This window comes from Sphingobium scionense, from assembly GCF_014197035.1.
GTDB lineage: Bacteria > Pseudomonadota > Alphaproteobacteria > Sphingomonadales > Sphingomonadaceae > Sphingobium > Sphingobium scionense.
Window position 1 is genome coordinate 110,940 of record NZ_JACIEU010000006.1, and the last position, 51,121, is coordinate 162,060.

Sequence of the window (51,121 nt, forward strand, 5' to 3'; positions counted from 1 at the left end):
GCAATGTTGCGCTTGAACAAGATATAGCCGGCCGGCTGCGCCTCGGCAAAGAAGGCGCGCTCGTCGGCGGTCAGGGTTTCGCCGGATAGGCCGAAGATGACGGGTTTCATGACGCCGATGCTAATGACTAAGGCGCGGGCTGTCGACGCCCGCGCCCTGTTTGGGTCAATTGACGATGATGCAGCTTTCGCCCGCGACCTTCAGCTTGCCGCAAACGGTGCCCGCCTGCCCGCCGGCGCTGGCGCGCAGGCGATAAACGGTGCTGCCGCCCACTTCGGCCGGCTCGACCGACATGGCGAGCGGCGCCAGATAGGCAAAGCGCTTCGACAGGCGGCCCCAGGCATCCTTGGCGCCCGACGCGCTGCCATAGGCACCCAGCTGGATGACGCCGCTGCCGGTCGCCTTGGGCGTGGCCGCCTTGGGCGCGACCCTGGTCTCGTCCTCGACCTTGGCGGTGACACTCTGCGCGGGCTTGGCGGGAACAGCGGGCTTGGTGCCTGCGGGGGCAGCGCCGGTCGGGGTGATCGGCGCCTCGGGCACGCGGCTCGGGTCGATCTGGCCATCGCGCGCCACGCCCTCGCTCGCGGCGAAGCTGGCATCGCCCTCGCCCTGGAACTTCTTGGCGTCGGCCTCCTTGGCCGCGACCTTGTAGTCACCCTGCGGCGCGGCGATCAGTTGCCCTTCGCCCGCGCCACCGCCATTGCGGTTCTGCATCCACCATACGCCCGCGACCACCGCACCGATCAATGCCAGCCCCAATATGATGAGGCCGAGCAGGCGCAGGGGCGAAATCCGCTCCTCATCCGCCTCGTCGAGCGCAGGTTCCAGCCAGGGCAGCCGGTCCTCGTCATCGAGGTCAAGTCGCCCACGTGCATAGTCACCCATTATCGAAACTCCGCTCGGCTCACTGCATTTCGGTCAGCGCGACCACGCCCATCAGGGCAAGGCCGTTGCGGATGATCTGCCCGATTCCGCGGCTCAAGAAAAGCCGGGCCGAGGTGAGGGCCGGATCGTCCGCCAGCACGACGCGCGCGCGCGGATCGTCATTGCCCATATTCCACCAGCCATGGAAGGCCGAGGCTAAGTCATTGAGATAGAAGGCAATGCGATGCGGTTCGCGGGCCTGAGCCGATCCTTCGACGACGCGCGGGAACTGTGCCGCCAGCTTCACCAGGTTCAGCTCCGCCGTCCCAAGCAGGGACAGGTCGGGCGCGGGAAGATCGATCCCGGCCTCCTGCGCGCGGCGGCCGAGCGAGGAAATGCGGGCATGGGCATATTGCACATAGAAGACCGGATTGTCCTTCGAGGCTTCCACCACCTTGGCGAAATCGAAGTCCATCTGGGCATCGGCCTTGCGCGTCAGCATGGTGAAGCGGACGACATCCTTGCCCACTTCGCGCACGACATCGGCGAGCGTGACGAAATTGCCGGCGCGCTTGGACATCTTCACCGGCTCGCCGTCGCGCAGCAGGCGGACCATCTGGATCAGCTTCACATCAAACCGCGCCTTGCCCTCGGTCAGGGCGGCGACGGCGGCCTGGATGCGCTTCACCGTGCCGGCATGGTCCGCGCCCCAGATGTCGATCAACTGGTCGGCGGTCTGCGCCTTCTGGAAATGATAGGCCATGTCGGCGCCGAAATAGGTCCAGCTGCCGTTCGACTTCTTGATGGGGCGATCCTGATCATCGCCAAATTTGGTCGAGCGGAACAGCGGCAGTTCCACCGGTTCCCAATCGTCGGGCAGTTCGCCCTTGGGCGCTTCCAGCACGCCGTCATAGACCAGGTCATGGGCGCGCAGCCAGGCTTCCGCCTGTTCGGGCTTGCCCGCCGCCTGCAACTCGGCTTCCGACGAGAAGACGTCATGGACGATACCAAGCTGCGCCAGATCGCTGCGGATCATGTCCATCATCTTCGCGACGGCAAAAGTGCGGAACAGGACCAGCCAGTCGCCCTCGGGCGCGCCGACGAACTTGTCGCCATATTCGGCCGCCAGCGCCTGGCCGACCGGCACCAGATAATCGCCGGGATAGAGACCTTCGGGGATCGCGCCGACATCCTCGCCCAGCGCTTCGCGGTAGCGCAGATGCGCCGAACGGGCGAGCACGTCGACCTGGCCGCCGGCATCATTGATATAATATTCGCGGATCACCTTGTGCCCGGCATATTCCAGCAGGGTGGCGAGCGCGTCGCCAACCACCGCGCCGCGGCAATGGCCCATATGCATGGGACCGGTGGGATTGGCCGAGACATATTCGACGTTCACGGTCGTGCCCGCGCCGAAGTCGGACCGGCCATAATCGGCGGCTTCGGCATGGATCGCTGCCAGTTCGGCACGCCAGGTCGGGTCGGTCAGGGTCAGGTTGATGAAGCCGGGACCGGCGATGCTGGCCGCCTCGACCTCATCCAGCGCCTGCAGCTTGGTCACGATCGCATCGGCCAGCGCGCGCGGATTGGTGCCGGCGGGCTTGGCCAGCACCATCGCGGCGTTGGTGGCCAGGTCGCCATGGCTGGGGTCGCGCGGCGGCTCCACCGTCACCGGCTTGCGGTTGAGGCCGGCGGGCAGCGTGCCTTCGGCCTCCAGCGCGTCGAGCACGGCATCGAGATGGGCGGTGAAACGGGTGTAAAGGGACACGGGCATTTCCTTCAACTCCGTTCGCCCTGAGCGAAGTCGAAGGGCCAGGCTGAACGGAGTGAAGCACTTCGCTTCGCTCAGTGGCGGGCTTCGACTTCGCTCAGCCCGAACGGAAACAAATCAACGGGCTTAACGGGTCGCGTTATATTTGAGCTGATCCTGGGTCAGGTTGAAACCCACGAGCAGCTCGAAGCTGGTTCGCTGCAGCGCCGCCTTGACGTCCGGCTGGGCGAAGGGGTCGATCGCCGCATCCGCATCGCCCGCCTTGCGCTTCTGCGTGATCTTCTGCTGGATTTCCGGCGGCAGCGTGGCCGATGCCTTGTCGACATAGGAGCCCGCCGTTGCGGTCGCGGTCGCGCGATATTCGCCCGGCGCGAAGTTCAGCGTGACCTGGCCGATCCGCTTGGCCACCACGGCACTGCCCCCGCGCACGATCGCGGAGAAATAGGGCAAGGTCACCTGGCGCGCGGCCGCCGCATCATTACGACGCGCGTTCACCACGAAGGTCGCCTGGGTATAGAGCTGCGCGCCATCCGAACAGGTCGAACGCAGGTCGGTGATATTCGCCACCACGTCGATCGCGGAAGCATCGCGGCTCTGGGCCGGATTGAACAGGGTCACGTCACCGGTATAGGCCGGGATCGCCGCCACCGGACAGGCCGAACGCACCGTAACAATACCGCCCGTGGGGTCGATTTCCCCCCGGCGCGAACAGCCGGCAAGGGCAAGGGCGAGCATTCCGGTCAACGCAATTCGGGACAATGTCACAGGCAGCAATTCCTCAGCATGCCCCTTAGACAGAGGCGTCCGGCTTCCTTATCCATCCCCCGCCGCCCACGCAACACAAAGCGCGGCGATTTCCGTTCGCCCCTTCCTTCCCGCGCAACATTGCCCTAAGCCGCGCCCATGACGCAGAGCCCCGCCCCTCGCCCGCCGATGACCCTGTTGATCGCCGCCCCACGCGGCTTTTGCGCCGGTGTCGACCGCGCGATCATCATTGTGGAACGCGCGATCGAGAAATATGGCGCGCCAGTCTATGTCCGCCACGAAATCGTCCACAACAAGTTCGTGGTCGACAGCCTCAAGGCCAAGGGCGCGATCTTCGTCGAGGAACTGGACCAGGTGCCGGACGGGGTGCCGGTGGTCTTTTCCGCCCATGGCGTGCCCAAGGCGGTGCCGGCCAAGGCGGAGGAGCGCGGCCTCGACTATCTCGACGCCACCTGCCCGCTGGTCAGCAAGGTGCATCGCCAGGCCGAACGCATGGTGACCGCCGGCCGCCATATCCTGTTCATCGGCCACAAGGGCCATCCCGAGGTGATCGGCACCTTTGGACAAGTGCCCGAGGGGACGATGACGCTGATCGAGACGGTCGAGGATGCCGAGGCGCTGGCCCCGGTCGATGCCGAAAACCTTGCCTTCCTGACCCAGACCACATTGTCGGTCGATGACACCGCCGCGATCGTCGCCACGCTGCAGCGCCGTTTCCCGTCGATCATCGCGCCCAAGGGGGAGGATATCTGCTACGCGACGTCCAACCGCCAGACTGCGGTCAAGGCGATCGCCGGCCGTTGCGACGCCGTTTATGTGATCGGCGCGCCCAACAGCTCCAACTCGCTGCGCCTGGTCGAGGTCGCCGAGCGCGAGGGCACGCCCGCCCGGCTGATCCAGCGTGCAGATGAGATCGACTTTGCCTGGCTGGAGAGCGTGTCGACGCTGGGCCTGACCGCCGGCGCATCCGCACCGGAGGTTCTGGTGCGCGAAGTTGTAGACCGGATCGCCGAACATTTTGCGGTGACCGAGGAACAGGTGGAAACGGCGCAGGAAACCATATCCTTCAAACTCCCGCGCGGGCTGGAGGCCGCATAAGCGTCATGGCCGTCTATACCCACGTTCCCGCCGAAGAGATCGACGCCTTCCTCACCCGCTATGACGCCGGCCGGCTGGTGTCCGCCAAAGGCATCGCCGAAGGGGTGGAAAACAGCAATTATCTGCTCGAAACCACCGGCGCAGACGGCAACGGCCATCGCTATATCCTGACCCTCTATGAAAAGCGGGTGGATGAGGCGGACCTGCCCTTCTTCATGGACCTGCTCGACCATCTGGGCGCGCGCGGCTGCCTGGTGCCGCGCTTCATCGCCGACACGGATGGCAAGCGGCTGCAACAGCTGGGCGGACGCCCGGCCTGCCTGATCGAGTTCCTGACCGGCATTTCGGTGACCGAGCCGACCCCGGCCCAGGCACGCGCCTGCGGCGTGGCGCTGGGCGAACTGCACAGGGCGGCGCAGGGCTTTGCCGGCGAGCGACGCAATGCACTCGACAAGGATGGCTGGCACGCGCTGGCCGCCAGGTGCGGCGACGATTTCGACCAGATTGCGCCGGGTCTTGGCGCCCGCGTGGCGGAGGAACTGGCCTTTCTCGACGCCCACTGGCCCGCCGACCTGCCGCGTTCGGTGATCCATGCCGACCTGTTCCCGGACAATGTCCTGATGCTGGGCGATGAAGTCACCGGCCTCATCGACTTTTATTTCAGCTGCACCGATATCCGCGCCTATGATCTGGCCGTCACCCACAGCGCCTGGTGCTTCAGCAATGACGGCGCCACCTGGTATGGCGACCGCGCAACCGCGATCGGCCAAGGCTATGCCGCCGCCCATGGCCTGACCGATGCGGAACGGGCCGCCTTCCCGATCCTGTGCCGGGGCGCGGCACTGCGCTTCCTGCTGACTCGCGCCTATGACTGGATCAATACGCCGGCCGATGCGCTGGTGACGCGCAAGGATCCACTCGCCTATCTGCGCCGCATGGATTTCTATGCCAAGGCCGATCCGGCGGAGCTGCTCGGCGCATGAGCGACCTGCCGCAAGTCCAGATCTTCACCGACGGCGCGTGCAAGGGCAATCCCGGCCCCGGCGGCTGGGGCGCGGTGCTGCGCTTTGGCGACCAGGAGAAGGAAATCTCTGGCGGCGAGGCGATGACCACCAACAACCGCATGGAGATGATGGCGGCGGTCGAGGCGCTCAACACGCTCAAGAAACCGTGCCAGGTGACACTCTATACCGACAGCAAATATGTGATGGACGGCATCACCAAGTGGATCTTCGGCTGGCAGAAGCGCGGCTGGAAGACCGCCGACAACAAGCCGGTCAAGAATGTCGAAATCTGGCAGGAACTGGTGAAGGCCGCCGCCCGGCACAAGCTGGACTGGCAATGGGTCAAGGGCCATGCCGGCCACCCGGAAAATGAGCGGGCCGACGCGCTGGCCTCGGCTGCAGCGGAAAGCTTCCGCAAATAGGGACGGACGGGGAGGTTGCCCCTCCCCGCACCGCGCGGATTATTCGGCCTCTTCGATCGGCGCGCCGGGGCCGTTCTTCAGGATCGACTCGATCGCATTCTTCGCGCTCGCCTTGGAGCTGTAGCCCTCGGTCCAGAAAATGATCTCGGCATTATATTTGAACTTGGCCACGAACTCGCCGGCCTTGTTCTTTTCGATCACGAACTTGTGCGCCATCATGCTCTCCTGCTGGTTACGCTATCGAAACCGTCCGGGAGCATAAGCAGCGACATCGAGGCTGGCAATCGCCTCCGGCACGGCCTTGCCGGTCAACAGGCTGGCCCCCAGCAGCGCGGCCGCCGGGGCGGTCTGGATGCCGAAACCGCCCTGCCCCGCGAACCAGAAGAAGCCCTCGATCTCCGGCTCGAAGCCATAGACCGGCACCCGGTCCGGCGCGAAGCTGCGCAGCCCCGCCCATTTGCGCTCGACCGCCGCGATGCGCCAGTCGACCGCCGCCTGGAACCGGTCGATGGCCTGCGCGATCGCCAGTTCCTCGGGCGCGGCGTCGCAGGCGGGCGAGGCGACCTCGTCATGCGGCGTCAGCCATATCCGCCCTTGCCCCTCGGGCTTGAAATAGAAGCTGCCCTGCATGTCCATCACCAGTGGCAATTCGCCTGCCGGCATATCTTCCAGCCGCAGTTGCACCACGGTACGGCGATAGGGCGTGATGCCGACTGGCGCGACGCCGCAAGCCCGCGCCACATCGTCCGCCCAGGCCCCCGCCGCATTCACCAGCAGCCCGCATTGAATCATCCCGTCGCGCGTCTCGATCCGCCAGCCGTCGCCCTGCCTCTCGGCATGCTCCAGCTTCGCACCCAGCCGGATTTCGCCGCCCAGCTCGCGGAACCGGCGCAGATAGGCCTGATGCAGCGCCCCGACATCGATATCACGGCAACTCGGCTCCAGCACGCCCAGCGTCCATTCGGGCCGCAGCCCCGGAACCAAGCTGGCCGGCGCCACCGGCTGCAATTCGACGGCTCCGGCAAAGTCGGCCAGCAGCGCGTCGCGCAGCCCCTCGTCCCCGGCCCGGCCGATATGCAGCGTCCGGCGCGGCGACAGGAAGGAGCGGTCGAAGAAATCGGGATCGGGCGATTCCAGCAATTTTCCCGAAGCGGTAGTCAGCGGCTGGACCACCGGCCCACCATAGGTTTCTTCCCAGAAGGCGACCGATCGCCCCGTCGCATGATAGCCGGCGCTGTCCTCCATCTCCAGGATCAGCACCCGCGCCGTTTCCGCCAGCGCCGCGCCCAGGCTGGCGCCTGCAATCCCGCCACCGACAATCACGATATCGGGTCTGTTCAACGGGCAACCTCATCCAGGAAACGATCGATCCGTCCCAACGCGTCCAGCCGCACCGGGTCAAGCTCGCGCAGGATTTCATGCGCGGCCTCGCGCCCATAGACATGCAGGCGGGCATCGGGCAAGCGCGCCGCGATCCGCCGGATCGCCGGTGTCGCGACCAGTTGATCGCGACAGGCGGCCAGGAACAGGGTCGGCACCGCGATTCGCTCCGGCCCGTTTCCCGCCTCCAATGCGCGAGTCGACTCGAGCGCCAGCCGCACCCAGTTCCAGCTCGGCGGTCCCAGCGCGATGTCCCGGCTATGGTCCCGCCACCAGATTTCATCGGCGTAGCGATCCGGGTCATGGGTCAGCCGCTTCTGCCGCATCTGGCGTTGCCGATCGCTCTCCTCCTTCTGCGTCCAGGCCCGCTTCTCGCCCCGGCCGATCGCGCACATGAAGCTGGCGATCGCCACCGCCAGCCAGCGCGGCAGAGGGGCCGTATGCAGCCCCAGCATCGGTGCCACCGCCACTGCGGCATCCGGTTCGGCCAGTCCTTCAGCCAGCGCCCGCAACAGCATATGGCCGCCCATGCTGTGACCCAGCATGACCGTCGGCCCACTGCCATTCGCCCGCCAATCACTTGAAAGCGCGCGCAAATCGCCCATCCATTGAGTGAAGTCGTCGATATGACCGCACAGCGGATCGTCGGTCAGCCGGCCCGATCCGCCCTGCCCACGCCAGTCGAAGCTGGTCACCGCCCAGCCCCGCTGCGCCCAATGGTGGATCACCTCCAGATATTTCTCGATCATGTCGCCGCGACCGTTGAGAAGCAGCATCCTGCCACGGGTGCCGGCGCCCAGCCGATAGCGGCGGATCGGCCAGCCATCGGACGCATGCCAATAGTCCAGCTGGCCACCCATGGGCCAGGCGCGACGATCAAGGGCGGGGGACGGGAAGATCGGCGAATCCATCAGCCATGGTTACGGTTTGGTAAAAAATGGCAACGCTTTTCTGCGGTTCAGAGTGCCGGTTTGAAAAAGTTTGATAGTCACCGCTTTGTTCTTTCCCATTTCAGCATGGCCGCTTGGCTCAGCTTTTTTTGAGACCGGAGCTTGGCGTAATGCTCGACCATCTGGAGCGACTGGCCGCTGATCGATGCGGTTTCGGCGGCACTGCACCCAGCCTCCAGCAGCGTGTTGACCGCGTTCTTCCGCAGGCCATGCGGCACAACCTTGACCGGCGCGCAGGCCGCCTGGATCGCCAGCCTGATCTTGTTCTTCTTCCCCTCGGTTGGCTTGCCGGGGATGATGGTGGCCAGCGTGCGCGGGTGGCGGGCAAGCTCTTCCCTCAATTCAGCATGGATTGGAATGTCCAGTTCCTTGCCCGTTTTCTGCTGGGTCAGGTTGATGTGATCGTCATGCACGTCGCGCCATGTCAGCGCCGCCACGTCGCCTATGCGCTGCGCGGTGTAGTAGAGCAGGTGGACGGAGAGCCGAACGAAGTCGTCATCCGATTCGAGGCATTGGCTCAGCGCCTGATCGGGCCAAGGATCATGCTCGCCAGTCTCCATTTCCTCGATCTCGAAAAATGGGTCATTGCTCACATGCCCGCGATTCCGCGCCCACGTATAGGCCGCGCTCCCGGCCCGCTTGACCATGTTCGCCGCGCCGGGCTTGTCCGCCATCTGGTCGAGCAGCAGCACGATATCCTTGCGTTCGACCAGTTGCGCCGGCGCCGTCCCCAGCTTGTCGACCAACTCGCCTTGATACAGGCGATAGAGCCGCTGCGTGGATGCGGCCTTCTTCTTCTCAAACTCTGCGCTCGCCTGATACAGTTCGATCAGCTTGGCGACGCTCAACTGCTGAGCGGCATTGACGCGCCGGGAGCGATGGCCAAGCAGGGCCGCATAGGTCGCAGAGAATATCCGGTCGGCGGGATCGGGCAGGCGCTTCCAGATGCGCTTGCCATTATCGTCATCCTGGCCGGTGTCGAAATAGTAATAGTAGCGGCCCTTTGCCTTGGTCCGCTTCACATATTTTACGATTCTAGCCATTCGCATAAAGCTTCGTTTTCTTGCGCCAATCGTCGGCGGCCACCTCTCCGGTCAGCCGCTCAAGGTGGGCGTCTATGTCGGCCTGGCTCCAGTGCAGACCGTTGCCAAGCATGACCGGGTGAGGCAGGCGGCCGCAAGCAATCTCGCGTTCCAGCTCAGCCGCCGACAGGTCGAGATAGGCGCATGCCGTCGCCCGCTTCATCATGCGCGGCCAGTGCGGAACGTGCTTGCCCATAGTTCACCCCTCCCCCACAAGAGCGGCGTCGATGGCGGGCGCGTCGGGAAGCGGGCGCCAGTGGGTGGGCGGGAATGCCCATTCGCGAACCTGCTCGCCGCCCCATACCCACACCTTCATTTCGCTATGAAAATAGCCGCTGGCCATGCGCCAGTTGTCGAATGGCGGGACGCTGGTGTCGGCCCACAGCAGGACTTCGCGCATGTGCGGCGCCGTCTCGATCGGCTGCCATCCCCTCTCAGCCGCCTCCAACCGATCCAGCAGGGCGCGGATTGTTGAAGCCGATTCCTCGAACATATCTGCGCGAGAGTGGAAGCCATACTGCCGGCTCGTTTCCGCAGAAGCGTCCAACTGCTCCAGATGATCCTGGATGATGTCAGTCATGGGCGGCGTCCTTCATCCTCGGGGCCTGGAACCAATCGTAAAGTTCGCTGGAACATGATGGGCAAAGGTCAGCCCACTGCGGCGTTAATGATCGCTGAGTACCGATCCAGCGGTGGGAATTGGTCTCCGAGTAATTCAGACCAGCCCAATGATAGCCATCTTCTGGACGGCGAAATTCAGACTTTGTGCCGCAACGATCACAAGTCATGGATACTATGTTTGCCTTAGCCATCACAAACCTCCCGCCCGCGCGCGCAGGGCCAGCGATCGATATGCACCACGCAGCAGCCGAAGCCGGTGCGTCGCCTCCTTCATGTTGATCGACCCTGAGATGAGATATTCGTAGCTTTCGATCATGATGCGCGCTGTGAGCCTCAGCGGGATCGGATTGCCATAGGTCAGGTTCCACCCGATGCTGCCATGATGCCCAGCCATCGGATTGGGTATCGTGCTGAAAGCGCCGCCACCGATGCAGACGCTGGCGCACATGGCATCAGCCACATGCGGTTGCAGGCTGTGCCCGACACGATAGGCACCCGGCTCATCACGTGCTGGTGTCCATTCGATCGCCGGTGCCGGCGCCTCGTAGTGACGGAAAGTGCAGTTGCGGAGAGCCAGCGTGCAGAGGGTCGACAACGCGATGGCATCGACTTCCCGCGCCTCGCAGTCGTAAATCTCGCACGGCACCCCGGCCCGGTTGATGAGCCGTTGAAGCCAGAGAGCGCTGATCGGGATGGGCATGTCGCCCATTTCGCCGATGACCGTCTGCAAGGCGCGGATCATGGCGATGTCGCGCTTCTCACTCATGCCCCACCTCCTCCCTCGCAGCCGGATCGACATCATCAACGAAGTCGACGCGCGCCCGGTTGTCGTTGGCATAGCCCTTCTCGGCAGCGCACTTGTCGCAGATCAGCGTGTGACCGGCGGGCGCGGTGCATTCGACGCAGGTGTCGGTGCCGTGGTGTTTCATGACGCCGCCCTCCACAAAATAGGCTTCTGATCGCGCGGAATCCTGTGCTTTCCTCGCGCCATGGGATGGGTAGGTGCGCCGCTCTTTGTCCTGCCCCAACACCACAGGTCGGGCCAAGGCTCGACACCGCCTTGGATTTCTTCGATGACATGTTCGATCCAGGCATCATCCCAAGCGATGTTGCCCCAGCAGACGAAAACCTGGTCAGCCTCTTTGGCTACCTTCGCGACGTAAGGCAGGTTGGTCATGATCATCTGATCGCGCGCATACCAATCGTCGGTCAGGTGCCAGTCGGCGCGCTTCCGACACTCGGCCGGCGACGAGGTGCAGAACGGATAGAGGTTGACAGCGCGATAGCCGCCAAACCCGAACAACTGGAACCACGCGTTCCACCACAAGGAGGTGGGATCATCCTTCAAGGCATCCGCAGTCGACGGATTGCATCCGATGACACAAGCGGTTGGGCCATCACCCCAACGGCGCCTGAGTTCGACGCGATCGTCACCCGCAAAAATTGCGTCACGGCGCATGGTATCATTGCCGAAAAGATCGACAGGCATGGGAGAATTCATTCCACCACCTCCACCTTGACGAACTCCCCACCCTTGAGAACCCACTGGCCCACTTTCTTGGGCGTTGGCTGGAAGGGCTTGGGCGCGGCGATTTGCTTCTTCCACTGGTCGAGAATGATCGCCTTCGCTTCGGCGGCGGTCAGGTTCTTGCCCCGGCGCAGCAGGCGATATTCGGCGCGCATCGAGGCCGGGATGTCGCGCAGCCGGGTCGATGACAGCGTGGCATTGCGCTTGGCCTTCGTCTCGGGCGCCTTGATCTTCGCCACGACATCGGGCCGGGTCAGCACCTCGCGATAGAGGCGCTCCCCATGCGCGCGCAGCATGGCCTGATGCTCGGGCGTGGCGCGCACCCGCTCCATCGTCTTGCGGAGCGTCTCGCGCTGGGCCAGCAGGACGCCAGGTTTGGCATTATGCCGCCGGATGCCCTCGCGCCTCCGACGCTGGATTTCCGGGTCTGTCGCCATGTGCTTCGCCGAACATGGCTTGCACCGCTTGGCGCCCTTGCTGCGCGGGTGGGTGCATTCGGTCACTTGCCGGCCCCCAGCTCGGTCTTGCACACGCCGGCATGGACGAACAGGTCATCGCCATCGGCCTCCGACAGATCGGGCAGCAGCGATTCCAGCTTGGTGTCGACATCGATCACCGTGCCGCACTGGTCGATTTCCGCCATGTCCTGATCCAGCGTCAGGCGCTCGCCGCGCTCGTTGTCGGCCGGGCCTTCGCCGCTATCATCAGCGGCCTGCTCCGACTGGATCTGATGCTCGAGGGCATCGAGCCGGCCAACAGGCTGCTCTGTCTCGATTTGCGCAATCTCGCCCTCTGCAGCCATGGCGAGCGCCGCCGACTTAGCGACCATCGTGTCATCGCGCTCAAACTCGGCTTCGATGTCGGTGGAACTCGGCAGTCGCTTGGCGAAGCGCCGCATGACAGTCTTGCGCGCCATTTCGCCCCACCAGTCCACCCACGGACCCTTGTCGGCGGCGCGTGAAACCTTCCGCACGGCCTCGATCTGGGCGACGTTCATGATTTCGGGCGGGACCACCTCACCGCTCTTGAGGGTGGCGATCGCATAGGCGCCGATGGGATTGCCGCGATCCGCGAACCAGTCAGGCTCAAACACCGGGACAGCATCGAGGCCGGGCCGATAGGTGAATTTGTCATGCTCATGAACGACGTGGACATCGACGCTGGCGATCTCGCCCGACTGGCGGATCTTCTTCAGGACGCCGGCAATCATCGGCATCCACTGGACCTTCTTGTCCCACCCGCCTGACTGCCGGTTCTTCGTGTTGAAGATAACCAGGGCGCCTTCCCGGCCATCAGGCAGCAGGCCATCCTGCGCCGCCTTGACCACGGCGCCGAATAGCGACCGGCGATCAGCGTTAAGCAGATCAGGGTTGCTCTGGATCGCGGTCATCGTGACGCGCTGAAACTTGTCAACGGCGATATGCGCCGGCAGCGCCATCTTGAGCTGGTCACTCATCTGCGCCAGACTCTGCCGCAACGCTACTGCCGGGTCGGCCCGGCGCTCCTGAAGCTGGGTTGCCAATCAATTTCTCCTTAGAACGGAACTTCTAGGCTGGTATCGAAGTCCTCGATCACCAGCGGATTGTGGATGGTCACGCGACGGTGAGCCTGCATGACGAAGAACTCTTTGCCGGGGTTAGCCACAGCTAGACGCTTGGCCTCTTCCGCTGCTCGTCCGAAAGTGTCGTGACGGACACGGGGGTTCATCCCTTCTGGATTCCAGACGAGATAAAAGGTGTCTGCGAGCCTCATCCGCGCTTCTCCACGATGCTGAAGCGCCGGTAAGACTTCCGGCCCTTGATGATTGTGCCGATGTCGTCGGCAGTGATTTCGCGATCCGGCTGGGCCTTGGTGGTCGGGCACTTGACGGTCATCCCGTGGAGCAGCGCCACGCCAGCATTACCGAGCTTGTCGAGCAGTTCAGCCTGGGCCGCATCGGCCTGCGCCTTGCCCTGCTTCTCCAGCGCCTTGCCGGTCAGCCAGCGGGCTGCAGCGTCCACAGCCAGATTGTCGGTCCGCAGGTCGATCAGGTCGCCGTTATCCTCGGGATAGAGCGCACTGATCGTCGGCAGGTCGCGGGTGTAGTCTGCCGCCGGCGGATCTCCCGCAGCGATGGAGCGCCAGAATGCCGCAACCCGCGCCTCGATATCGGCCCAGATGAGCGGGCGGAACTGATACTGAAACCGGCGCAGTTCATTGCCGCCGACCAGCACGATGACATCGCCCCAATCGCAGCCGGCAAGCCCCATGTAGGACATGACCTGCAGCAGATAGTTCAGCGGCGGCTCATCGCCCCAGCCCTTGGCTACTATCCAGTCTGCCGTCTTCACCTCAAGGATGCCACGGCCGCGCTGGGGGCACATAACCATCTGGTCGGGGTGACCACCTAGGCCGGCGTCGTTCGTGAGGCGCTTGGGCGTCTCCAGCTTCTGGTAGCCAAAGCGGTCGCAGGCGCCTTCGATAATGACCGGCTCAAGGCGAACGCCCCATTCCGCGCGCTCATTGCCAGTGAAGTCTGGCGTTGCGACATTGCCGGCCTTCCGGTGCCAAAGCTCGAACTCGGTCAGCCAGGGATGCTGGTTGAACAGCGCAGCCACCTCCGACGCGCCGACCACGGACGCGCGGAAAGCGTCATCGCCATCGCCGGCCATGATGTTGGTCACGGCGTTCATATGTGGCTCCCCACCAACAACCCCATCATGAACACCACAGCCCCCGCACCGATCAGCTCGGCATAGGGAGGGCGGATGCCCATCCGGCCTTCAGGGTTGGTCAGGGCGGCTATGGCGGCGTGGATGGTGGAGATCATGACCGGGCCTCCATCTTCTCGCGATGGGCGCGCTGGTGCATTTCATCCATGCTGACCGGCGGTTCACCCTCGCACATGTCAGAAAAGGCATCGGCCGCAGCGTCGTCCATCTCGTCCTGCGTCATAGGTCGCCAGCCATGGCCAGCGCAGTCGGAGCACTCGACCGTGAAATCGTCAGGCGAAAGATCGTCCATGCCGACGAAGCGCGAACGGCGGTTGGGGTTGACCCCGCACACTTCGCCATGGCCGTCGCATTGCGGGCACTCGATTTCCGGCCGATAATGCTCGTCGCAGGTAAATTTGCTGGCGACACAATTCGGGCAACCAGCCTGCCAGTTCGCTCCCCGGATCATGCTGCACCGCCTTTCGCCTTGGCGATGGCGGCGTCAGCGCCGGGGGTTGAGCCACTCACGAACTCTTCGTCCGATCCTGCTGCGCGACATGCGTTGTGGAACCGGCGGCGAAGGTCGATCAACTCCGACAGCAGTTCCGGCGCGGCGGCGAAACGGTGAGCATCAGCCTCGCTGCAAATGCCTGTGATCAGCATGTAAGGGCGATCGTCGCCGATATCGCCAAAGCCGCGAACCCCGCCATCAGGATACGAACCAAGGCCAATGCCCCACTGTCCCCCATGCTGGCGTTGATTTTCAGACTGCCCGACCACAAACGGCCCCGGCGTATGCGTTGCGTTGCTCACATCAAATCTCCCAGATCAGCAACCCGGCGCTCCCATCCCAGCGCGAGGCGGTCGCACTCGGCGTGATAGTTGCGCACCATGGTGTTGAGCCGCGCCACAGCGGCGCAGGTGAGGTCATCAGCCAGCGTCGGATCGAAGCCGGCAGCGTTGACGGTCGCAGCGATTTCGGCGGCAATGCGCGCATCCTCGACTGCGGTGGCCAGGGTCGAGCCGGTCATGCCGCGATCCCCCGACCCGCATTGACCGCGACCGCAATGTCGATCGCCTCGGCAACGCTCAGGCCGACAGCGATGCGCGCGGCTTCACGGCCACCAAGGCACTCGGCGGCAAGAAAGTGCTCGTTCTGGATGGCCGACAGCTTGGCGACACGCTCGTCGCTCACATCGTAGGCCAGCCACTCGTCGCTGGTCAGATAGAACTGCTTGGTGTGCCGCAGCTTGGCCGGCGGCTCGATCGCGCAGGACGCGAGGATCGCGATTGCCTGCGGAGTGTCCTGCCATGGAATGATGCGCATGTTGGTGCTCCATCTCGCGGTTTCCCGCTGGGGCCGGGTCTGCGGTGGTGCGACCGGGCTGATGGAGTGATATCTACATGCGCATACGCATATCGTCAATGACCAATTTATGCGCCACCGCATTTTTTATGAGCAAGCGGATTTCCGCCGATCGCGCCCACGAAAAAGCCCCGCAGCGAATGAACGCGCGGGGCTAGTTTGGGAGGGTGACGAGCAAGGGGGCTTCGTCGCCGGTCGCTAGAGCAGCGTTATGTTACGGGCGTGTGGCAGACCGACGCCTAAGCCATTTCATGCTCTTCGCCCTGTTCAGCATCCGCCTCCATTGAGCGAACGTGTTTCAGATAGTTGGCCGCCAGAGCGAGATGAACCCGCTTGGCTGACGGATCGCTGGTCATGTTGGCTTTCCGGATCTCATTCCTGGCGCGGCGCTCGTAGTAGGCCTTTTCCGAAATTTTGCGCATTTTGCTCCTCCTTGAGTTGAACAAAAGCGACCTCTTTGAGAGGGCGCCATCCCAGGCGGCGAGCCTTGGGGCGCTCGGAATTTATCAAAGAGCGGCTCGATTCTTCAAGAGCGGGGAGCCACGAAAAAGCCCCGCTCGATCGCTCGGCGGGGCTAGTCGAAGGTCATCGAGCAACGGGGGGGATGCTCGTTGGGAGGTATTACACCTGGGCGGGGAGATCGTTCCGCGAAACCCCGCGGCGAGATGGTCGGGCGGGGTGGGCCAATCGGATGAAAAGATTCGACACCCTCAATCTGGGCATTCAGAATATGACTATGGCAAAGTATCACGTATATATTGATGAAGCAGGCGATCCTGGCGTGAAGCCGAAGACTGGTGATCCATCTTGGACCGATTGGTTTGCAATCGGCGCCGTCATTGTAAGTGATGCAGCCAACCCGGACACCGTTGACTGGGTGAAGGATATGAAAGAGGCCGCCCGAAGCCAAGAAGGTCCACCGCTACATTATCGCAACTTATCGCCCACAAATCAGGCTCGCGTCTGTCGGATGCTATCACGAAAAAAGGCAAGGGTTCTCGTTGTCGCATCGCATAAGGACACGATGCGTTCGCACTACAATCCGCGTCTTGGCCGAGCGAATGACCAGAAATTCTACAATTGGTGCCTGAGACTGCTTTTGGAGCGGGTGACCGAATGGTGTTACCGCCGCTCATTATTTGAAAAGATAGACGATCACTCAGCCAGGATCGTCTTTTCCAAACGCGGCGGACATAAATACGAAGAACTGAAAGATTATCTCCGGAAGCTTGAGGCGCAGAGCCTTACCGGCAATCTGATACTATCAAAACGCGGGATCGTGCCAGGCGTCATTCACGACAAGCGCATCGAGGTCGAATCTGACATGAACCATGCCGGCCTTCAGCTTGCGGACATTGCGGTCAGCTCATTCTTCAATGCGGCTAATTCTTTGGCGGCGAAACACGACTTGGAACCTGCCAAGACGCTAAAGCCGATCGTGCCAACAATGCCGGGTTGTAAGACGGCGTGCGATTTCGGTCTTTTGCGATTACCGTTTGCGCATCAAGGTCAGATTCCAGAGGCTGACCGAGGCATTTTCGAGGAGTACGGCTACATTTTTTAGTAGGTGGCAGGCCCCAGACTCCGTTTCCTTGCAAGTGGTAGGTTACCATCCACCGGGCAACCATCTTGTAAGGCGCCGTCACGAACAGGCCGATCGGGCTGAAGCTTTAATCCGGCGTTTCCTGCCGGGCACCAAAATAGCCATTTGCCCTTAAGATTCAATAAATTGTATTGAGTCAATTTCAGCGGGTTAGCAATTGACCGTTCCCCACTTATCCACAGCTAAATCCCGATAGGAAACACCCTGCCCCGCTTTTCCTATTTCCTACACGCCCCGTGTTCCGGTAGAGAACAAAAAGAGAACGGATGAGTCGAGGCGTTGGCGATGGCGGTGCTAGCAGAACCAGCATGCGAAGTGGGTTGCCGAACCTGCCTCATGGGTTGCGCTGTTCTCCCTGCCCGCCTGCTTTGGTGGGAGCGGGAGATTGAACGACTGTGCCAGGAACGCTCGCTTCGGCCGAACTGTCTGGAGACGCGCCGTGCTTTAGAAGGAGCGCTAACCTGTCACGCAGGCTTGAAGCGACAATTGGCGGATAGCCCGAGAGCGGCGTTCCGGGTGGAACCTCCTGCATTGCGTCGGAGATCATACGCCGGAAGTCGTCTTCACTAGGCAGGCCGTCCCCTGCCCGCAGTGCCGGGATCTCGGTCAGTGGCATGGTGATAAGCTGCTCGATCGTCACCTCAGCAATGCGGGCAAGAGACAGCAGGTTGTCTGGCCTCGGATCGGCACCCTTCTCCCAACGAACGATGGTTGATTGGCCGACACCGATTTGCTCGCCAAACTCGGTTTGGTTGGCGAATTTCGACCGCAGCGATTTGATGTTTTCGGAGAGGATCGACATTCCCGCCGGATAATTGGAGAGGCGCAGATTCTCCAATCCGCTCACGCATATTTGCATTTGACACCATATGCGTATGCGCATAGAGATATCGGATGAGCGAGATCAGAGCCATCCGTGACGCCCTTGGTTTGACGCAGGCCCAGCTTGCCGCCCAACTCGGCGTAACGCAATCCACCGTTTCCCGGCTCGAAACCGGCGAGATCACCCCCGATCGGCGGACGATGCTCGCCGCTCATGCGCTGAAAGCCGCAGCGAAGCCCGCTCGCCGCCCCACCAAGCAGGTGGCCGCATGAGCGCGCTCGATCCCATCCTTGACGAAGCGACCTATGCCAAGCTGCTCGCTCGCCTCAGCTTCGCGGAAGCTCAAGCAGGGCCGCGAGCGTGTGAAGCTGCTGGGCCAGTTTCGGAGGAAGCTGCTCAGCATCGCTCATTCCCTCGACGGTTGTGGCAAGTTGCTTCAGCGTTTTTGCAATCGTCTCCTCTTGTTCGCGCCCTAGCATTTTTGCTTCGGACAGCACGATCACGCAGTTGGCTGAAAGCTTCAGCGCCGCGAATGCCGCGTCCGCAGTCAGCTTCTGTAGGTCTGTCATGCGATTCTCCTTCGCAGGCATCTGAGCCTAGCGACGGCGCAGAGTCCACCAAGCCCGCGAGCGCGGCGGCGTGATAGGGTTCGGCCTCCTCGGCTATGCTCTGGCCACCTATCTTTGGGTGACGCGTCCAAACGTCAAACGCCTGCGCGCGATCATGCGCGAGGAAATTGACAAGGATCTTCTGCGGCGCAGTGGCCTGACGGGTGACGCAGCTATTGCCTACGCTGCTGCGCTCCACGCCGATCGCTTCAAAACTTCCAATCAATCGGAGGATCGGCATGCGTGATCGGGCAATCAACCTGTCCGTCGCGGGCGATATCCATGCACAGTTGTCGAAGCGATACGCGCGCCGTGGTCTGATGATCTCGACCAGCCTTCTCGTCGGCATCCACCAAGGCTTCCACGATTTTGCTGATATGCCGCTGATCGATGGTGCCCGCGTGATGCAGCCCGGAAACGATGGCTCGCAGCGCAAGCTTGGTGGCGTAGTCCATCCCGAATCTCCCTTCGCGCTGACCATAGCACGGAGGGCTTCGTGAGCAGCCTCATCGATCGCCTGTCCCCCACGCCGATCCACGCCCCCTGCGCGGTTCGTGTCGGCGGCCATAGCTTCGGCTTCGGGGCGCAGTTCTTTCCAGTTCTTCGGGTCGCATCCGAAGACGGCGCCGAGGGTCGTTTCCTCTCTCCGGTTCTCGGCGCCAATGTTTCCACTCTCGATCATGGATACCGCAATGCAGCAGACTAGCCCAAGTGTGTCCGGTCGGCTCGCCCGCCCCACCCAAAATGCTTACCGCCAGCGCTGCGCCGACGTGATCCGGCGCCTCAAACTGGAACATGGCCTGACGAACGAGGAACTGGGCGACCGCCTGGGCTGCTCGGACGAGACGATCAGCAATGTCGAGAACATGCGGACCAACCTCAACCCGGTCACGCTGCTCAACATCGACTTCGAGTTCGGCCCCGGCACGATCGATCCTATCCGCGAGCTGTCTGGCACCCGCGGCGTCCCGGTCGGCGCGATCTGCGACACCGACGCCCTACCCGCGCTGACGGCTTCGGTTCACAGCATCGCACAGGCCCGCGCGCCCGCCAGCCCCGGCGGCGCAGTCATGACCCATGGCGAACTGGCCGAAATGAAGCCGGTTCTGCGCGAGGCCATCAAATCGCTCAACTGGTTGCTGGACCGGGCCGAGCGGGGCGAGGCAGCATGACCGGCCCCCAGGAAGCCGCGCCCTGCTGCGAGCAATGCGGCAAGGCATTCCCCATCCGCCGTCGGGCGCCCAAGACGGGACTTTGCCGCCACTGCTGGTCGGTCAAGGCGCTGCTGTTGCGCGGTGTGCATCGGAGGGCGGCATGAACTGGCGCCGCATCTTCGCGCGCCGTCGCCCGGCCCTGTCGCTGGACGCTCTGGTCGCCGCCACCCGCGCCGCCAACGCCCCATGGGCTGCCAAGCGCCGCGCCCAGCTTCCGGCCGAACGTCAGGCCCGTATCCGCACCATCATTGAAACAGGAGTTCGCCCGAGCGGCTGACAATTCGCCGGGGCGGGATGGGCCGCGCCCCGAGGAAAGCGAGACACGGCCCGAACTACGCCGATGGAGAATATAGATGGAAACTATCGATCAGGAAACAGGTGAGATTGTGGAGCGCGCCGCCGATGGCGGGCAACGCTATCCCGCCGCGCATAGTCTGGCTGACTTCATCCGCATGCAGGAGGATGGTCAGTTCGATGCGGATGTCGCGTTCGATCTGAATGAGCTTGCTGCCGAACTGGAGCAACTCGCGCAGGACACCGGGCAAGGCAAACTGAAGGCGAAGCTGACCATCACGGTCGATATCGCCCGCGATCCAGCCGGCTTCTACGTCTTCGCCGCCAAACACACGATCAAACGCCCCGACGAGAAGCGAAAGCAGTCGGTCGGGTGGGTCACCGAAGACAACAAGTTCACCCCGAACAAGCCGCGCCAGGGAAACCTTTTCGGCACCGTCCGCGACGTGACGCCCCGTCGCGAAGTCCGCAACTAATCAGGAGCCAAGTCCATGACCACCACTGAAGCAGCAATCCACACCACCCGCGTCGGCGAATTGATCACCGAGTCCCTCAAGGCGTCGGAAGAATATCAGAAGCCCATCGTGATCAGCATCATGGAGCCGTCGTCTGGCCTCAAGGTCGACGCCGTTCTTTCCCGCAATGGACTGAGCGCCATCCCCAAGGCGGTGTTTGACGAATATCGCAACGCGCCGGAACGGCGGAAGGGAACGTCTATCCTAACCCGCCTGGAAAGCCTGATCGATCACGTCAACCGCTTCAAGGATGAAGACAGCGTTCTGTTCGCTCACGACGATCGCAAGGCTCCCCGCCTGACCGCAGTGCTGGACTATCATTCGAAGGGTGCGGAAGGCTCGCCCCGTTTTGGCCAGCACCGTTCGGTTTTCGCCTTCCCCTTGTCTGATGAATGGAAGGCGTGGATCGCCGCCGATGGCAAGAAGATGCCGATGATCGAATTTGCCGAGTTCATCGAAGAGCGGATTACCGACATCGAAACGGTCGAGGATATCGATGACCTTTCTTCCGGTATCCGGGAATATATCGGCGCCGCTCGCATCTCGAACATCGCCAGCGCTTCCAAGCTGATGGAATTGTCCAACGGCCTCCAGATTCACGAAACCAGCGTGATCAAGCAGGCCAACAAGCTGTCGAGCGGCGAAGGCCAAATCCGTTTCGAAAGCGAGCATACCGACGCCAATGGCGCGCCGGTCGATGTGCCAGGCCTGTTCATCATCTGCATCCCGGTGTTCGCGCACGACGGATATTATCGGATCGCGGCTCGCCTCCGCTATCGCAAGACGGGCGAAGGCATCGTGTTCTGGTACGACCTCTGGCGCACTGATCTCGTCTTTGACGACGCCTTCGACAAGGCATGCACGCGCGTGAAGGACGAAACCGGCCTGCCGCTTCTGGTGGGCGCGCCTGAGTAATCACTGGCGTCACCGGACCCCGGAGCAATCCGGGGCGAGGATGAAACCAGTGGACGCGATATGAAATTCGACCTGCCCTTCCCCGCATCCTCTCTCGCTGGCCATGCCAAAGGCAACGGCCAGTGGAAGAAGATTGCGGACACCAAGAAGCACCGAGAGTGGGCGCGCAATGCCGCGCTTGCCGTTCGCGCTGCCATGCCGGCCACGGGAGATATCACCGTGCGCGTCCGGTTCGTGCCCGCCAACCGGCGCGGTGACCGGGTGAACTATCCCAACCGGATGAAGCCCTATTTCGACGGCATCGCTGATGCGCTGGGCGTAAACGATAGCCGGTTCGTGCCGGCCTATGAGTTCGCCGCGCCCGAGGCACCGGGGCGGGTTGAGGTGGAGGTTTTGGCGCTATGACCTCCGACGCTGGGTTCGTGAAGATGTACAGAAGCCTCCTTGGGCACCCAGCGTTTCGCAATGACGCGGAGGCCATGGCGTTCGCCTGGATGGTTATCCGTGCATCATGGAAGGGGACGCGCGTCCGCTACAAGGATCGCGTCATAACGCTCAAGCGTGGACAGCTTGCTATGTCCGTTCGCGACATGGGCGCGGCCATGGACCGGGATAAGGCATGGGTTGAACGCCTCTGGAAGCGCCTGAAATCCGAGACGATGATTGAGACAGTGGTTGATGCAGGCGTTAGCGTCGTAACAATCTGTAATTACGATACATTTCAGGGTGAACGAGACACGTCCGAGACGGTGAATGAGACACCAGACGAGACAGGCGCAAGACAGGCGCAAGACACAGAACAAAGAACTGAAGAATATACTTCGGAAGATAAATCTTCCTCAGTTGTGAACATCGCGCAGGCGCGCAAACCCGATCCGTTCCCCCGGCCCGTCTTTGCCGATCCACAGGTCTGGTCAGACTTCCTGGCGAACCGAAAATCCAAGCGCATGAAAAACACGGCGACCGCCTACCGGGATTTCCTGCGCGCCATTGCTGACCAGCAGGATGAGAACTGGCCGCCGGGTCGGCTGCTCGAACACGCCACCGCGAAGGGCTGGGGCAGCATACACAATCCCGACAAGGACGATCGACATGGAACACGCACACGGCAACCCGCTGTTCAACAAGCCGCTCACGGCGTACGTGGGCCAAGGCCAGACCCGGCCGTTGACCTCCTCCGACAAGCCCGCGCCGAGCAGGAGGCAGGTTTCGGCGAAGACGAAGGAAGCGATAGCCAAGCTTGGGCTGCGCTACCGTCCTACCTCACAGACCGATCTTGAGGCCCACGCCGGCCAGCTCGCGATGCTTGCAACCGACCTGCACGACCTCCCCGTTGATCTACTGGAACGGGCTATCGGTGACTGGTCGATCAAGTCGCCATTCATGCCGAAAGCCTTCGACCTGGTGCAGTTGGCAAAGAGCTATCTCGCCAAGGCTCATCCGCAGCAGCGCGAGGTTACGACCGATTGGGTGGATGTCGCGCGCCGCCGGAATGACCGGATGAACGCTGACCCAGAAGCCCGGCGCGGTGTTCGCTGGGTCGCCAATTCCACCGGCGTGAACCTGGAGCTGGACCCGACTTATCGCACCGACATGGATCGTTTCATGGGCAAGCTGCACGACGGCACCGCTACCGCTCGCGATGTCGATCGAGCGCCTGAGGTCTGGCGGAAGATTGCCGAGGAGCGCGGATATCTGCGCCGGTTTGACGATGGCGCTTTCGTGATCCGCGAACGCCGCTGCGAGAATGTGGGGCTGTGATGGACCAGCAGCGCATCAAAGAAATCGCCTGCCTCTGCGGCGCCCGCGAGCGCGACACCGGGCAGAACCGACCCCGGCCTTGCTGGGGCTGTGGGGACAAGATGGGCATGGGGAGGTGGGATCGATGACCCCCACCACCCTCCAGCAAGCCCGCGAGAACGTCGCGGCCCGCCTCCATCAGCCATATCAGCAAAGGGCTGTGCTCGAAGGTTCCTGGGATCGCGGCTCCCTCGTTCGGGATGAGATCGCCAAGGTTGAGGGGAGGAAGTGATGGGGAATGGGCCGAATTTGGCAGAACGCGCCACACACAGCGCCAAAACAGCCGCACATGGTAGTTGGGTAGCCAAAGACCAACAAAAGCGCTCCACGGGGCTTAAATCGGAGGACCGCCCATGAACCCCCGAGCCGCCCGCCAGGCATCCGGCATGACCCGAAACGAATGGGCAAGGGCCATGGGGGTGTCAGTGCTGACCACGAAACGCTGGGAAGCCCCCGGCAGCCGATACGCCCGCTCGCCAACGCAGCACCGCGTCGAGCGCATGGAGCGCGTGCTTACCGGGTGTGGGGTTGATTTGAGGGAGGATCGGGTATGAACGCTGTTGCTGTGATTGAGGCGGCGCCGGTTCCGGCTCCCACGCTGGAACAATGGCTGGACATCGGCCGAGCGATTGCCGACGAAGGCCGCCGCGTGGGGTGGGCGTTTGCTGACTGGGCGCGCCAAGGGAAAGTCCTTGGGTACACCAAGCAGCTTGGTTTCAATTTCCTTGGCCATGAACTTGGGATTGATCCGCGCAGGCTCGAAATAATCGACAAGGCCGCAGACGCATTCCCCCCCGGAACCAGACACCCAAAGCTTAGCGTGGAGCATCACGCTCATGTGGCTGACCTCCCGAAAGAACGTGGATTTGAACTCCTGAATGAGGCCGCTGCCAACAAGTGGACTGATGTGGACCTGCGCAAGGAAGTGATCACCACAAAGGTGGCGAGCGGCCTGGCTCATCTTCTTTCGCCCGACGATTATGACGATTTTTGCCGGATGCAACTGCAGCATGCCTGGAACCGGGCCAGTCCCTCGGTGCGTGAGGATTTCGCCGAACTGATCGCGGCAAGCAATATGGGGGTCATCGATGCTTAATCACGGCACACGGGGCGCGCATCGTCGCCCATCGTCCAGGCTGGTGCCCCCGCTCCCGCCCGAGTTCGCGCAGCAGTTCGTGGAAGGCGGATGGCGGCGCATCGAGCGGGTCTATGGTGCCCGCAATGATCTGGTGCGCAAGTGGATAGCCATGGCCGGCGGGGAGCGCGAGCTTAAGCGGCTGCGGCGGGAGTATATGGCTGGGAGGCGGAAGGGATGACTCCGAAGCAACAGCGCTTCGTTGACGAATATCTGATCGACCTGAATGCCACTCAGGCGGCCATTCGGGCAGGCTACAGCGCGAAGACGGCAAACGAGCAAGGTGCGCGGCTGTTAGCGAATGTTAGCGTCCGTAATGCTGTCTCAGAGGCCAAGGCCAAGCGGTCGAAGGAAACAGGCATCGACGCAGCGTGGGTGTTGAGCCGGCTCGCCGCCGAAGCCTTTGCCGACCTTGCCGACCTGTATGATGAACATGGTCGGGTGAAGCCGGTAAAGGATTGGCCATTGGTGTGGCGCCAGGGGCTTGTCGCGGGGATCGAAGTCGAGACGATCGGGGAAGGCGCGGGCCACGTTACCAAGATCAAGATCAGCGAGCGGATCAAGCGGGTCGAGTTGATCGGCAAGCATGTCGACGTGCAAGCCTTTAAGGAAAAGCTGGAGGTCGCTGCGGCGATGACGCTGGTGATCGATCCTAAGGATGCTGCGCTTTGAGTCCAGCAGCCGGATTTGCTGACGAAATTACTGCTGAACGCCCTGTTGGCATAGGCCACAACGGCGGCCCTCCGATTGCCAAACTGACCCCGAGGCAGGAAGAGGCGCGCGACCTCCTCGCCTCATCGGCCCGCAACATCATGCTTCGGGGCGGATCGCGCTCGGGCAAGACCTTCCTGCTGGTCCGCGCCATCCTCCAGCGCGCCATCAACGCGCCGGGCAGCCGGCATGCGATCTTCCGATTCCGGTTCAACCACGCCAAGACCAGCATATGGGCCGACACGCTGCCCAAGGTGCTGAAACTGTGCTTTCCTGCCCTGCGCGTCCGGTTCGACAAGACGGATTTCTATGTCGAGCTGCCAAACGGGTCGCAAATTTGGATCGCCGGCCTGGACGATAAGGAACGGGTCGAGAAGATCCTTGGCGCGGAATATTGCACGCTCTACTTCAACGAGAGTAGCCAGATACCTTGGGGATCGGTGGAAATCGCCATGTCCCGCCTCGCGCAGAAGTGCGAACTGGCTCCAGAGATCGCGGCGGCGACCGGCCGCACCCATCTGCCGCTCAAGGCATATTTCGACTGCAACCCGCCGAGCAAGCTGCACTGGTCGTTCCAGTTGTTCCGCGCCAAGGTGAAGCCTGGCACCAAGGAAGCGCTGCCCAACCCCGCCGATTATGTCGAAATGAAGGTCAACCCTTCGGACAATGCCGATAACCTGCCTGCCGAATATTTCGAGGTGCTGGCGTCCATGTCTGCGGCCAAGCGGCTCCGGTTCGAGGCTGGCGAATGGGCCAGCGAGGTCAATGGCGCGCTTTGGGCGCTGGAGGACCGTCAGACAGAGGGCGGGACTATACCCGGCATCGATGGCCACCGGGCGACGCTGGAACGCAGCCCTGACGATGGCAGGCCTCAGGTGCGCTATGCAGGCGCAGTGATCGACCTGCAGCGCATCGTGGTCGCGGTCGATCCTAGCGGCACCAAGGGCGACGGAGGCGGCGATGACATCGGCATCGTGGTCGCTGCTAAGGGTGTCGACGGGCGCGGCTATGTGCTGCAGGATGCGACCTGCCAGCTATCGCCTGATGGCTGGGGCCGGCGCTCGGTCGAGATGTATCGTCGGTGGGGTGCTGATCGCGTCGTTGGCGAACGCAACTTTGGCGGCGCCATGGTCGAGTTCGTGGTGAAGACGGCCGACAAGTCGGTGCCTTACAAGGAGGCGAACGCGACGCGAGGCAAGGTTGTGCGCGCTGAACCGATCTCAGCGCTCTACGAGCAGGGCAAGATCAGCCATGTGGGGGATCACCCTGACCTTGAGGACCAGATGTGCAATTTCACCGCGTCGGGGTTCGTCGGCGAGGGGTCACCTGACCGGGCCGATGCGTTGGTGTGGGCGCTGACCGAGTTGATGTTGAACGGCAAGGGCAGCGCCTTCGACGTGCTTTAGCGTCCGTAGCGATAAGCGGCCCCTCCCCGCACCGTCGCAAACATGGGAACCGTGACGCGCCTCTGGGATGGCCTGGCCAACGTTTTGACCGGGCGCGGAACGACGGTCGACCGCTCAGCGCACAACTTCTGGATGCGCCGGTTCACCACCCCCGAGCAGATCGAGAGCGCCTATCTCGGCTCCTGGCTGCATCGCAAGATCGTGGATATCCCGGCTCAGGACATGACCCGCGCCGGCCGCGATTGGGACGCGACGGACGACCAGATCAGCGCGATCGAGAAAGAGGAAAGGCGGCTCGGTTACTGGCCCAAGCTGTATGAGGCGCTGACCCTTGGACGCCTCGGTGGCGGCGCCATCCTTATCGGCCTTGGCGATGATCCGACCAAGCCCCTGCCCACATCGATCCGGCCCGGCCAGATCCGATACCTGTCCGTCCTCTCGCGGTGGCAACTGTCGCTCGGCGAAATGGAGACGGACCCGGAGAGCGACAACTTCGGCCAGCCCCGCTATTTTCGCCTGTCAGGAACCGGGCGCCAGGTCGATATCCACCCCTCGCGTGTCGCCGTGTTCAAGGGGCTGCCCATCCCCGCGATCCGCATGACATCGTGGGAGGATAATTTCTGGGGCATGTCCGTCGTGGAGGCCTGCGACGAGGCGGTCCAGCAGGCGACCACCGCTTGCGCGGGCTTCTCCGTGCTGATCGATGAAGCCAAGATCGACGTGTTCCGGTTCAACGGCACGGTCGAACAGCTCAGCCAGCCCGATGGCGAAGCGAAGCTGATGAAGCGCGTGGAACTGACCAACACCGGCAAGAGTGTTCATCGCGCGGTCATCCTCGACAAGGAAGACGAGTGGGTGCAGCGTCAGCTTTCGCTGGCTGGTGTCCGCGATGTCATCATCACCTATGACGCGCGCGTGGCAGGCGCGGCCGATATCCCCGCGACCCGCTTGTTCGGGAAGTCACCGGATGGGCAGAACAGCACCGGTGAAAGCGACCTCGCCAACTATTTCCAGGGCGTTGGCGCCAAGCAGGACATGCAGCTTCGCCCACCCATGCAGCAGATCGACGCGGTCATGATCCCTTCCGCCGGCGTGCCCGCCGATCTGCCTTGGACCTTCTCGACGCTCATGGTGCTGACCGAGCAGCAGGCAGCAGAGATTGAACTCAAGGAAGCCCAAGCGCTCGAAAAGATCGTGGGCCTCGCGCTGGTCCCTGAAACCGCGATGGCCAAGACCGTCCAGAACCGCCTGATCGAAAGCGGGCGCTGGCCGGGGCTGAAGAAGGCGATCGAGGAAGCTGAGGCCTCCGGCGAGGAGCTTCCCGAGAGGGTTGACGAATCCGAACTGGGGATCGTGCCCCTCGGAGAGAAAGGAGGTGGTCAGTCGTCTCGTGCGCCGGGCGGTGGCCGTTCCACTGTGGCTACCGCCGACGCATGGCTATCCGACGCCACGCCGCGCGCGCTCTATGTCCAGCGCAAGCTGCTGAACGCCGCCGACCTGATCGCATGGGCCAAGGACAACGGGTTTGCCACCACCCTGCCTGCCAGCGACATGCATGTGACGGCCCTCTATTCCCGCAGCCCGGTCGACCCCATGAAGATGGGCCGCGATTGGCGGGAGGACGAGAAGGGCCAGATCATCGTTCGCCCCGGCGGTCCGCGCGTCATCGAGAAGCTGGGCGAAAACGCCGTCGTTCTGCGCTTCGCCTGCCCCGATCTGGACTGGCGCCACAAGGACATGATCGAAGCGGGCGGGTCGCATGACTGGCCGGAATATGCGCCGCATGTGACGATCAGCTACACCGCGCCCGAGAGTGTCGACATCGATGCGCTCAAGCCGTTCAACGGTGCGCTGCGGTTCGGGCCTGAGATATTCGAGGCGCTCGATCTGGATTGGAAGTCGAAGGTGACGGAACAGTGAAATCGATTCGCCGCCGCCTCGAAAAGCTGGAGAAAAATTCCATGGACCGTGTAGACAGCGCATCGGACGACCGCACCGCCAACAATGCCGTCCGCCATACATATCGCGTATTGGGCGATGTCGAGAAGGCGCAGATGGTCGCGATCAAAGACAAAGGGGCTGAGTTCCTAAACCTGATCGAGAGCCTTCGGAAAGAGCCTGAGCCTGTCATCAATGATGATGGCACGGAAAGCGCTTTCGCCGTCCACACTTTCGACCGCGAACTGAACATCGCCGCCGAGAAGATTGAGGAAGCCGTGATGTGGGCGGTGAAGCACATCACTGCCTGACGGTGCCCTATTCCCTCCACCGCATGGCTCGCCAAGCAGGCAAGCGCCGCGACATCACCCTGCGCCCCATCATCCCTACCCAAGCCGCCGCGACCGACCTCGCCGCGATCTACGCGCCAGCCTGGCAGATATGGGCCGACAACATCGACCGCATCCTTGCCGGCTATGACCCACAGCCTTTGCCAACCGCCGACGCGCTGACGATCGACACTGTGGATCAGGTGCAGGCCGCCATCAGCAGCGTGGCGCAGGAGTTCCTGACGATCCTCACCGCGAAGATAGCGCCAGGGCTGCGGCAGTGGGCTATTCGTGCGGAGCGCGTCCACCGCTCTAAATGGTCTGCCGCGATCAAAGCCGGCGTGGGCGTCGATCTCGACCTGATCCTGTCCGCGCAGCCGGTGGAGGAGACGCTGGGGACTTGGCTCGCGCGCAATGTGGCGTTGGTAACGAACGTGTCCGATCAGGCACAGGGCCGAATCGCTGACGCCGTGTTCCGAGGATATGAGCAGCGCACGCCGGTGCGCGAGGTGGCCAAGGAAATCCGCGAGGCGACGGGCATGGGGCGCGACCGGGCTTTGCGCGTGGCGGCCGATCAGTCGAGCAAGCTATCGTCCCAGCTCGACCGTGAACGGCAGGCAGAAGCCGGGCTGACGCAGTTCAAATGGCGCCATTCTGGGAAAGTTCACCCGCGATCATGGCACAAGGCGCGCGACGGCAAGGTTTATTTCAGCCGCAGCGGCAATCCGGTCGACGGCGGCGAGGCCATCCCTGCCGATGATCGCGCAGGGATGGCGCCTTGGTGTGGCTGCCGCGAGCAGGCTTATATCGCGCTGCTGGATGAGATCGACTAGCCACGACTCCGCAGAAATGGTAGGTTGCGGGCCAGCGGTGCGGGAACACCGCCGACCCTGACCACAACGCAATGGAGTGCGGTATGGCTGACGAATTCATATACACGCCGATCACCGATTTGAAGCACCGCATGATGCGCGCAATTGGGCGGCGCCATTTGCCGAAAGTCCAGTCTATCAGCGTGACGGGGTGGCCAAACGCTATAGCAGAGACACCTGACGAGGCGATTGGGAAGCTTGTCAAGGTGCAAGATGGGCATCTTGAAGCAAAATTTAGCATCGACCGAGTTGATGGCGACCAGCTATTTTTGAGGCGCGTGATCGATGCAGATTATGATCATGAAGATGTGCGCGCATGACCCCGCTTGAACGCGCCGCGCGGGCGATATGCGCCACGTTCGGTTACGACCCCGATAAAGACGACGAGGTCGGGCTTGGCGAGGATGGAGACGTGAACTGGAATATGTTCGAAGATCACGCCCGCGCCGTCATCGCCGCGATCCGGGAGCCGACGCACACCATGCAGGCCGCAGCCTTCGCCCAGAAAGTTTCGTTTCGCTCTGGCAGCGGTATGTCAGACGTGGGCCAGGTCAGCGTCGAATATGAAGGCGAGCCGGACAAAGGTGCCGCTACACTCTGGCAAGCCATGATCGACGCCATGCTGGAGGAAGGGTGATGGCGGAACCCAGGAAAATCTACGGCATGAATCTGAGCATCGAGGATGGGTTAGGCAATTTCGTCCCGATCCGCCCAATTGACCCGCCGGCTAGGATCAGGCCGCTGGATATGAAGCTGGAATTCAAGTGCGACATTCCAGCCGAAGCTATGGATGCCTGGAACGCGCTCGCCGCCGAGCAAGCCAAGGACCACGAGGAACGCTTGCAGGCGGAAACTGATCGCTGGTGCTGGAAAGCCATCGCGCAGGGTGTCGGCAATCGGGTGTGGCGTTCCGACCCTGTGGTCGATGATGGGACGTTCGTGGCGACATATCAGTTCATGATTTTGAAGCCCGGCATGCATCCGCCCGGCGCAGGCGTCATCTTCGGACCATTCTCCAACGGATAGCACGCCCTCCCGTCCGTAGAGCCTAGCCAAGACCATGCGGCAGACAAGCCCCATGGTGCTATTCTCCGACGCCCTGACCCTTGACGCGCCCCGCCGCACCAGTGACGGCTACATGGCCGTGCGGGCAAAGGCGGCTCGGACTGGAACATACGCATACCTGGGCAGCGAAATCGATCCCGACAACAAGCACGGCCTTCGCGACGCGGGCATGGTCAACGTCCTGCGGGACGCAGCTGCCGTTTTCGATCCGCTGTCTGCGCACAGCTTCATCGGGAAGCCGATCACCGACAATCACCCTACCGTAGCGGTCAACGCCAAGAACTGGCGCGATCACGCGCGCGGGACGGTGATGGGCGCGAAGTGGGAGGAAGGCGGCTATCTCGCCTTCGACCTGATGCTGACGGATGCCGACACCATCGATGCGGTGGACGCAGGCAAGCGCGAACTGTCGAACGGCTACGCGGCGGAACTGCAATTCGGCGATTTCGATGGCCCCGGCGGCGTCAAATGCGTGGCCAAGCAGATCGCCATCAAGGGCAATCACGTCGCAATCGTGGACCGGGGCCGCGCTGGCCCGTCCTGCGCCATCACCGATGCCGCTCGCTGCGACAGCGCCCCTCGTTCCATCTTCGACAGCCTTACCACCGACGGAGCCGCAGAGGCCATTGCGTGGCTGAAGAAGGCCATCGCTCTGCATAAAAAGCATATGGACGGCACCGCTCCCACGACAGGTAGCGATGGCGAAAAAAGCCAAATGCTCATGATGACGCAAATGAAAAACGCGTTGTCCGAGCTTGAGTCCGGATCGTCCGGCAAATCCATGAAGATGGACCAGTCCACTTACGGAGCCCCTGCCATGAAGACCATGTTGATCGACGGGCTGACCGTCGACGTGTCCAACGCCGATACGGCCGAGGCCACGATCAAGACCCTGATCGCCGCGCGTGATGCGGCCGGAGCGAAGGTTGCTGGCCTCGAAACGCAGGTCGTCACCCTGACGACTGACAAGGCGACGCTGGAAAAACAGGTCAAGGAACTGACCGACGCCAAGCCGACCCCCGCTCAGTTGCGCGACGCTGCCAAGCAGTTCTCGCAGGTGGTCGAGAAGGCCAAAGCTCTCGGCATCACGGTCACGGACAGCATGGACGAGACGGCCATCATGAAGGCGGCCGTCACCAAGCATGTCGGTGACGCGGCCAAGGATTGGACCGACAAGGATATCTCCGTGTCCTTCGCCACCCTCAAGGCCGCCGACTCGTTCGACCCGCTGCGCCAGGGCATCATCGACAACGCCGCTCCCGGCGCAGTCACCAACATCGCCAACATCCGCGACGCCGCCCGCGCCGCGAGCAACCGCTAAGGAGGGCTGAACCATGGCTGTCAATCAGGACACCTACACTGACATGCTGGCGCCCGCCTATGCGGGCATGGTCGCGAACGGCGAAACCAGCAATCGTATCTCGCGCACCTGCGAAGACTCTGCCGGCATCCCGTTCGGCGTGCCGGTCTATCGCGGTGCAGGCGATCATGGCTGCACCCGCACCCCGAACGCCTTTCTGCTCGGCATCACGATCGCGCATGAAGCGCTCGGGCTGCTGACCGGCCAGACCGTCGATCGCTACCAGCAGTATGACAATGTCGCGATCCTTCCGCTGGGCGTGATCTGGGTCGTCGCTGGTGAGGCCGTCACCGATGGCGCTCCGGCCTATGACACCGGCTCCGCCATTGTCGACACCGTTGGCTCGAACACTGCGCTGACCGACTGGCAGTTCGACATCACCGGCGCCAACGCCGACCTCGTCAAGCTCTCGCGCCGTTAAGGGGGACATCATCATGCTCATCAATTTCTCTGACGCAACCGGGGGCATGTTCAAGGATGCCGCCTCCTTCCTCACGGCCGACGCCTCCCAGCAGCAGATCGCCTTCGATCGTTGGGCGGCGTATGATGCCGAAATCGCGCGCACCTTCGGTGACAAGGCGGATCAGTTCTACGTCGATGCCCAGATCGGCCGTGCGTTCCTGACCCCGCAGCTGTTCCGCATCGAGACGCAGGTCTATATGCGCCGCTATCCCAACGCGGATCTCAACGGCCTGATTCCCATCAACACCGATGGCGACATGTGGGATGTCGGCACCGTGTTCTACAGTATGGACGAGGTCGGCAAGGCCGAGTTCCTGAGCGGCAAGGGCTTCGATATGCCCTATGCTTCGACGCTGATGGACCAGAAGAGCCGCGGTTTCCACCTGGCCGGCATCGGCTATGAATGGTCGACCCAGGAACTGCAGCGCGCCGCCAAGCTGGGCCGCTCGCTCCCGACTGACAAGGCCGGCGCAGCGCGCAAGGCTGCGCAGTTCTTCAAGCGCTCGGTCGCCATGACCGGTCGCACCCCCGGCGCCGCCACCTCCGAAAAGGGCTGGACCGGCTTCACCAATGATCCGAACGTGCCCGCATCGAACGTGACGGCGGACGGCACCGGTTCGACCACGACCTGGGCCACCAAGTCGCCGGACCAGATCAGCCGCGACATCTGGGCTGCCGTCAATCTGGTCGAGACGCAGACCAAGGAAACGCACACCGCGACCGTCGTGGCCCTGCCGACCCAGAAGCTGCGCTACATCGAGCAGACCCGCATGACCGATGGTTCGGGCACCATTCTCGACTTCATCCGTGGCAATCGCGACGGCGGCGACAACATCACCTTCAAGCCGATCCGCGAACTGGCCGGCGCCGGCGCCTCGGGCACCGATCGCATGGTCGCGTTCGATAGCTCCGAGGAAGTCGTGCAGTTCCACCTGCCCGGCGACCATGAGTTCCTGCCGGCGTTCCAGAAGTCGTCCATGACCTATGAGGTCGGCGGCATCATGAATATCGGTGGCACCGAAGTCCGCCTGCCCAAGGCAATGACCTACAAGGATGGTATCTGACCATGGCGAAGATCACCAACTATGCGCGCGGTTCGCGCGGCATCACCCTCAAGGATGGTTCGATCGTCTGGCTCGATCCGGGGCAGTCGGCGGACATCAAGAAGGACGATATCGCTGGCCCGCTGCCTGATCTGGGCCGCGAACCGGAAGAGCCGGTCAGCAACGACGATGAGGTGAGCGCCCTCACCGCACAGGTCGCCGACCTCACCAAGCAGGTCGAGGCCCTGACGACCGAGCGCGACGGCCTGGCGAAGGACAAGGAAGACCTCACCAAGCAGGTCGAGGCCCTGACGAAGCCGGCCGACACGAAGAAGTAACCGCATCCTCCGGGGGCAAACGGGGCCGCTGCTCACGCCGGGCGGCGGCCCTTTTCGTAAGGACTGACCCATGGCCTACACCCCGCCCGACAAGGCGACGTTCATTGCGATCTTCCCGGCCTTCGCCGCCGTGACGGACGAGGCCTATACCTTCTGGTCTGCGCAGGCGGTGTTGATCACCGAGCCTCTGGAATCCTGCCTTGGCGCGCGTATGGACCTCGCGACCATGCGGGCAACGGCGCACTACCTGACGCAAGCCGGTATTGGGACCGGGACCGAAAGCCAGCTGGCTGCGGAAGGCGCGAGCGGGTTCAAGCGGATCAAGTCTGGCACGCTCGATCTGGAGCGCTTCGATAGCAGCAACGCCGAGGACATGGGAGATTGGGGCACGACCAGTTACGGCCAGCAGCTTTACCCCATGCTCAAGGACTGCCTTGCCGGCCCGCGCGTAACCGGAACCGGCGCTCTCATCGGCGGCTGCGGCTTCAACGGGTTCGCCGGGCCGCTTCCCTATGGGAGGTGCTGATGGGCTTGTTGGATGGCGGCATCGCGAGGATCTTCAACGCAGCGCTCTCGGGCGTCTATCTCGATGGCGCCCTTCATCGCGACGGCACCGACCCGATCTATGACAATGAGGGCAACATTACAGGCTATGCTGGTGGCGCTGACATTCCGATCAAGGTCCAGCGCGACGCCTGCACATATGCCATGCGCCAATCCGAAGGCTATTCGGAGGGCGACGTTATGCTGCTCATCCTGGCCGCCCCGCTCAATGGGGTGAAGGTGACGACCGATATGCAGGCGACCGATGGGGCCGGCGATCGGTGGATGATCCGGTCGGCCGATCTGGACGCTGCCAGCTCGCATTGGATTTGTCGGGGGCGGGCGGCATGATTAGTTCATGGGCCTCCCATGCCGTTCGAGCGTGTCGGCTACGGCTAGCAGATATGTGCCTAGCGCTCGGCAATCGGCTCCATCCAGGAGAAACTGGGTATACAGCGGCCCCTTTGTTCCGTCGAAATCGTCGGGATGGGTGCTTTGGAACCGTAGCAACGCGCTATTATCGATCAACGCCGCTTGAAAAAGCTCAAGCATGGCTGAGGCTGTTTGCTCAGCGGGCCACCAATCATCCGAAGATCCTGCCATTTCCTATCGCCCCTCTGTTAGACGGCAAAGCCGAACGCATTGATTTCGCCATCGCTGATATCCCCGCCGAGGATATTGCCTCTGCGATTCGAGATGTTCCATCCTGCGAGCTGGGATCTGTAGTGTCGAATACAGGAAGCGTAGCATGATCATGCGGACCCAACTTCACTCTTCAGCCTGTCAGCCAACTGCACGAGTTGTTCGGCCAGATCACGACAATGCTGTTCTTTCAGGAGGAGAGCGCTTTCCAGAGGCTTCACGCCCGTCGAGCCATCGTCTCCTTCCGCGTCTACGCCAAATAGAATGTAGCCCATCCCCATCGCTGTGTTCAGTTGCCAGCCACGGACCAGCATTGCTTTCAATTGAGGCATTCCGATCGCTCCCGAATCGTGATGTCCCATCCTGCGAGGGCTACGGCACGGAGTCGAATCCTGGGCCAACTCGGATGATAGAGGTTTCCAAGGGCGAACGGATCAATCTGACGGGGCGTGGCAGTGGTTAAGATCACCGGCCAGAAGGCCCATAAGGCCCGCCTGAAACGCATCCGCTCGGCAGAGATGGTGCGTGAAGTGGGTAAGGCTGTGTTGGTGGCGGCCGATCTGATTCGCCGCGATGCTCAAATCAGCATAACGGCCGGCTCAGTCAGCGGGAAAAACCATACTCCGTCCAAACCTGGAGAGCCGCCGAATAACGATACTGGCAACCTCGCTGACGATGCCAACATCCGATCCGAGCGCACCGGTCTTACTGAGGCGGAGGTTAGCAGCAACGCCACCTATAGCGCGGCTCTTGAATTCGGCACCTCCAAGATGGCCGCGCGCCCATTCATGCAACCTGCGGCCGAAAAGAACCGCAAGAAGGCCACGGCGCTGGTGCAGGATGCGGTAAAGCGCGTGGCGCGCGGAGGTTCTCTATGAGGGTAAAATTCAACGCTGATTACGATCACAAATGGCCATCGCGTGCCATGACCCATTTTCCCGCTGGCTACGAGGGGACGGTGAAACGCGAGGTCGGAGAGCGCGCCATTGCCAAAGGCAGGGCGACAGAGGTGAAGCGTCGTGGTAAGGCTGTTGCCGATGCAGCAGCCCCCGCAAATGCCGACCTGGGAACAGGTCGAGGAATGGCTAAACCTGACGATGCTCACCATGTGGGGAGAATCGTTCGGGATCAGATCATGGATGGGGCCGATAAATGACAACGACGCTGGACCCATCCCTGTCGGTCAGGGGAAAGATCATAGCGAGCCTCAAGGCTGACGCGCAACTGACCGCGATCGTGCCGGCGACGCGGATCTATCCTGGCAAGCCCCCCGCCTCGCCCGTCTTCCCCTTCATTCGCGTGCCGATGCTGATCGGCACGGTGGCCGAGCTGGACGGCGGCAGCGGATCGGAGCAGTCCGGCGTGATCCATTGCTTCACCAAACTGGTCAATCCCACTGTGCCGGACCCCGAAGCGCAGGCTGCGACCATCAATCGCCATATCGTGCGCATCGTCGGCGGCATCGATGATGTCGATCTTGGCGACGGGGAATCGCTGGGCGTTCATGCGGTCCAGACGCAGGTGATTGAGGACGGCGCCGAGGCTGATGCATACCATGGCATGGTCACAGTGCGCGCCACCGCAACCTAGCGTCCGTAGATCGCCAGCCCCCTCCCCCATAGCCTGCCCGCAAATCCTCGCTGGAGTTGCGGAATGGCCTATACCGACAAGCTGAAATCGACGCGCGTCTATATCGCGATGGGCGATGGCGCGACCCCGACCGAAGTCTTCGCGCCGATGTGCGGCATCAATACCAAGGGCTTCCAGCAGACCCGCGCGACCAATGACACCGTCGACTGGGACTGTGCCGATCCCGATGCTTCGCCGATCACGGTTCGCGATATCGGCGCGAAAGACTGGACCATCACCGGCTCGGGCCTGCTGCACCGTTCGCTTCTGGCCGATCTCCAGGCCGCGTTTGACAGCGGCAATCCGACCAATTTTCGCTTCGTGTTTGATGAACCAACCGGCAGCGAAGTGATCGACGGCTTTTATGCAGGCCCCGGCATCGTTACCGACTTTAACATCACCGGCAACAACGGCGAATATGTGAACATCAGCATCACGATCAGCGGCGCAGGCCCGGTCGCGTTCGTCACTAACCCCTGACGCTCTCCATCTGCCAGCGAACCTTGAGGGGCGGTCGAAAGGCCGCCCTTTATTTGCGACTAAAGACCGGCGTCTTTCATTTTGGCGAGCATTGCGCGCATCTCGTTCACCGTCGCGCGGATGTCTTTCATCTCCAGCTCATGCGCGCCGAGCTTCGTTTCGATCGCCTCTACGATCGGCTCATCAATAGGCGAGGCATCGAAGGACTTTTCCAAACGAGCCACAATCTCAGCGTTCAGAGAACGGTCGGATTTGAACGCCGCCTCTAGCAGTCGCTGCCTCAGATCATCGCTCATGCGGATCTGGACCTTGGATTGGTCTCTTACTCGCGAATCTTCACTCATTGCCCCGGTATACGGACGCCCACGGAAAATAGAAGTGGGCACAAATAGGCACTTGACGTGCACTTATTAATGGGCACATATGGGCACACCGAGACACGCGGTGGAAAGGAGGAAAAAATGACGAAGCATTCTCCCAGTCAAGCAATGACCAAAGTGCAAATCCGCCTGCCGGATGGGTTGCGAGATGATTTGAAGGCGCTTGCAATCGCACGGCACCGATCGATCGCAAATCTGGCGACCATGGTTCTGACAGAATACGTGAAGTCGGAGAAAACGGCGTCGAACCCCACAGCCTGAGAAACCTGGGGCCGACGCCTTTCATAGGAGCAAACCTTATGAATGACATGACGATAGGAGGTTTTGGCGGGAATAGCCAGCCTCAGACGATGAGCAGCCGCGAGATCGCGGAACTGACCGGCAAGCGGCATGACCACGTCATGCGTGACACCCGCAAAATGCTGGTGGAATTGCATGGCGAAGAAGCTCTCCCCAAATTTGGGGGCAGCTACACCGGGCAGGACAACACTGCCCGCCCCTGCTTCAATCTGCCCAAGCGGGAAAGCCTGATCCTCGTGTCTGGCTACGATGTCCACATGCGAGCCGCGATCATCGACCGCTGGCAGCTTCTGGAAGATCGCCGTTCGCCCGAGGCAATGCTGAACGACAAGTCGGTTCTGCGTGCCCTGCTGCTCGAAAACGTCGAAAAGGTCATCGCGCTTGAAACGCGCGTCGCCAGCGATGCGCCCAAAGTCGCCTTCGCCGATCAGGTTTCGGCCGCGCCCGACGCGATCAGTATCAGCCAGGCGGCCAAGACGCTCGGCACCGGGAGGACGCGTCTCGCTGCCTTCCTTCGCCAGAAGGGCTGGCTGACGCGGACGAACGAGCCTTATCAGGACAAGATCAATTCCGGCCTGCTCGATGTCAAAATCGGCAGTTGGGAGCATCCTGAAAAGGGCTTGCAGCGGAGCGTCACGGCGCTGGTGACCGGCAAAGGCTTGGCCAAGCTGCATCAGCTTTTCACCGCCCACTAAAAACAGAACGGCGCCGGGATTGCCCTCCCAGCGCCGCTCCTAACCCCTGAACGATCTGAATAGGAGATCGACCATGGCTCATGCCCATATATCCGTTCATCCAGCTTTCGCCAACCCGTTCAATCCGTCCGCATGGCTTTCCACCTGGGAGGCTGCTGGCGGCAGAGCGTCGATCGAGGATGGCGCTGTCACACTGCGTCATGCCCCAGCCCAGCCTTGGGCGCAGTCGGTCGAACAGAAAGGTCTCCGCTCCTATCTGCTGCTTAGCCAGAGCGAGCAGGCGTTGGCCGAATATATGATGGGGAGGGCATGATGACCGACCGTCGCGCATTCCTCACCGCCGCGTTGGTGGCGCCCGTCGCTATCGCGGCACCAGCCCTCGCCCAGACCTTCTCTTGCGGCCTCGATCCGGTCGAGCGCTATTATGCGGCCACCGATGCGGTCAACGCCAATCGCATGGAGGAGGACGACTATATCCAAGTCATCCACGAACTGGACGATTGGGAGCCGCCGACGCAGCGCGATTTCATTCGGAAGTTCATCGCTCAATATGAAGAAGGGGGCATTCCTACCGACGCCGACCGCAGGATCATGATCGAGCAGGGACGGAAGCTGATCGCCTAATGGGGCGGCCTTCGGGCCGCCCTATTTCGGTGAAGGCGCGGTTGCCTCTACCAAGTGCTCAATACCCCCATGGTTCATCCAAATCACAAACAGGATCAAGATCACGAGGAAGCCGAACAACTTACCTCCAATTGCTTTGCGAGCCTCAAACTGACCGCTTAGCATTTCACCCTTGGTGAAGTCGGCGCTGCACTGCGGGCATCTGCTCGCGCGAGTGTCGATTCTCGTTCTGCATCGCGGGCACGTTTTCAAGCCACCTCTCCCGTTCGTAGCACCGCGCCATGCCTCGCACATAGCGTTCCCCCATGCAAACCGAGATCGCCCTGCCCTTCGCTGACGGGACTTATCTGTTCCGGTTGCCCATCAAGCGCATCATCGAAATCGAGGAAAAGGCCGGGCCGATCGACCTTGTGAAGCATCGGCTGATGCACGGTGGCTGGTCGATCCATGATGTCATTGAGACGCTGCGCCAGGGCCTAATCGGTGGCGCCAAAGGCGAAGTGAATGGCAAGGCGATCGATGTAACCGCCCTTCGCGCGAACAGCCTCATCGAGAACTATGTCGACGGCCACGCCCTGGCCGAACATCACCTGACCGCAAAGGCCATCATCGCTGCGCTCTATGTCGGATACGCGCCCGCGCAACAGGCTAAAAAAAAAGCCCCGGTGAAGCGACCGAGCCGTCGAAAATCGACTGGGGCCTCGTCCTCCACAACTGCCGAACCCTCGGGCTTAGCCTGAGCGATGCGGAGGCCATCACCATGCCGGAATATGCCGCGCTGATCCATCATCATGAACTGGCCAATGAGGACGGCGAGGAAGCGCCACCGTCCGCCGATGACGTGAGCAGCATGTTCCTGCGCATGGAGCGCGCCGGCATTGGGAAGATCCACTGATGGCCGTCACCGCCGATCGCGTCGTTGTCGAGCTTGAGGCCCGGCTTGATCGCTACGAGGCAGACTTGGCTCGCGCTGAGGCAAAGTTCGATCAGGCCATGGATGGGATATCAAGCAGCTCGAGTGCTGCTGAGGCCGTTGTTACTAGAGCGTTCGCCTACATGAAGGCAGCTGTGGCCGGTTTCACGTTAGTTGGCCTGACGCAAGAATTTCTCTCGCTGGCTGACGAAGCGAAGAAGCTCGACGCAACGCTTAAGCTTGCCACGCAGGGCTTTGGATCGTTCGGCCAGGCACAGAAGGACGTGAACCGGATCGCCAATGACACGCGGTCGGGTTTGTCCGAAACCGCGTCGCTCTATGCAAACTTCGTGCGCGGGGCGAAGGAACTCGGCGGCACGCAGGCCGAGGCGGCGCGCGCAACCGAGACGTTCTCCAAGACGCTCAAGATCAGCGGTGCAGATGCCAATCAGGCTGCATCCGCCACCCTGCAGTTCGGCCAGGCACTTGCCGCCGGGGCGCTGCGCGGTGACGAACTGAACAGCATCCTTGAGGCATCCCCCCGTCTCGCCCGTCTGCTAGCCGAAAGCATGGGGCAGCCGATCGGCCAGATCAAGCAGTTGGGTGAAGAGGGCAAGCTGACCTCGGACAAGCTGCTGCGTGCGCTGACGGACCAGAAGTTCACCGCCGGGATAGATGCTGAGTTCAAGCAACTCCCACTGACCTTCGATGATGCGATGACGCGGGTCTACAACGCCGCGCTGACGACGTTCTCAGGGTTTGACCGTGGCGGCGAGTTCTCCACGATGCTGGCCAACTTCTTTGTGGATGGTGCAGACGGCTTTGCTGATCTGGAGAAGCGAGCCGAGGATTTCGGCATATCTGTTCGCGGCACCCTTGAGGGGCTTGGTGATGCCTTCGATCCGCTGATCGAGGCGGGCGCTGAAGCTTTCCGCTTGCTCGGTATCGACCTGAGCAATTTCAGCATGAATGGCCGCAAGGAGATAAGCGAAATCCTTGGGGCCTTTGATGATCTGCTCAATATAGGTCCGTCGATTGCGAACCGGTTCGGCGCTAATGGCAAGTTCGATAGCCGTTTGCAGGAAACCTTCAATAAGAGGTCGGCGGAATCTGACGTGCAGCGCCGTATGGCGCTCATCATGGCGGCTGACCCGCTCGTTGATGCTCCTCCCCGACCAGCCAAAGGCCCGTCCGCTACGTCAGGCGAATCCGACGCCGACAAAAAGAAGCGGCAGGCCGCCGAGCGCAAAGCCGCCCGCGAGGCGGAGAAGGCTGCGCGCGAAGCCTACCAGAACGCGCAGGAAGACCGCCAGACACAGATCGATATCCTGCGCGCCAAGTCTGCGCTCACGGATGATATCGAAGAGCGGGCGCAGTTTGAGCGCGAAATGCTGGATATTGAGCGCCAGCAACGCCTTGCTGAAATCGCTCAGAACAAGACGCTTTCCGACCAGCAGCGCCAGGCACGGATCGACGTTATCAACCGCCTCTACGGCTCAGCCGGCCAGGGCGACGAGATTATTGTCGACGGCGGCGGCCTGCTCCCGCGCGCTGTCATGCGCGACCTGCAGAAGCGCCTTGAGGACGCCGCCAACATGCAGGCGGAGGCGCAATATGACATCGCGCACGACGCCCTGGCATGGCAGGAGCGCATGGCCGGCACCCGCGAGGAGCGCCAGAAGGTCCAGCTTGAACTACTCAACCTTGAGTATGAAGAGCGGCGCCGCCAGCTCGAATATCAGCAGAAGAACGCAACGTCTCAGGCCGAACGCGATGCCTTCCAGACGCGTATTGACGCGCTTGGCGGCCAGATGGCCAATGACCGCGCGTCGATCGAGCGGGACAATGAAGGCCCTCTTGCCCGCTATCGTCGCCGCATGGACGAAACCAGCACGCAGGATCAGGTCGAGGAACTGATCACGCAGGAGCTGGACTATGTGCGTGACGGCATCCGGGACAGCATCACCAAGCGTCTCGGGGTGAAAGACCCGTTCCTGACTGGCATCATCGACATGTTCATCCAGCAGAACGTCATCAAGCCGCTGGCGAATGCCCTCAATCAGCAGGGCGGGATCGGCGGGTTGCTCGGCTCCCTCGGGAAGATCATTTCTGGTGGCAGCACGCCAGGCGGCGGCGAAACCGGCACCGGCGTTGGCTTCGCCTCGGGCGGCTCTGGCGTCCTCGGCGGTCGCGGCGGCACTGACCGCAACACCCTGTCGCTGAACGGTCGGCCGATTGCGAACGTCACGCGGGGTGAGACGCTGAGCGTAGGAAGCAAAGCGCTGCGTGGGGGCACGTCTCCCTCCACCACCGTCATCAATTACATCGGCCCCGGCGCGGAAGAGTTCTGGGGTTCGGTTGACGCCCGTTCGGCGCGGGTTGCCTCACCCATCGCAAGGGATGCGTCTGCCCGTTCCGGCGCCGCCTCCTACGCGCAGGGCCAGCAATCCACCCCAGGCACGATGTTCAAATATCAGCAGCTCAAGGGCTGAGCGCATGAACGAGTCCTTCGGCATCCGCATCGCCTCCGATCCCCCGGCCCGGCTCTGGGGTGGCTTCGGCGACCTCGAAATTCCCGCCGACATCGTGGAGGACGCGCCGGCCATCTATCTCGGCGGCGGCGAACTGCTCAACGCGCCCGACTTCGAGATACCGATCAACGGCCAGGCCGAGCGCATCGATATCCGCCTGTCCGGTGTCAGCGCCGAGGTTCTCGCCATCGCGATCGGCGAAGCGGCATCCGTAAAGGGCGCCAAGGTCCATTTCGTCCGCTTCTATTTCGATGAGGACTGGCAGCTTGAAGAGGTCGAATATGACAATGTGTTCCGCGCCGACAAGCTGACCTTCAGCAGCGAGGAAACCGACGAAGGCCGGTCCCGCGTCCTTACCCTCTCGATCGCCACCGAGGACACGGATCGCAACCGGTCCCCGCAGGCATATTGGACCGATGCGGATCAGCGTCGCAAGTCGCCCACCGACGCGATCTTCAGCCATGTGGCCCAGATTTACCAGGGCGTGCTGCGCCGGTTCGGGCCGCGCTGATGGAGCTTGGCGAATATCTCCGGGTCAAGCGGCCGGCATGGGACTGGCAGACGCACGACTGCTCCCGATGGCTCGACCGATGGCTGGTGCTTCGTGGCCACGCCAGCGCCATGGAGGCGACCGGCATCGTCTATGACAGCGAGCGCAGCGCCATTCGCACCATCGTGCTTGGGCGCGGGCTTCTGCCGCTCTGGCAACGAGGCATGGAGGCGATCGGCCTGCCTGTGGTCGATGAGCCGCAGGTGGGCGACGCGGCAATCCTCAACGCGCCGACCGACGACGGCCACAACCGGACGACCGGAATCTGGACCGGTCAGCGCTGGGCCAGCGTCCATCGCCATGGCCTCATCTGCGCGCCGGGCGATCCTTTGATGATCTGGAGGGTCTGATGGGCGGTGTCGTTAGGGCGATCGTATCGCCGCTCAGCATTATCGACAGGGATCTGGGCCGGCTATCGCTCCAGATCGTGGCCATCGGCGCCGCTTTCATCCCCGGTGGACAGCCCATCGCTGCCGCAGCCGCGCTGGCGCTGGCGGTCCTCTACAAACCGAAGGGGCCAAAGCCCGAGCAGCAGGAACGGTCGATCAAGACGCCCATGCCGGCGCGCGTGTCAGCTTATGGGCGGGTCCGCCTCTTCGGCGCCTATATCCTCTACGTCACGAACGACGACGGCTATGCGGTCGATGTCTGGGCTTTCCATGACGGCCAGCTCGACTTCATCGAGCGCATCTATCTCGGTGACAAGCAGGTCAAGCTGAACGGCGGTGGCTTCGTCATTGCCCAGAACGACGGCGAGTTCGGCGACGGCGACACCATCCAGATCGGGACGCGGCTCGGGCTGACCACCGAAACCGCGTTCGCCGAGGTTATCGCCCGCCTGGCCGGCATCTGGACGCCAAACCATCGTGGCGACGGCGTGGCGACCGGCTGCATGATCTCCAAGCCGGTGAAAGCCAAGAACTACAACGATGTCTATCCGACCGGCGGGCCAGATGCGAATGCCATGTCGATCGTTGCGCGTGCCCAGTTGGTCTTCGACTGGCGCGACCCAACACAGGACATCAATGATCCAACGACTTGGAAATGGTCGGACAACAACGCCCTCTGCATCGCTCACTATTACCTCGTCCGCAACAACAAGGATTGGGACACCCATTTCGCGCCGACCCTCGCCTACTGGACCGCCTTCGCCGATGACTGCGATGCCCCGATGGAGGTCTATCACGGCGCTGGCGTCTTCGTGGACGATGTGGATTCCGGCGACACCAGCATTGAGCTGACCAGCGTTGAGGGCCTGACGCCCGGCAAGACCGTCACGCTCGCGGCCTATGGCATCGACAAGGTGGTGGATAGCGTCAGCGGCAATATCGTCACACTGACCTCTTCGCTTGGCGACGATTACAAGGCCGGCACGGTGCTGCGCTGGATCGGCGGCGGGACTGAGCCACGCTATTGCGTCGCTCTGGCCCACAAGCACACCGATGCGCACAAGGTGACGCTCGGCAACCTGCTTGCGGGCTGCGACGGCATGGTGACGACGCGCGCGGATGGCGCTTTGGTCCCATGGTCCGGTCGCTATGTCGAACCTGATCCTGATGACCTGATCGGCCCCGGCGAGATCGTCACGTGGTCGATGGACGACGGGATCGTTGACGAGGACCAGGCCAATGTCGTCGCGCTGACCTATCTGTCCTCCGACCATGATTTCACCAGCGTCCCGACGAGTGACTGGCGCGACGAGGGCAGCATCGCCGAGGTGGGCGAGAAGCCGACCACGCTGGACAACGCAGTGCCCAGCCATGCGCAGGCAGCCCGTTTGGCAAAGCGCCTGCTCGACAAGACCATGGCGCCATATCGCGGCACGATCGCGACCAACCCCAAGGGGCGCAAGATCAGGGGTAAGCGCTTCATCCCTCTCCATATCGAAGAGGCCGGGACCGTCTTCTATTCCGGCCCGGCGGAAATCGTGCGCATCAAGCGGACGCAGACCGGCGTCCAGTTCGATTGGGTGCGCGCCAACCCGAATGTCGACGCCTGGAACGCCGCAACCGAGGAAGGCGAACCAGCCCCTGTCGGCGCGCGGCCGGCGGTTGTGCCCCTGCCTACTCCGACGATCACGGATGCCGAAGCTGAGCTGGGTGAAGGCGGCGCCAATGCGAGGGTGCGGATCACCGTCGACGGCTTCGACCGCGATGACGTGACTTGGTATGCGCGCTGGCGGATCACCACCGACACAACATGGGTCCCACAAGAATATACCGACATCGATCCCGGCCCGGCGGCGGTACTGCTGACCAATCTCGTCCCCACTGATGTCAGCATTGATGTCGCCGTGTCCTATGGCGTTGGCGATGGCCGGCGCTCGGAATGGTCGGCCATTGAATCGGTCAGCACCTCAACCGCAGCCCTCGCACCATCGCCGCCGGCGTCTGTTTCCGGCACTGGCGGAACCGGCCAAGCGACGATCCAATGGACAAACTCCAGCTCGGCGAACCTGTCCTATAGTCGGGTCTATCGCAACAGCACGAACACCATCGTCGGCGCGGCTCTTGCGAGCGGGGATCTACCGTCAGCGCCTGGCGCCACACAAAGCTATGTCGATACGATCGCTGCCGGGACATATTATTATTTCGTTCGCGCGTTTAGCGCATCGGGCGCACAATCTGGGGCAGTCGGGACAAGCGCGGTGACGGTCGCTTAACTGTCCCGTCCGTAGCTTGGCACCCTGGCTATGGCCACGCTTGCGCGCATGCTCGCGACCTTCCCGACGTGCCAGTTCAGCTTCGCCTCGCGCGAGATGATGGTCCGCGCCAACGTCATTTCGGGCGGGATAGCGATCAACGGCGACGAAAGCGTGATTGCCACGGATGGAGGCGGCCGGTGGGTCGCTGATTATCAGAACGCGCCGCTCAACCGTCGTGAGAAGGTTTTGTCATGGCGCGCGCTTCGGGCGCTTCTCAACGGCGGAACGCGCGCGATCATATTCCCGATCTGCGACGCCCGCCACCAGCCCGTAGCGTCTCGCCAGCATGTCCCTCACAGCGATGGTTCGCCGTTCAGCGATAGCAGCCTCTACAGCGGTGGGGATTGCGAGGTCAGGGCCGCCGCGAACGCACCTCTGCGCGCCACGTCGATGACCATGGATATCGTGACGCTCGGCAAGCCCCTCATCGCCGGAGAGCGGTTCAGCATCAACCATCCGACCTGGCGCGACCGCCTCTATGAGATCGCGACAATCGATGGCGACGACATCACCTTCCGCCCACCGCTGCGCGAAGCCGTCACGGCTGGGACAGAACTCAACTTCTCCGACCCTCGCTGCGTGATGCGGCTGTCCGGTGACATGTCGGCGCCGCTCAGCGGCCCGCGCTTCGCCACCGGCTCCCTCATGCTGGTGGAAGACATGACCGGGAGCTATGAATGAGCCAGGCCATTGATGACCTGAAAGTTGCCTGGCGCGATTTCGTCACCGCCGGGATTCCAGCGTCGGGCGAGAACGAGCCTGACAAGGGGCAAATCCGCGCCGGCCTGGACAAGCTGGACACGCTTCTCGCGACGATCGGCTCTGGCCTGCTGCGCTATGGCGACGTCCCCGCGATGGACGCCGACACGTCGCAGGACGATGGTGCGCTGGCCTATGTCTACCTGAACAACGGCAGTGCCGCGGACCCCGCGAACGGCTTCTATGAGTGGACCGGCAGCGCGTGGATCGCCGCCCCGTGGTATCTCTCGGGCACTGGCATCGAAGATATTCTCACGCTGGCCGCCCTCTCCACCGGCAACCTCCTCCCCGACGTAAAGGGCCTGAACGTCGACAGCCCGACGCCGATCGCGGGTGTGACGGTGACGACGGACAGCGACGATGCGAAGATCGGCTTCACGATCGCATCGGGCCAGACGGGCGCAGGGGCAGTGCTTATCGCCTATCCTCTGCACGACACCCGCACGATTGCCAGCCTCGCAGGCAAGACGATCCGCATCCTCGCGACCTATGCGGCGTCGGCCAACTTCCTCGCCACTAAGGGCCTCGCTGCCGAGTTTGTCGATATCGGCCACTTCGCCGGCACCGCGGGCGGCAGCCTCGTCTACGAGGGCCAGGTCGGCAACCTGCTCACCCGACTGGTCGAATACACGGTCTTGGGCACCGAGGATCACCTCGGGATCATCGCCCTTGTCCCGCCAGCGGCTCCGGCAGGCGCGGCAAGCCTGACGCTCAATTCGGTGTCCTATAGCGTGGTGGGCGACAATGCCGCGACGCTTGACCTCGCGATGGCGCAGAAGTCGGCAGAACGCTTCGGCCTCTCGCTGGCTGGAGAATTTCAGAACGGCGTCGGGCAGAAAGGCCTCGGCCCGGTCGATAGCACGGTCGTGGTCCTGCGCGATGCGACCAAGGGCTATGCCAACGGCCTGCGCATCCTCGCGGGCAACACTGGCGCCGGCAACAGCATGTCGGTCTTTACGCTGGTGGCGCCTGAGGACTTCGTTCTGGTGCGCGGCGCACGGGTCCGCCTGACCGTCGTTCTCAAGACCAGCACCGTCTTTGACCGCAAGCTGGACATTCTGGCGTCGGGTCATGTCCGCGCAACCGGTGGTGGGCCTCTCAACGAATATCGCGCCCTGACCCAGCACATCCGACCGGGCCGTCTCGTCGCGGTGATCGAAGGCATTTTCGACCCCGGCACCGAGCAGATCACGATCACCGTCAACAACATCAGCACGGCCAATGCTGCGGCGGATCAGGACTGGCAGTTCGATGATGTCCGGTTGGAGATCATTTCCACGGCTGAAGGATCGCTGACCGGGGCGCAGGCGACGATGGCGCTGCAGCGCAATTTCTGGGCGCGGCGGCAGGAACGTCCGGTTGGCCAGCAGGTCAGCGTCGCGCTGAGCGGTGGCGACTTCACGAACCTCTACAGCGCCTTTGCCAATGTGGTTGCCTATCAGGATGTCCTGCTGTCCGGCACGATCACGGCGACGACTTCGACCATTTCAACCCGGCCGTTCTTCCCGCCGTTCGAGAACGCCATTGTTATCGGCGTGGGAGCGACAAGGCCGCGCATTCTGCTGCAACAGCCGGTTGGCACTTCGCTGCCCGATGTGGAAGGCAATAGCGCGTCCGACTTCCATTTCAGCGGCTATTTCACCAATGGCAATGTCGGCGGCTTTGGTATGCGATATGCCATCCACACCGACGACGGATCGAACGGCTATAAAAATCAAAAAATGGTCTGGGAAGACTATGTTTTCCAGCATGACGGGAACGATCACATAGCCAGCGCATGGCGCAATACCGCCGCCCTTGGTTATGGTCTTTCCGATGGGAGCCATAAAATCTTTAATGGCGTTAATTTCATCGCTTGGAATTACGATGCTGCCATCGGTCACGGTGACCCTCTCGCCAAAAAACCCGGCCGTATCGAATTCATTAATGCCGCTTTCTGCGCGCGACCGAAGTTCACTGATCCCGGTGCAAGTGTCGGTGGCCTTCGTCATATGGTTACGTCTGCGCTTGTTCGGGACCGCCTCGATATTACCGGCGCAAACCTGAACGGTGCGCTCATTGTCGGTAGTTCCCCATGGAACGAAACCGATCCGCTTAAAATTCCCGCGTTCAAGATCAACCTTAGCGTTGTTGGCCACGCAAATGCCCCGTTCTCGTTTGTTTTGGATGATGACGGCTCAAGAGCCTTGCGTATCACCAGCGCCACGAAAGGCCCCGGCTCGTCTGTTGTCGTGAATAATACAGCAGCGGCCGTTAATAAATTGCTTGGTCCGGTTGACAAACGAGCAACCCGCGCGGGTGCAACAAACGTTGCCGCATCGGTTACGGGTTACTATGATATTGCTACTCGTAATGTTGGCCCGAATAACGACCAAGCTGTAACGCAGATAAGCGCACGGCTTACTGTTACTGATCCTTTCACCGTCACAATTGACGGCGGATCGCCTGTAACGTTTACGTTTGATGCGGGTATGAACAGCGCCCAATGGCTGACGGCCGCGCAGACCGCGCTTGGCTCCACTGCCACGATTGAACTTGTTAACTTGAATAACAATTATCGGCCGGAATTTCCGACCGAAGAAGAACGGGTTTGTAACCTGTCGTCCGTTATTATCCCACAAAAAGCAGCGGTTCGTTGGGCGGATGCCGGGCGCCCCTACGTTCAGGTGATGACCCCGGCGGATGATGCGTCAACCTTCGCAGGCTTCTGCTATGCTGACGAAATCCTGCCTAACGGTTGGGGCCGGGTAAAGTCTTCCGGGCAGATTAATCTGTCAATGGATGCTATCCGTTCGGATAGTGGCACGATTTATTCGGGTGATACTTTTGTTGTCTCGACAACTGACGGTAAGATTGCAGTCGGTAACGGTGCGGTCATTGCGGTTGCCGTGAATAGCCGTGATATCCGGTTTGAGGCCGGAACGGTTGAAGCGTTTCGCCTGGACAACTTGACGGCCGATCAGGTTGCGGATGGCGAAACCAAGGTCAGCATGACGGCAGAGGAGCGTGTAAGACTGCAAGAACTGAGCGTTATTTTTCGCAGCATTGACGGTGTTGATGGGATCGTATTCACGGACTCGGCCAGCAATGAGGTTGGCTTCATTCCATTCGACGCCACTCGCTCAACACAATTTCCGTTTCTCACCGCAGCCGCTGATCGAGCAACTGTCGGTCCTTTTACGGCCTTCGCTTCTGCCGGTGGCGCGGGCCTGTCCATTGTTGATGCGCACAGGATGGAGGTAGCATTCATCCCGTTCGATGATCTTGAACTTCGCCTGCCGTATACCAGCATTAAAAAGGACGCATTCACGGTGGGTCCGTTGACGGTTAGCCTGATTGAAGGCATCGACGGCATCGTTTTCACCGACAAGCATCGTTTTGGTATCCTCCCACCGGGGGCGAGCAACGAAGGCGACTCCCTCGACAAGGCCGCCGTTCTCAAGCAATCGCGGCCTGCAAATTCGGTAGTCACCCAAGGCCACTCAAAGACGCAGCAGAATAGCTGGAGCAGCCCGACAAACCCGAGCAACCCGAACGGGGGCACCGCCCGGAAAGCCGACCTCGGATGGCTGGCGTGGGCGGACTATTATCTGCGCGGTTCGATCAACTGGATTTGGAACGCCGGTGTAGGCGGCGAGAACGATGCTCAAATCATCGCACGCATGGCTAACGATGTCGTCGCGAAAGACCCGGCATGGTGTTTCATGATGGGTGGCACCTGCAACTCCATCAATGTTGGCCGCACCGCAGCCGAGATCATCGCTACCCAGATCGGCACGGAAACGCAGGACAGTTCCAATTCAATTCTTGGCATTCTGCAGGATGCCGGTATCCGAACGCTGTGGCTGACCGATCCGACATGGCATGATGGCCATGCGGACCTCACACCGGCGAATATTGCTACGCTGAACCGCGTCAACCGGGCCATGCTGCGCGCCCCCGGCTACAAAAGCGGGCTGATGGCCGTAGATGCTGCCGGTCTGTTTGTGGACCCGCTATCGGCCACGGGATCAGCAAAGCAATATTGGCTTCAAGACGATGACAATATCCACCCCTCTCCCTTTGGTGCGCGACATGCCGGATATTTAATGGCGCAGCGCCTGCTTGCGGCGGGCTTCCCGCTCATGGATATTCTGGTTGCATCGGCGGCCGACACCTACGACAATTCGGCCGCAAGCCGTCAGCTTCTCGACAATCCGTTGATGATTGCCACAGGTGATCCGCTACCGTCTGGTGGGATAGTTAGCGGCCGTCTGCCAGACGACTGGATCATAGAAACAACCGGGGCCTGGGCGGACGGAAGTATCACCTCGGCCTTGGTGCCACGGCTGGACGGGTACGGCTACGACTGGGTCGTCAGCGCGCTGAACGCACCCGCCGATGGCTCCAGATTTAC

The 51,121-nt window shown here is 62.1% G+C and carries 73 protein-coding genes (2 of these 73 only partly in view); 45 read left to right on the forward strand and 28 right to left on the reverse strand.

Going from position 1 to position 51,121, the window contains the following annotated elements:
• The 4 genes from nagZ to GGQ90_RS08465 all read right to left on the reverse strand — a co-directional run.
• Positions 1 to 110: the 5' portion of a beta-N-acetylhexosaminidase gene (nagZ, locus tag GGQ90_RS08450; protein ID WP_188081728.1), read on the reverse strand. 901 nt of this gene lie to the left of the window's left edge; the window shows 110 of its 1,011 coding nt (coding positions 1-110); the start codon lies at positions 108 to 110; the stop codon falls past the left edge of the window.
• A gap of 55 nt (positions 111 to 165) precedes the next feature.
• On the reverse strand, positions 166 to 885 hold the full coding sequence (locus GGQ90_RS08455) for an SPOR domain-containing protein (RefSeq protein ID WP_188081729.1): 720 nt from the start codon (positions 883 to 885) through the stop codon (positions 166 to 168).
• 19 nt (positions 886 to 904) lie between these two features.
• A complete protein-coding gene (argS, locus tag GGQ90_RS08460) occupies positions 905 to 2,632 on the reverse strand; it encodes an arginine--tRNA ligase (RefSeq protein WP_188081730.1) in 1,728 nt (575 codons plus the stop codon).
• Positions 2,633 to 2,761: 129 nt separating this feature from the next.
• The gene (locus GGQ90_RS08465) at positions 2,762 to 3,370 is read right to left on the reverse strand and encodes a hypothetical protein (protein ID WP_188081896.1); all 609 of its coding nucleotides are present in this window, start codon (positions 3,368 to 3,370) and stop codon (positions 2,762 to 2,764) included.
• Positions 3,371 to 3,538: 168 nt separating this feature from the next.
• Here GGQ90_RS08465 and ispH point away from each other — a divergent pair, with 168 nt between their 5' ends.
• The 3 genes from ispH to rnhA are packed head-to-tail and all read left to right on the forward strand — an operon-like array spanning position 3,539 to position 5,924.
• Entirely contained in the window at positions 3,539 to 4,498 is a 960-nt protein-coding gene (ispH, locus tag GGQ90_RS08470) for a 4-hydroxy-3-methylbut-2-enyl diphosphate reductase (protein WP_188081731.1), read from the forward strand.
• A gap of 5 nt (positions 4,499 to 4,503) precedes the next feature.
• Positions 4,504 to 5,481, forward strand: a complete 978-nt coding sequence (gene thrB, locus GGQ90_RS08475) for a homoserine kinase (RefSeq protein WP_188081732.1) — start codon at positions 4,504 to 4,506, stop codon at positions 5,479 to 5,481.
• Positions 5,478 to 5,924 (forward strand): ribonuclease HI, encoded by a 447-nt coding sequence (gene rnhA, locus GGQ90_RS08480; RefSeq protein WP_188081733.1) that lies wholly within the window; start codon positions 5,478 to 5,480, stop codon positions 5,922 to 5,924. The genes thrB and rnhA overlap by 4 nt, the downstream gene beginning before the upstream one ends.
• A gap of 39 nt (positions 5,925 to 5,963) precedes the next feature.
• Here the strand turns inward: rnhA and GGQ90_RS08485 are convergent, their stop codons facing one another.
• The 19 genes from GGQ90_RS08485 to GGQ90_RS08575 form a co-directional block, all read right to left on the reverse strand.
• Entirely contained in the window at positions 5,964 to 6,140 is a 177-nt protein-coding gene (locus tag GGQ90_RS08485) for a YegP family protein (protein ID WP_004207987.1), read from the reverse strand.
• Positions 6,141 to 6,161: 21 nt separating this feature from the next.
• A complete protein-coding gene (locus GGQ90_RS08490; protein WP_188081734.1) occupies positions 6,162 to 7,265 on the reverse strand; it encodes an NAD(P)/FAD-dependent oxidoreductase in 1,104 nt (367 codons plus the stop codon).
• Positions 7,262 to 8,215 (reverse strand): alpha/beta fold hydrolase, encoded by a 954-nt coding sequence (locus GGQ90_RS08495; protein ID WP_188081735.1) that lies wholly within the window; start codon positions 8,213 to 8,215, stop codon positions 7,262 to 7,264. Before GGQ90_RS08495 ends, GGQ90_RS08490 begins: the two co-directional genes overlap by 4 nt.
• A gap of 77 nt (positions 8,216 to 8,292) precedes the next feature.
• Positions 8,293 to 9,297, reverse strand: coding sequence for a tyrosine-type recombinase/integrase (locus GGQ90_RS08500; protein WP_188081736.1), 1,005 nt, complete (start codon positions 9,295 to 9,297; stop codon positions 8,293 to 8,295).
• The gene (locus tag GGQ90_RS08505; protein WP_188081737.1) at positions 9,290 to 9,532 is read right to left on the reverse strand and encodes a helix-turn-helix transcriptional regulator; all 243 of its coding nucleotides are present in this window, start codon (positions 9,530 to 9,532) and stop codon (positions 9,290 to 9,292) included. Before GGQ90_RS08505 ends, GGQ90_RS08500 begins: the two co-directional genes overlap by 8 nt.
• A gap of 3 nt (positions 9,533 to 9,535) precedes the next feature.
• Complete coding sequence (locus GGQ90_RS08510; RefSeq protein ID WP_188081738.1) at positions 9,536 to 9,916, reverse strand: hypothetical protein; 381 nt, start codon at positions 9,914 to 9,916, stop codon at positions 9,536 to 9,538.
• Positions 9,917 to 10,147: 231 nt separating this feature from the next.
• Entirely contained in the window at positions 10,148 to 10,723 is a 576-nt protein-coding gene (locus GGQ90_RS08515) for a hypothetical protein (protein ID WP_188081739.1), read from the reverse strand.
• Positions 10,716 to 10,886, reverse strand: coding sequence for a hypothetical protein (locus GGQ90_RS08520; RefSeq protein ID WP_188081740.1), 171 nt, complete (start codon positions 10,884 to 10,886; stop codon positions 10,716 to 10,718). The genes GGQ90_RS08515 and GGQ90_RS08520 overlap by 8 nt, the downstream gene beginning before the upstream one ends.
• Positions 10,883 to 11,446, reverse strand: coding sequence for a DUF1643 domain-containing protein (locus tag GGQ90_RS08525; RefSeq protein WP_246428177.1), 564 nt, complete (start codon positions 11,444 to 11,446; stop codon positions 10,883 to 10,885). The genes GGQ90_RS08520 and GGQ90_RS08525 overlap by 4 nt, the downstream gene beginning before the upstream one ends.
• A gap of 8 nt (positions 11,447 to 11,454) precedes the next feature.
• Entirely contained in the window at positions 11,455 to 11,922 is a 468-nt protein-coding gene (locus GGQ90_RS08530) for a hypothetical protein (RefSeq protein ID WP_188081742.1), read from the reverse strand.
• 62 nt (positions 11,923 to 11,984) lie between these two features.
• Positions 11,985 to 13,007, reverse strand: a complete 1,023-nt coding sequence (locus tag GGQ90_RS08535) for a recombinase RecT (protein ID WP_188081743.1) — start codon at positions 13,005 to 13,007, stop codon at positions 11,985 to 11,987.
• 11 nt (positions 13,008 to 13,018) lie between these two features.
• A complete protein-coding gene (locus GGQ90_RS08540; protein ID WP_037521438.1) occupies positions 13,019 to 13,237 on the reverse strand; it encodes a hypothetical protein in 219 nt (72 codons plus the stop codon).
• Positions 13,234 to 14,157 (reverse strand): YqaJ viral recombinase family nuclease, encoded by a 924-nt coding sequence (locus tag GGQ90_RS08545; RefSeq protein ID WP_188081744.1) that lies wholly within the window; start codon positions 14,155 to 14,157, stop codon positions 13,234 to 13,236. Before GGQ90_RS08545 ends, GGQ90_RS08540 begins: the two co-directional genes overlap by 4 nt.
• Positions 14,154 to 14,294: a hypothetical protein gene (locus GGQ90_RS08550; protein WP_188081745.1), complete on the reverse strand. Its 141-nt coding sequence runs from the start codon at positions 14,292 to 14,294 to the stop codon at positions 14,154 to 14,156. The genes GGQ90_RS08545 and GGQ90_RS08550 overlap by 4 nt, the downstream gene beginning before the upstream one ends.
• The gene (locus tag GGQ90_RS08555) at positions 14,291 to 14,647 is read right to left on the reverse strand and encodes a hypothetical protein (protein ID WP_188081746.1); all 357 of its coding nucleotides are present in this window, start codon (positions 14,645 to 14,647) and stop codon (positions 14,291 to 14,293) included. Before GGQ90_RS08555 ends, GGQ90_RS08550 begins: the two co-directional genes overlap by 4 nt.
• Positions 14,644 to 14,991: a hypothetical protein gene (locus GGQ90_RS08560; protein ID WP_188081747.1), complete on the reverse strand. Its 348-nt coding sequence runs from the start codon at positions 14,989 to 14,991 to the stop codon at positions 14,644 to 14,646. The genes GGQ90_RS08555 and GGQ90_RS08560 overlap by 4 nt, the downstream gene beginning before the upstream one ends.
• Positions 14,988 to 15,209 carry a hypothetical protein gene (locus GGQ90_RS08565; RefSeq protein ID WP_188081748.1) on the reverse strand — a complete coding sequence of 74 codons (222 nt, stop codon included), beginning with the start codon at positions 15,207 to 15,209 and terminating at the stop codon, positions 14,988 to 14,990. The genes GGQ90_RS08560 and GGQ90_RS08565 overlap by 4 nt, the downstream gene beginning before the upstream one ends.
• On the reverse strand, positions 15,206 to 15,505 hold the full coding sequence (locus GGQ90_RS08570) for a hypothetical protein (RefSeq protein ID WP_188081749.1): 300 nt from the start codon (positions 15,503 to 15,505) through the stop codon (positions 15,206 to 15,208). Before GGQ90_RS08570 ends, GGQ90_RS08565 begins: the two co-directional genes overlap by 4 nt.
• Before the next feature lie 278 nt (positions 15,506 to 15,783).
• A complete protein-coding gene (locus GGQ90_RS08575; RefSeq protein ID WP_188081750.1) occupies positions 15,784 to 15,966 on the reverse strand; it encodes a hypothetical protein in 183 nt (60 codons plus the stop codon).
• 269 nt (positions 15,967 to 16,235) lie between these two features.
• On the opposite strand from GGQ90_RS08575, the gene GGQ90_RS08580 reads away from it, so the two are divergent.
• Positions 16,236 to 17,108, forward strand: coding sequence for a DUF3800 domain-containing protein (locus GGQ90_RS08580; protein ID WP_188081751.1), 873 nt, complete (start codon positions 16,236 to 16,238; stop codon positions 17,106 to 17,108).
• Positions 17,109 to 17,481: 373 nt separating this feature from the next.
• Here GGQ90_RS08580 and GGQ90_RS08585 read toward each other — a convergent pair whose 3' ends face one another.
• Positions 17,482 to 17,994, reverse strand: a complete 513-nt coding sequence (locus tag GGQ90_RS08585; protein ID WP_188081752.1) for a helix-turn-helix domain-containing protein — start codon at positions 17,992 to 17,994, stop codon at positions 17,482 to 17,484.
• A gap of 47 nt (positions 17,995 to 18,041) precedes the next feature.
• Here GGQ90_RS08585 and GGQ90_RS08590 point away from each other — a divergent pair, with 47 nt between their 5' ends.
• Positions 18,042 to 18,242, forward strand: coding sequence for a helix-turn-helix domain-containing protein (locus tag GGQ90_RS08590; protein ID WP_188081753.1), 201 nt, complete (start codon positions 18,042 to 18,044; stop codon positions 18,240 to 18,242).
• 54 nt (positions 18,243 to 18,296) lie between these two features.
• On the opposite strand, the gene GGQ90_RS08595 is transcribed toward GGQ90_RS08590, so the two are convergent.
• Together GGQ90_RS08595 and GGQ90_RS08600 are read right to left on the reverse strand one after the other, a co-directional pair.
• Positions 18,297 to 18,539 (reverse strand): hypothetical protein, encoded by a 243-nt coding sequence (locus GGQ90_RS08595; RefSeq protein WP_188081754.1) that lies wholly within the window; start codon positions 18,537 to 18,539, stop codon positions 18,297 to 18,299.
• A gap of 248 nt (positions 18,540 to 18,787) precedes the next feature.
• On the reverse strand, positions 18,788 to 19,033 hold the full coding sequence (locus GGQ90_RS08600) for a hypothetical protein (RefSeq protein ID WP_188081755.1): 246 nt from the start codon (positions 19,031 to 19,033) through the stop codon (positions 18,788 to 18,790).
• A gap of 41 nt (positions 19,034 to 19,074) precedes the next feature.
• Between GGQ90_RS08600 and GGQ90_RS08605 the strand changes: the two genes are divergently transcribed.
• The 24 genes from GGQ90_RS08605 to GGQ90_RS28980 all read left to right on the forward strand — a co-directional run bounded on the left by GGQ90_RS08605 (position 19,075) and on the right by GGQ90_RS28980 (position 35,270).
• Positions 19,075 to 19,284: a hypothetical protein gene (locus tag GGQ90_RS08605; RefSeq protein ID WP_188081756.1), complete on the forward strand. Its 210-nt coding sequence runs from the start codon at positions 19,075 to 19,077 to the stop codon at positions 19,282 to 19,284.
• Complete coding sequence (locus GGQ90_RS08610; protein ID WP_188081757.1) at positions 19,271 to 19,750, forward strand: helix-turn-helix transcriptional regulator; 480 nt, start codon at positions 19,271 to 19,273, stop codon at positions 19,748 to 19,750. The genes GGQ90_RS08605 and GGQ90_RS08610 overlap by 14 nt, the downstream gene beginning before the upstream one ends.
• Positions 19,751 to 19,892: 142 nt before the next feature.
• Positions 19,893 to 20,069 (forward strand): hypothetical protein, encoded by a 177-nt coding sequence (locus GGQ90_RS08615; RefSeq protein WP_188081758.1) that lies wholly within the window; start codon positions 19,893 to 19,895, stop codon positions 20,067 to 20,069.
• A gap of 76 nt (positions 20,070 to 20,145) precedes the next feature.
• Entirely contained in the window at positions 20,146 to 20,562 is a 417-nt protein-coding gene (locus tag GGQ90_RS08620) for a hypothetical protein (RefSeq protein ID WP_188081759.1), read from the forward strand.
• A 15-nt stretch (positions 20,563 to 20,577) separates the two neighbouring features.
• On the forward strand, positions 20,578 to 21,516 hold the full coding sequence (locus GGQ90_RS08625; RefSeq protein WP_188081760.1) for a DUF2303 family protein: 939 nt from the start codon (positions 20,578 to 20,580) through the stop codon (positions 21,514 to 21,516).
• Positions 21,517 to 21,576: 60 nt separating this feature from the next.
• Positions 21,577 to 21,921, forward strand: a complete 345-nt coding sequence (locus GGQ90_RS08630) for a hypothetical protein (protein ID WP_188081761.1) — start codon at positions 21,577 to 21,579, stop codon at positions 21,919 to 21,921.
• A 74-nt stretch (positions 21,922 to 21,995) separates the two neighbouring features.
• On the forward strand, positions 21,996 to 22,796 hold the full coding sequence (locus GGQ90_RS08635) for a hypothetical protein (RefSeq protein WP_223178160.1): 801 nt from the start codon (positions 21,996 to 21,998) through the stop codon (positions 22,794 to 22,796).
• 22 nt (positions 22,797 to 22,818) lie between these two features.
• Complete coding sequence (locus tag GGQ90_RS08640) at positions 22,819 to 23,277, forward strand: hypothetical protein (RefSeq protein WP_188081763.1); 459 nt, start codon at positions 22,819 to 22,821, stop codon at positions 23,275 to 23,277.
• Positions 23,278 to 23,866: 589 nt separating this feature from the next.
• Positions 23,867 to 24,412, forward strand: coding sequence for a hypothetical protein (locus GGQ90_RS08650; RefSeq protein ID WP_188081765.1), 546 nt, complete (start codon positions 23,867 to 23,869; stop codon positions 24,410 to 24,412).
• Between the two features lie 216 nt (positions 24,413 to 24,628).
• Positions 24,629 to 25,123, forward strand: a complete 495-nt coding sequence (locus GGQ90_RS08655) for a terminase small subunit (RefSeq protein ID WP_188081766.1) — start codon at positions 24,629 to 24,631, stop codon at positions 25,121 to 25,123.
• A gap of 140 nt (positions 25,124 to 25,263) precedes the next feature.
• On the forward strand, positions 25,264 to 26,568 hold the full coding sequence (locus tag GGQ90_RS08660; protein ID WP_246428178.1) for a phage terminase large subunit: 1,305 nt from the start codon (positions 25,264 to 25,266) through the stop codon (positions 26,566 to 26,568).
• Positions 26,569 to 26,610: 42 nt separating this feature from the next.
• Positions 26,611 to 28,488: a phage portal protein gene (locus tag GGQ90_RS08665; RefSeq protein WP_223178161.1), complete on the forward strand. Its 1,878-nt coding sequence runs from the start codon at positions 26,611 to 26,613 to the stop codon at positions 28,486 to 28,488.
• Positions 28,485 to 28,817, forward strand: coding sequence for an Acb2/Tad1 domain-containing protein (locus tag GGQ90_RS08670; protein WP_343053629.1), 333 nt, complete (start codon positions 28,485 to 28,487; stop codon positions 28,815 to 28,817). The genes GGQ90_RS08665 and GGQ90_RS08670 overlap by 4 nt, the downstream gene beginning before the upstream one ends.
• 23 nt (positions 28,818 to 28,840) lie before the next feature.
• Positions 28,841 to 29,668: a hypothetical protein gene (locus GGQ90_RS08675; protein WP_223178162.1), complete on the forward strand. Its 828-nt coding sequence runs from the start codon at positions 28,841 to 28,843 to the stop codon at positions 29,666 to 29,668.
• A gap of 83 nt (positions 29,669 to 29,751) precedes the next feature.
• Positions 29,752 to 30,027 (forward strand): hypothetical protein, encoded by a 276-nt coding sequence (locus GGQ90_RS08680; RefSeq protein WP_188081769.1) that lies wholly within the window; start codon positions 29,752 to 29,754, stop codon positions 30,025 to 30,027.
• Positions 30,024 to 30,344, forward strand: a complete 321-nt coding sequence (locus GGQ90_RS08685; RefSeq protein ID WP_188081770.1) for a hypothetical protein — start codon at positions 30,024 to 30,026, stop codon at positions 30,342 to 30,344. The genes GGQ90_RS08680 and GGQ90_RS08685 overlap by 4 nt, the downstream gene beginning before the upstream one ends.
• Before the next feature lie 26 nt (positions 30,345 to 30,370).
• Positions 30,371 to 30,733, forward strand: coding sequence for a hypothetical protein (locus tag GGQ90_RS08690; RefSeq protein ID WP_188081771.1), 363 nt, complete (start codon positions 30,371 to 30,373; stop codon positions 30,731 to 30,733).
• Positions 30,734 to 30,785: 52 nt separating this feature from the next.
• On the forward strand, positions 30,786 to 32,093 hold the full coding sequence (locus tag GGQ90_RS08695) for a DUF2213 domain-containing protein (protein WP_223178163.1): 1,308 nt from the start codon (positions 30,786 to 30,788) through the stop codon (positions 32,091 to 32,093).
• Positions 32,094 to 32,106: 13 nt separating this feature from the next.
• Positions 32,107 to 32,553, forward strand: coding sequence for a structural cement protein Gp24 (locus tag GGQ90_RS08700; protein ID WP_188081772.1), 447 nt, complete (start codon positions 32,107 to 32,109; stop codon positions 32,551 to 32,553).
• A gap of 13 nt (positions 32,554 to 32,566) precedes the next feature.
• Positions 32,567 to 33,658, forward strand: a complete 1,092-nt coding sequence (locus tag GGQ90_RS08705) for a DUF2184 domain-containing protein (RefSeq protein ID WP_246428179.1) — start codon at positions 32,567 to 32,569, stop codon at positions 33,656 to 33,658.
• 2 nt (positions 33,659 to 33,660) lie between these two features.
• Positions 33,661 to 33,975, forward strand: a complete 315-nt coding sequence (locus GGQ90_RS08710) for a hypothetical protein (RefSeq protein ID WP_069338336.1) — start codon at positions 33,661 to 33,663, stop codon at positions 33,973 to 33,975.
• A gap of 70 nt (positions 33,976 to 34,045) precedes the next feature.
• Positions 34,046 to 34,501, forward strand: a complete 456-nt coding sequence (locus GGQ90_RS08715; RefSeq protein ID WP_188081773.1) for a DUF4054 domain-containing protein — start codon at positions 34,046 to 34,048, stop codon at positions 34,499 to 34,501.
• On the forward strand, positions 34,501 to 34,869 hold the full coding sequence (locus GGQ90_RS08720; protein ID WP_188081774.1) for a hypothetical protein: 369 nt from the start codon (positions 34,501 to 34,503) through the stop codon (positions 34,867 to 34,869). The genes GGQ90_RS08715 and GGQ90_RS08720 overlap by 1 nt, the downstream gene beginning before the upstream one ends.
• Positions 34,870 to 34,982: 113 nt before the next feature.
• Positions 34,983 to 35,270 carry a hypothetical protein gene (locus GGQ90_RS28980; RefSeq protein ID WP_223178164.1) on the forward strand — a complete coding sequence of 96 codons (288 nt, stop codon included), beginning with the start codon at positions 34,983 to 34,985 and terminating at the stop codon, positions 35,268 to 35,270.
• On the opposite strand, the gene GGQ90_RS08725 is transcribed toward GGQ90_RS28980, so the two are convergent.
• On the reverse strand, positions 35,271 to 35,522 hold the full coding sequence (locus tag GGQ90_RS08725) for a hypothetical protein (protein ID WP_223178165.1): 252 nt from the start codon (positions 35,520 to 35,522) through the stop codon (positions 35,271 to 35,273).
• Between the two features lie 93 nt (positions 35,523 to 35,615).
• On the opposite strand from GGQ90_RS08725, the gene GGQ90_RS08730 reads away from it, so the two are divergent.
• The 4 genes from GGQ90_RS08730 (at position 35,616) to GGQ90_RS08745 (ending at position 37,269) form a co-directional block, all read left to right on the forward strand.
• The gene (locus tag GGQ90_RS08730) at positions 35,616 to 36,038 is read left to right on the forward strand and encodes an HK97-gp10 family putative phage morphogenesis protein (RefSeq protein ID WP_223178166.1); all 423 of its coding nucleotides are present in this window, start codon (positions 35,616 to 35,618) and stop codon (positions 36,036 to 36,038) included.
• On the forward strand, positions 36,035 to 36,316 hold the full coding sequence (locus GGQ90_RS08735) for a hypothetical protein (RefSeq protein ID WP_188081776.1): 282 nt from the start codon (positions 36,035 to 36,037) through the stop codon (positions 36,314 to 36,316). Before GGQ90_RS08730 ends, GGQ90_RS08735 begins: the two co-directional genes overlap by 4 nt.
• Positions 36,313 to 36,750, forward strand: coding sequence for a tail completion protein gp17 (gp17, locus tag GGQ90_RS08740; protein WP_188081777.1), 438 nt, complete (start codon positions 36,313 to 36,315; stop codon positions 36,748 to 36,750). The genes GGQ90_RS08735 and gp17 overlap by 4 nt, the downstream gene beginning before the upstream one ends.
• A gap of 63 nt (positions 36,751 to 36,813) precedes the next feature.
• Positions 36,814 to 37,269 carry a phage tail tube protein gene (locus tag GGQ90_RS08745; RefSeq protein ID WP_188081778.1) on the forward strand — a complete coding sequence of 152 codons (456 nt, stop codon included), beginning with the start codon at positions 36,814 to 36,816 and terminating at the stop codon, positions 37,267 to 37,269.
• Positions 37,270 to 37,328: 59 nt separating this feature from the next.
• On the opposite strand, the gene GGQ90_RS08750 is transcribed toward GGQ90_RS08745, so the two are convergent.
• On the reverse strand, positions 37,329 to 37,613 hold the full coding sequence (locus GGQ90_RS08750; protein WP_281391427.1) for an Arc family DNA-binding protein: 285 nt from the start codon (positions 37,611 to 37,613) through the stop codon (positions 37,329 to 37,331).
• A gap of 117 nt (positions 37,614 to 37,730) precedes the next feature.
• On the opposite strand from GGQ90_RS08750, the gene GGQ90_RS08755 reads away from it, so the two are divergent.
• The 12 genes from GGQ90_RS08755 to GGQ90_RS08805 form a co-directional block, all read left to right on the forward strand.
• Positions 37,731 to 37,910 (forward strand): ribbon-helix-helix domain-containing protein, encoded by a 180-nt coding sequence (locus GGQ90_RS08755; protein WP_188081780.1) that lies wholly within the window; start codon positions 37,731 to 37,733, stop codon positions 37,908 to 37,910.
• An 89-nt stretch (positions 37,911 to 37,999) separates the two neighbouring features.
• Positions 38,000 to 38,644 (forward strand): phage antirepressor KilAC domain-containing protein, encoded by a 645-nt coding sequence (locus GGQ90_RS08760; protein ID WP_223178167.1) that lies wholly within the window; start codon positions 38,000 to 38,002, stop codon positions 38,642 to 38,644.
• A gap of 73 nt (positions 38,645 to 38,717) precedes the next feature.
• Positions 38,718 to 38,957, forward strand: coding sequence for a hypothetical protein (locus GGQ90_RS08765; RefSeq protein WP_188081782.1), 240 nt, complete (start codon positions 38,718 to 38,720; stop codon positions 38,955 to 38,957).
• Positions 38,957 to 39,268, forward strand: a complete 312-nt coding sequence (locus GGQ90_RS08770) for a hypothetical protein (protein ID WP_223178168.1) — start codon at positions 38,957 to 38,959, stop codon at positions 39,266 to 39,268. The genes GGQ90_RS08765 and GGQ90_RS08770 overlap by 1 nt, the downstream gene beginning before the upstream one ends.
• A 305-nt stretch (positions 39,269 to 39,573) precedes the next feature.
• Positions 39,574 to 40,008 (forward strand): gene transfer agent family protein, encoded by a 435-nt coding sequence (locus GGQ90_RS08775; RefSeq protein WP_188081784.1) that lies wholly within the window; start codon positions 39,574 to 39,576, stop codon positions 40,006 to 40,008.
• A 20-nt stretch (positions 40,009 to 40,028) separates the two neighbouring features.
• Positions 40,029 to 40,163, forward strand: a complete 135-nt coding sequence (locus GGQ90_RS29670; protein WP_268801853.1) for a hypothetical protein — start codon at positions 40,029 to 40,031, stop codon at positions 40,161 to 40,163.
• Positions 40,163 to 42,673 carry a tape measure protein gene (locus GGQ90_RS08780; protein ID WP_188081785.1) on the forward strand — a complete coding sequence of 837 codons (2,511 nt, stop codon included), beginning with the start codon at positions 40,163 to 40,165 and terminating at the stop codon, positions 42,671 to 42,673. The genes GGQ90_RS29670 and GGQ90_RS08780 overlap by 1 nt, the downstream gene beginning before the upstream one ends.
• Before the next feature lie 4 nt (positions 42,674 to 42,677).
• Positions 42,678 to 43,223 (forward strand): hypothetical protein, encoded by a 546-nt coding sequence (locus GGQ90_RS08785; RefSeq protein WP_069338324.1) that lies wholly within the window; start codon positions 42,678 to 42,680, stop codon positions 43,221 to 43,223.
• Positions 43,223 to 43,612, forward strand: a complete 390-nt coding sequence (locus GGQ90_RS08790; RefSeq protein WP_188081786.1) for a DUF6950 family protein — start codon at positions 43,223 to 43,225, stop codon at positions 43,610 to 43,612. The genes GGQ90_RS08785 and GGQ90_RS08790 overlap by 1 nt, the downstream gene beginning before the upstream one ends.
• A complete protein-coding gene (locus tag GGQ90_RS08795) occupies positions 43,612 to 45,924 on the forward strand; it encodes a phage tail protein (protein ID WP_188081787.1) in 2,313 nt (770 codons plus the stop codon). Before GGQ90_RS08790 ends, GGQ90_RS08795 begins: the two co-directional genes overlap by 1 nt.
• A gap of 96 nt (positions 45,925 to 46,020) precedes the next feature.
• Entirely contained in the window at positions 46,021 to 46,647 is a 627-nt protein-coding gene (locus tag GGQ90_RS08800) for a hypothetical protein (protein ID WP_223178169.1), read from the forward strand.
• Positions 46,644 to 51,121, forward strand: partial view of an SGNH/GDSL hydrolase family protein gene (locus tag GGQ90_RS08805; RefSeq protein WP_188081789.1) — the 5' portion only. It continues 373 nt past the right edge of the window; the window shows 4,478 of its 4,851 coding nt (coding positions 1-4,478); the start codon lies at positions 46,644 to 46,646; its stop codon lies off the right edge, out of view. The genes GGQ90_RS08800 and GGQ90_RS08805 overlap by 4 nt, the downstream gene beginning before the upstream one ends.

Coding starts and splice junctions, on each gene's coding strand:
- GGQ90_RS08455 (WP_188081729.1), bottom strand. CDS start 885: ATGGGTGACTATGCACGTGGGCGACTTGACCTCGATGACGAGGACCGG.
- GGQ90_RS08465 (WP_188081896.1), bottom strand. CDS start 3,370: ATGCTCGCCCTTGCCCTTGCCGGCTGTTCGCGCCGGGGGGAAATCGAC.
- ispH (WP_188081731.1), top strand. CDS start 3,539: ATGACGCAGAGCCCCGCCCCTCGCCCGCCGATGACCCTGTTGATCGCC.
- thrB (WP_188081732.1), top strand. CDS start 4,504: ATGGCCGTCTATACCCACGTTCCCGCCGAAGAGATCGACGCCTTCCTC.
- rnhA (WP_188081733.1), top strand. CDS start 5,478: ATGAGCGACCTGCCGCAAGTCCAGATCTTCACCGACGGCGCGTGCAAG.
- GGQ90_RS08485 (WP_004207987.1), bottom strand. CDS start 6,140: ATGGCGCACAAGTTCGTGATCGAAAAGAACAAGGCCGGCGAGTTCGTG.
- GGQ90_RS08495 (WP_188081735.1), bottom strand. CDS start 8,215: ATGGATTCGCCGATCTTCCCGTCCCCCGCCCTTGATCGTCGCGCCTGG.
- GGQ90_RS08500 (WP_188081736.1), bottom strand. CDS start 9,297: ATGGCTAGAATCGTAAAATATGTGAAGCGGACCAAGGCAAAGGGCCGC.
- GGQ90_RS08505 (WP_188081737.1), bottom strand. CDS start 9,532: ATGGGCAAGCACGTTCCGCACTGGCCGCGCATGATGAAGCGGGCGACG.
- GGQ90_RS08510 (WP_188081738.1), bottom strand. CDS start 9,916: ATGACTGACATCATCCAGGATCATCTGGAGCAGTTGGACGCTTCTGCG.
- GGQ90_RS08515 (WP_188081739.1), bottom strand. CDS start 10,723: ATGAGTGAGAAGCGCGACATCGCCATGATCCGCGCCTTGCAGACGGTC.
- GGQ90_RS08520 (WP_188081740.1), bottom strand. CDS start 10,886: ATGAAACACCACGGCACCGACACCTGCGTCGAATGCACCGCGCCCGCC.
- GGQ90_RS08525 (WP_246428177.1), bottom strand. CDS start 11,446: ATGCCTGTCGATCTTTTCGGCAATGATACCATGCGCCGTGACGCAATT.
- GGQ90_RS08530 (WP_188081742.1), bottom strand. CDS start 11,922: ATGGCGACAGACCCGGAAATCCAGCGTCGGAGGCGCGAGGGCATCCGG.
- GGQ90_RS08540 (WP_037521438.1), bottom strand. CDS start 13,237: ATGAGGCTCGCAGACACCTTTTATCTCGTCTGGAATCCAGAAGGGATG.
- GGQ90_RS08545 (WP_188081744.1), bottom strand. CDS start 14,157: ATGAACGCCGTGACCAACATCATGGCCGGCGATGGCGATGACGCTTTC.
- GGQ90_RS08550 (WP_188081745.1), bottom strand. CDS start 14,294: ATGATCTCCACCATCCACGCCGCCATAGCCGCCCTGACCAACCCTGAA.
- GGQ90_RS08555 (WP_188081746.1), bottom strand. CDS start 14,647: ATGATCCGGGGAGCGAACTGGCAGGCTGGTTGCCCGAATTGTGTCGCC.
- GGQ90_RS08565 (WP_188081748.1), bottom strand. CDS start 15,209: ATGACCGGCTCGACCCTGGCCACCGCAGTCGAGGATGCGCGCATTGCC.
- GGQ90_RS08570 (WP_188081749.1), bottom strand. CDS start 15,505: ATGCGCATCATTCCATGGCAGGACACTCCGCAGGCAATCGCGATCCTC.
- GGQ90_RS08575 (WP_188081750.1), bottom strand. CDS start 15,966: ATGCGCAAAATTTCGGAAAAGGCCTACTACGAGCGCCGCGCCAGGAAT.
- GGQ90_RS08580 (WP_188081751.1), top strand. CDS start 16,236: ATGAAAAGATTCGACACCCTCAATCTGGGCATTCAGAATATGACTATG.
- GGQ90_RS08590 (WP_188081753.1), top strand. CDS start 18,042: ATGAGCGAGATCAGAGCCATCCGTGACGCCCTTGGTTTGACGCAGGCC.
- GGQ90_RS08595 (WP_188081754.1), bottom strand. CDS start 18,539: ATGACAGACCTACAGAAGCTGACTGCGGACGCGGCATTCGCGGCGCTG.
- GGQ90_RS08600 (WP_188081755.1), bottom strand. CDS start 19,033: ATGGACTACGCCACCAAGCTTGCGCTGCGAGCCATCGTTTCCGGGCTG.
- GGQ90_RS08610 (WP_188081757.1), top strand. CDS start 19,271: ATGCAGCAGACTAGCCCAAGTGTGTCCGGTCGGCTCGCCCGCCCCACC.
- GGQ90_RS08615 (WP_188081758.1), top strand. CDS start 19,893: ATGAACTGGCGCCGCATCTTCGCGCGCCGTCGCCCGGCCCTGTCGCTG.
- GGQ90_RS08620 (WP_188081759.1), top strand. CDS start 20,146: ATGGAAACTATCGATCAGGAAACAGGTGAGATTGTGGAGCGCGCCGCC.
- GGQ90_RS08625 (WP_188081760.1), top strand. CDS start 20,578: ATGACCACCACTGAAGCAGCAATCCACACCACCCGCGTCGGCGAATTG.
- GGQ90_RS08630 (WP_188081761.1), top strand. CDS start 21,577: ATGAAATTCGACCTGCCCTTCCCCGCATCCTCTCTCGCTGGCCATGCC.
- GGQ90_RS08635 (WP_223178160.1), top strand. CDS start 21,996: ATGGCGTTCGCCTGGATGGTTATCCGTGCATCATGGAAGGGGACGCGC.
- GGQ90_RS08640 (WP_188081763.1), top strand. CDS start 22,819: ATGCTTGCAACCGACCTGCACGACCTCCCCGTTGATCTACTGGAACGG.
- GGQ90_RS08650 (WP_188081765.1), top strand. CDS start 23,867: ATGAACGCTGTTGCTGTGATTGAGGCGGCGCCGGTTCCGGCTCCCACG.
- GGQ90_RS08655 (WP_188081766.1), top strand. CDS start 24,629: ATGACTCCGAAGCAACAGCGCTTCGTTGACGAATATCTGATCGACCTG.
- GGQ90_RS08660 (WP_246428178.1), top strand. CDS start 25,264: ATGCTTCGGGGCGGATCGCGCTCGGGCAAGACCTTCCTGCTGGTCCGC.
- GGQ90_RS08665 (WP_223178161.1), top strand. CDS start 26,611: ATGGGAACCGTGACGCGCCTCTGGGATGGCCTGGCCAACGTTTTGACC.
- GGQ90_RS08675 (WP_223178162.1), top strand. CDS start 28,841: ATGGCTCGCCAAGCAGGCAAGCGCCGCGACATCACCCTGCGCCCCATC.
- GGQ90_RS08680 (WP_188081769.1), top strand. CDS start 29,752: ATGGCTGACGAATTCATATACACGCCGATCACCGATTTGAAGCACCGC.
- GGQ90_RS08685 (WP_188081770.1), top strand. CDS start 30,024: ATGACCCCGCTTGAACGCGCCGCGCGGGCGATATGCGCCACGTTCGGT.
- GGQ90_RS08690 (WP_188081771.1), top strand. CDS start 30,371: ATGAATCTGAGCATCGAGGATGGGTTAGGCAATTTCGTCCCGATCCGC.
- GGQ90_RS08695 (WP_223178163.1), top strand. CDS start 30,786: ATGGTGCTATTCTCCGACGCCCTGACCCTTGACGCGCCCCGCCGCACC.
- GGQ90_RS08700 (WP_188081772.1), top strand. CDS start 32,107: ATGGCTGTCAATCAGGACACCTACACTGACATGCTGGCGCCCGCCTAT.
- GGQ90_RS08705 (WP_246428179.1), top strand. CDS start 32,567: ATGCTCATCAATTTCTCTGACGCAACCGGGGGCATGTTCAAGGATGCC.
- GGQ90_RS08710 (WP_069338336.1), top strand. CDS start 33,661: ATGGCGAAGATCACCAACTATGCGCGCGGTTCGCGCGGCATCACCCTC.
- GGQ90_RS08715 (WP_188081773.1), top strand. CDS start 34,046: ATGGCCTACACCCCGCCCGACAAGGCGACGTTCATTGCGATCTTCCCG.
- GGQ90_RS08720 (WP_188081774.1), top strand. CDS start 34,501: ATGGGCTTGTTGGATGGCGGCATCGCGAGGATCTTCAACGCAGCGCTC.
- GGQ90_RS08725 (WP_223178165.1), bottom strand. CDS start 35,522: ATGGGACATCACGATTCGGGAGCGATCGGAATGCCTCAATTGAAAGCA.
- GGQ90_RS08735 (WP_188081776.1), top strand. CDS start 36,035: ATGAGGGTAAAATTCAACGCTGATTACGATCACAAATGGCCATCGCGT.
- gp17 (WP_188081777.1), top strand. CDS start 36,313: ATGACAACGACGCTGGACCCATCCCTGTCGGTCAGGGGAAAGATCATA.
- GGQ90_RS08745 (WP_188081778.1), top strand. CDS start 36,814: ATGGCCTATACCGACAAGCTGAAATCGACGCGCGTCTATATCGCGATG.
- GGQ90_RS08750 (WP_281391427.1), bottom strand. CDS start 37,613: ATGAGTGAAGATTCGCGAGTAAGAGACCAATCCAAGGTCCAGATCCGC.
- GGQ90_RS08755 (WP_188081780.1), top strand. CDS start 37,731: ATGACGAAGCATTCTCCCAGTCAAGCAATGACCAAAGTGCAAATCCGC.
- GGQ90_RS08760 (WP_223178167.1), top strand. CDS start 38,000: ATGAGCAGCCGCGAGATCGCGGAACTGACCGGCAAGCGGCATGACCAC.
- GGQ90_RS08765 (WP_188081782.1), top strand. CDS start 38,718: ATGGCTCATGCCCATATATCCGTTCATCCAGCTTTCGCCAACCCGTTC.
- GGQ90_RS08770 (WP_223178168.1), top strand. CDS start 38,957: ATGACCGACCGTCGCGCATTCCTCACCGCCGCGTTGGTGGCGCCCGTC.
- GGQ90_RS08775 (WP_188081784.1), top strand. CDS start 39,574: ATGCAAACCGAGATCGCCCTGCCCTTCGCTGACGGGACTTATCTGTTC.
- GGQ90_RS29670 (WP_268801853.1), top strand. CDS start 40,029: ATGCCGGAATATGCCGCGCTGATCCATCATCATGAACTGGCCAATGAG.
- GGQ90_RS08780 (WP_188081785.1), top strand. CDS start 40,163: ATGGCCGTCACCGCCGATCGCGTCGTTGTCGAGCTTGAGGCCCGGCTT.
- GGQ90_RS08785 (WP_069338324.1), top strand. CDS start 42,678: ATGAACGAGTCCTTCGGCATCCGCATCGCCTCCGATCCCCCGGCCCGG.
- GGQ90_RS08790 (WP_188081786.1), top strand. CDS start 43,223: ATGGAGCTTGGCGAATATCTCCGGGTCAAGCGGCCGGCATGGGACTGG.
- GGQ90_RS08795 (WP_188081787.1), top strand. CDS start 43,612: ATGGGCGGTGTCGTTAGGGCGATCGTATCGCCGCTCAGCATTATCGAC.
- GGQ90_RS08800 (WP_223178169.1), top strand. CDS start 46,021: ATGATGGTCCGCGCCAACGTCATTTCGGGCGGGATAGCGATCAACGGC.